Genomic DNA, 57671 nt, shown 5'->3' with positions numbered 1-57671 from the left:
CGGGTCGTGGCGATCGCCGAGCACGTCCACCCGCGCATACAGGAAATCGGTCACCGGGACGCCGAGTCGGGCCGCCGCGGCCCCCAGGGCGGCGTGGCCGAGGTCCCACAGTTCGAAATCCGGATCGGCCGGCGCCAGCGACTCCCGGGCGTAGGTGCCCGACTCGTCGAAGGCCGGCCGCTCGCCGGGCGCGAGCAGGATCGGCCCCTTGGTGAAGGCGTGCGACTGCCGCCCGCCCAGGAACACCAGGGCCGTCTCCCCCTGGCCCACCCGCGGGTCGTAGGGCTGCACCAGCACCGTCGACCCCGCCTCCTGCAGGGTCGCGGCGTGGTCGCGTGCGGCGCAGTGATCGGCGAAGCGCTGCGCCCCGACCGATCCCGCACCGACGGCCGGCTTGACCACCACCTCGCCGGCCGGCAGGTGCACCGGCTGCCCCGGCGCGAAGAACTCGCTCTCGATGACCGGCACCCCGGCGGCGGCCAGGTCCAGCAGATACGCCTTGTCGGTGTTCCAGGCCACCACCTCGGGACCGTTGAGCAGATGCGGCACCCGCCTGGTCCACGCCAGGAACTCCTCGAGCCGCTCGATGTAGTCCCAGGTGGCACGGAGGATGACCAGATCGCTGCGCAGGGTCTGGGGATCATCCCAGGACAGCCACCGCGCATGCAGACCGCGGTGGCGCAACGCGGCGACCAAGCCGTCGTCGTCGCCGTCACCGGTGACCAGTCGCGGGCAGCCCGCCAGAACGATCCGGGGGTGGAACACGTCGGGGCGTGCCAGCTTCACGGGCGGCTTCACGCTGAAGGATGATAGTCACCATGCACGCAGTCGAAGTCACCGAAACCGGTGGTCCCGAGGTCCTGACGTACGTCGAGAAGCCCCAGCCCACCCCGGGCCGGGGTGAAGTCCTGATCAAGGCGGAGGCGATCGGCGTCAACTTCATCGACACCTATTTCCGCTCCGGGCTCTACCCGCGACCGGTGCCCTTCGTCGTCGGCACCGAGGTGTGCGGGACCGTCGCCGCCGTCGGCGAGGACGTGGCGGCGCTGACCGTCGGCGACCGGGTGGTCACCGCCAACGCCGACGCCGCCTACGCCGAGTACTGCGTGGCCCCGGCCGACTACGTCGCCTACGTGCCCGACGGGGTGGCCTCCGATGCCATCGCCTCGGCCCTGTTGAAGGGGATGACGGCCCACTACCTGATCAAGTCGGTGTATGAGATCCAGTCCTCGGACACCATCCTGGTGCACGCCGGCGCCGGCGGGGTCGGACTGGTGTTGACCCAGTGGGCCACCAGTATCGGCACCAAGGTGATCACCACCGCCTCCACCCGGGAGAAGGCCGAGCTCTCCCGCGAGGCCGGCGCCGTCGAGGTGCTCGGCTACCCCGAACAGACCCCGGAGGGCGCGGAGAACTTCGCCGCCAAGATCCGGGTGCTCACCGAGGAGCGCGGTGTCGCCGCCGTCTACGACGGCGTCGGCAAGACCACGTTCGACGCCAGCCTGGCCAGCCTGGCCGTGCGCGGCACGCTGGCGCTGTTCGGTGCCGCCAGCGGTCCGGTCCCGCCGGTGGACCCGCAACGGCTCAACACCGCCGGCTCCGTGTTTCTGACCCGGCCCAAGCTGGGCGACTTCACCCGCTCCCCCGACGAGTTCGCCTGGCGGGCCGGCGAGCTGATGGATGCGATCGCCTCGGGTGCGCTGACCATCACCGTCAGCGAGCGCTACCCGCTGCGCGACGCCGAGCGCGCCCACCGCGACCTGCAGGGCCGCAAGACGGTGGGCTCGATCGTGCTGGTGCCCTAGACCGGCGCGGCGGCGGCGCCGGTGTGCGCCGGTGTGATCAGGCGAAGATGGTCGGCAGCGCCAGCGCGGAGTCGACGGCCAGCGCACAGAACACCACGGCCAGGTAGTTGTTCGACTGCAGGAACAGCCGCAGCGGTTTGACCGATTCGCCGCGGCGCACCCCGGCGTAGAGCTGATGGGCCATCGCGAGGAACCACACCCCCGCCAGCAGCGCCACCGACGCGTAGAGCCACCCCGCGGCCGGGGCCAGCGCCAGCGTGGCCAGCACCGTCAGCCAGGTGTAGATCACGATCTGGCGGGTGACCTGCTTCTCGGTGGCCACCACCGGCAGCATCGGCACCCCCGCCGCCTTGTAGTCCTCCTTGTAGCGCATGGCCAGGGCCCAGGTGTGCGGCGGCGTCCAGAAGAAGATGATCCCGAACATCACCAGGGCGGGCCAGGCGATGGTGCCGGTGACCGCCGACCAGCCGATCATCACCGGCATGCAGCCGGCGGCCCCGCCCCACACCACGTTCTGCGACGTCCTGCGTTTGAGCAGCAGGGTGTAGACGAACACGTAGAACGCAATGGTCGCGCCGGCGAGATGCGCCGACAGTAGGTTGGTGGTCCACCACAGCCAGAAGAAGGCACCGACCGACAGCGCCAGGCCGAACACCAGCGCATGGCTGCGCGGAACGCTGGCCCGGGCCAGCGGCCGGCGCGCCGTGCGCTTCATGACCTTGTCGATGTCGGCGTCGGCCACGCAGTTGAGCGTGTTGGCGCCGGCGGCGGCGAGCATTCCACCGAACAGGGTGTTGACGATCAGCAGCGGGTCGACCATTCCGCGGTGCGCCAGCAGCATGGCCGGAATCGTGGTGACGAGCAGCAGCTCGATGACCCGCGGTTTGGTCAGCCCCAGATACGCCAGGAAGGTGGCACGTATTCGATTGGGCGTCCCCTCGTGCAGCTGGCCCTCGCGAATACTCAACGCAGTTGACTCCTAGTGATTGCGATGGTCGCGACGGCCTCGCAGCTTCTACTACAGACGATGGTAGACCGACCCGCCACCCGGGTGTTAGCTCAGGGTCATCTGAACCCGAGATGATGCCGGTCGGCCATGCTTTTGCGGGGCACCCCGACCGGGAATGCCGGTTAGTGCCCACTGCACCTGCAGCCCGACACCACCGCGCACTAGGGTTGAGCCCAGCGGCCCATCCTGACGTCCATCGAGGAGTGAGCTTGTGACCACAGCCGAAGAAATCGCGACGCTGACCGACCCGCATCACCCCGAGGATTGGACCGACATCGATTCCCGGGCCGTCGACACCGCGCGGGTACTGGCCGCCGACGCCGTGCAGAAGGTGGGCAACGGCCACCCGGGCACCGCGATGAGTCTGGCCCCGCTGGCCTACACCCTGTTCCAGCGGCAGATGCGCCACGACCCCAGCGACACCCACTGGCTGGGCCGCGACCGGTTCGTGCTCTCCTGCGGGCATTCCAGCTTGACCCTCTACATCCAGCTCTATCTCGGCGGCTTCGGTCTGGAGCTCTCCGACCTGGAGTCGCTGCGGACGTGGGGATCCAAGACCCCGGGCCACCCGGAGTTCCGGCACACCAAGGGCGTCGAGATCACCACGGGCCCGCTCGGGCAGGGCCTGGCCTCGGCGGTGGGCATGGCGATGGCGTCCCGCTACGAGCGCGGCCTGTTCGACCCCGACGCCGCGCCCGGGGAGAGCCCCTTCGACCACTACATCTACGTCATCGCCTCCGACGGCGACATCGAGGAGGGCGTCACCAGCGAGGCGTCCTCGCTGGCGGGCACCCAGCAGCTGGGCAACCTGATCGTCTTCTACGACCGCAACCACATCTCCATCGAGCACGACACCAACATCGCGTTGTCCGAGGACGTCGCGGCTCGCTACCGCGCTTACGGCTGGCACGTCCAGGAGGTCGAGGGCGGCGAGAACGTCGCCGGTATCGAGGCGGCCATCGCCGAGGCCAAGAAGGTCACCGACAAGCCGTCGTTCATTGCGCTGCGCACGATCATCGGCTATCCGGCGCCCACCAAGATGAACACCGGCGGCGTACACGGGTCCGCGCTGGGGGCCGACGAGGTGGCCGCCACCAAGAAGGTGCTGGGTTTCGACCCGGACAAGACCTTCGAGGTGAGCGAGGACGTCATCACCCACACCCGGGGGCTGGTGGCCCGCGGGAAGGAGGCCCACGAGGCCTGGCAGCAGGACTTCGAGGCGTGGGCGGCCCGCGAACCCCAGCGCAAGGAGCTGCTGGACCGCCTGCTGGCGCAGGAGCTGCCCGAGGGCTGGGACGCCGACATCACGACGTGGGAGCCGGGTTCCAAGCCGATGGCCACCCGCGCCGCGTTCGGCCAGGTGCTCAACGATGTCGCGCCGAAACTGCCCGAACTGTGGGGCGGCTCGGCGGACCTGGCCGGCAGCAACAACACCACCATCAAGGGGGTGAAGTCGTTCGGTCCCCCGTCGATCTCGACGACGGACTTCAGCGCCGACTGGTACGGCCGGGTGCTGCACTTCGGGATCCGCGAGCACGCGATGGGATCGATCCTGTCCGGCATCGTGCTGCACGGCCCCACCCGGGCCTTCGGCGGGACGTTCCTGCAGTTCTCCGACTACATGCGGCCCGCCGTACGCCTGGCGTCGCTGATGGACATCGACACCATCTACATCTGGACGCACGACTCGATCGGGCTCGGCGAGGACGGCCCCACCCATCAGCCGATCGAACACCTGGCTGCGTTGCGGGCGATCCCCCGGCTGTCGGTGGTGCGTCCGGGTGACCCGAACGAGACCGCGTACGCCTGGCGCAGCATCCTCGCCCGCGGAAACGGCAGCGGCCCGGTCGGTTTCATCCTCACCCGCCAGGGCATCCCGGTCCTGGAGGGCACCAGCGCCGACGGCGTCGCCAGGGGCGGCTACGTCCTGGGCGGCGGCAACCCGGCCGACGACGCCGACGTCATCATCATCGCCACGGGCTCCGAACTGCAGCTCGCGGTGGAGGCACGAAAGCAGCTGGCCGACAAGGACATCAACGCCTACGTCGTGTCGATGCCGTGCGTGGAGTGGTTTGAGAGCCAGCCACAGGAGTACCGCGACTCGGTCCTTCCCCCCGGTGTGTCGGCGCGGGTGGCCGTCGAGGCGGGTATCGCCATGCCCTGGCACAAGCTGGTCGGCGACACCGGCGAGATCATCTCGATCGAGCACTACGGCGAATCCGCCGACGACAAGACCCTGTTCCGTGAGTTCGGGTTCACCCCCGAAGCCGTCGTCGCCGCCGCCGAACGGACGCTGGACAACTGAATCCGGTAGGACCCCATCACACAATCAGCCGAGAGAAGGCAGCACATGACTCAGAATGCGAATCTGGCGGCGCTGAGTGCCGCCGGCGTCTCCGTGTGGCTCGACGACCTGTCCCGTGAGCGGTTGCAGACCGGCAATCTGCAGCAGCTCATCGACACCCGATCGGTGGTCGGGGTGACGACCAACCCGTCGATCTTCCAGGCGGCCCTGTCCAAGGGCGACGCCTATGACGCCCAGGTCAAGGAGCTCGCCCAACGTGGCGCCGACGTGGACGCCACCATCCGCACCGTGACCACCGACGACGTACGCAACGCCTGCGACGTGCTGGCCAAGGTCAGCGAGGCCACCGACGGTGTCGACGGGCGGGTGTCCATCGAGGTCGATCCCCGCCTGGCCCACGACACCGACAAGACCATCCTGCAGGCCGTCGAGTTGTGGAAGATCGTGGATCGGCCCAACCTGCTGATCAAGATCCCGGCCACGCTGGCCGGGCTGCCGGCGATCACCGCGGCCATCGCCGAGGGGATCTCGGTCAACGTGACCCTGATCTTCTCCGTCGAGCGGCACAAGGCGGTCATGGACGCCTACCTGACCGGCCTGGAGAAGGCCAAGGAGGCCGGCCACGATCTGTCGCGGATCCATTCGGTGGCCTCGTTCTTCGTCTCCCGGGTGGACACTGAGATCGACAAGCGTCTCGAGGCCATCGGGTCGGAGGCGGCGCTGGAGCTGCGCGGGCTGGCCGGGGTGGCCAACGCGCGGCTGGCCTACGCCGCCTACGAGGAGGTCTTCGTCAGCGGTGGGCGTTTCGCGGCTCTCGCCGCCCACGGGGCGCGGGTGCAGCGCCCGCTGTGGGCCTCGACCGGGGTGAAGAACCCCGACTATGCCGACACCATGTACGTCACCGAACTGGTGGCACCCCACACGGTCAACACGATGCCCGAAAAGACCCTGGAGGCCGTCGCCGACCACGCGGTGATCACCGGGGACACCATCACCGGCACCGGCGAGGCCGCCCAGCAGGTGTTCGACAACCTCGCCGCGGTGGGCATCGACCTGCCCGACGTGTTCAGACTGCTCGAGGACGAGGGCGTCGAGAAATTCGAGAAGTCCTGGCAGGAACTGCTCGAGGCCACCGCGCAGCAGCTCGAGAGCCAGAAGTGAAGCCCGCCGCATGAACAGCGGAAACACCCCGGCCGTGTGGCAGAACCCGTTGCGGGACAAGCGCGACAAGCGCATGCCCCGCATCGCCGGTCCGTGCGCCGTCGTCATCTTCGGGGTGACCGGCGACCTGGCCCGCAAGAAGCTGATGCCCGCCATCTACGACCTGGCAAACCGGGGACTGCTTCCCCCGAGCTTCGCGCTGATCGGCTTCGCCCGCCGCGACTGGGCCGACGAGGACTTCGGCCAGATCGTCTACGACGCGGTGAAGAAACACGCCCGCACCCCCTTCCGCCAGGAGGTGTGGGACCGCCTGGCCGAGGGGTTCCGCTTCGTTCAGGGCACCTTCGACGACGACGCCGCCTTCGCGCGCCTCGCCGAGACGTTGCGCAAACTCGACGCCGAACGGGGCACCGGCGGCAATCATGCGTTCTACCTGTCGATTCCGCCCGGCGCGTTCCCCGTGGTGTGTGAGCAGCTCTCGAAGTCCGGGCTCGCCGAGACCCAGGAGGGCTGCTGGAGCCGGGTGGTCATCGAGAAGCCCTTCGGCCACGACCTGGAGAGCGCGGAAGCACTGAACTCGGTGGTCAACAGCGTGTTTCCGGAGTCCTCGGTGTTCCGCATCGACCACTACCTGGGCAAGGAGACGGTGCAGAACATCCTGGCCCTGCGGTTCGCCAACGAGATGTTCGAGCCGATCTGGAACGCCCACTACGTCGACAGCGTTCAGATCACCATGGCCGAGGACATCGGACTGGGCGGCCGCGCAGGCTATTACGACGGAATCGGTGCGGCGCGCGACGTCATCCAGAACCACCTGTTGCAGCTGCTGGCGCTCACGGCCATGGAGGAGCCGGTCAGTTTCAGCCCCGCCGAACTGCAGGCGGAGAAGATCAAGGTGCTCTCGGCGACGCGGCTGGCCGGCCCGCTGGAGGAGACCACCTCCCGCGGTCAGTACACGGCGGGCTGGCAGGGCAGCGAGAAGGTGGTGGGTCTGCTCGATGAGGAGGGCTTCTCCAAGACCTCCACCACCGAGACGTTCGCGGCCATCACCTTGGACGTCGACACCCGGCGCTGGGCCGGGGTGCCGTTCTACCTGCGCACCGGCAAACGGCTGGGCCGCCGGGTCACCGAGATCGCCCTGCTGTTCAAGCGGGCTCCGCACCTGCCGTTCGACGCCAGCATGACCGACGAACTCGGACAGAACGCCCTGGTGATCCGGGTGCAGCCGGACGAGGGCATCACGTTGCGGTTCGGGTCGAAGGTGCCGGGCAACAAGATGGAGGTCCGTGACGTCAACATGGACTTCTCCTACGGCTCGGCGTTCGCCGAGGACTCCCCCGAGGCCTACGAACGCCTGATCCTGGATGTCCTGCTGGGCGAACCGTCGCTGTTCCCGGTCAACGAGGAGGTCGAACTGTCGTGGAAGATCCTCGATCCGGCCCTCGAACACTGGGCCGAACACGGCAAGCCCGACCCGTACGAGTCCGGAAGCTGGGGGCCGCAGTCCGCCTTCGAGATGCTGCAGCGCTCCGGACGGGACTGGCGGCGGCCGTGACCGGCGAGCCGATGTCGACACACCCACACTCGACGGACCCGCACTCGAGGAGCCGGCACCCATGATCATCGATCTGCCCGACACCACCACCGACGTCATCAACAAGAAGCTCGTCGAGCTGCGCGAGGAGGGTGGCGCGGTGACGATGGGCCGGGTCCTCACCCTGGTCATTGCCCCCGATACCGAAGCGGTGCTGGAGGACTCGATCGCGGCGGCCAACTTCGCCAGCCGCGAGCATCCCTGCCGGGTGATCGTGGTCATTCCCGGTGACCGGCTGACCAGCCAGGCGCGGCTCGACGCCCAGATCCGGCTCGGCCACGACGCCGGCGCCGGCGAGGTGGTGGTGCTGCGGCTGTCGGGTCCGCTGGCCGGGCACGCCAGCAGCGTCGTGGTGCCGTTCCTGCTGCCCGACACTCCCGTCGTCGCGTGGTGGCCCGACATCGCGCCTGACAACCCCGCCGACGACCCCCTGGGCAGGTTGGCCATTCGCCGTATCACCGACGCCACCAACGGACTGGTCCCCCTGGAGGCGATCAAGAGCCGGCTGCAGGGCTACAGCCCCGGCGACACCGATCTGGCGTGGAGCCGGATCACCTACTGGCGCGCCCTGCTGACCTCGGCGGTCGAGCAGACACCGCACGAACCGATCAGGTCGGCGGTGGTCTCCGGGCTGCAGTCCGAACCCTCACTGGACATCCTGGCCGGGTGGCTGGCCAGCCGCATCGACGGGACGGTGACCCGCATCGTCGGCGACCTGAAGGTCGAGCTCGTCCGCGACTCGGAGACCATCACGCTGTCCCGGCCCCAGACCGGCGTGACCGCCACGCTGACCCGTACCGCCAAACCCGACGCCCTGCTGCCGTTGGCCCGCCGGGAGACGCGCGACTGCCTGGCCGAGGACCTGCGCCGGCTCGACGCCGACGAGATCTACCTGGAGGCCCTGCGAGGCATCGAAAAGGTGACCTACGCGTGAGCACCACCGTGGTCGAAACCTATGCCGGCACGGACGAACTGGTGGCCGCCGCGGGTGACCGGCTGATCGACGCCATCGGATCCGCGATCGCCGAGCGGGGCCGCGCCTGCATCGTGTTGACCGGGGGCGGCACCGGTATCGGCCTGCTGCGCCACGTCGGTGCGTACGGCGGCTCCATCGACTGGTCGGCGGTCCATCTGTTCTGGGGCGACGAACGTTTCGTCGCAGCGGACGACGACGAACGCAACGACAAGCAGGCCCGTGAGGCGCTGCTGGACCACATCGACATCCCCGCTGCGAACGTCCATCCGATGGCCGCCCTGGGAGGCGAGTTCGGCGACGACCTCGCCGCCGCCGGCGCGGCCTACGAGCAGACGCTCGCCCGCTACGGGACCGATGGCGCACCCGCCCCGGATTTCGACGTGCACCTGCTCGGGATGGGCCCCGAGGGTCACGTCAACTCGCTGTTCCCGCACACCGCCGCGGTGCGGGAGAAGACGCGCCTGGTCGTCGGTGTGGAGGACTCGCCGAAGCCGCCGCCGCGCCGGATCACCCTGACGCTGCCGGCCGTGCAGCGTTCCCGCGAGGTGTGGCTGGTGGTGGCCGGGGCGGGCAAGGCCGACGCCGTGGCCGCCGCGGTCGGCGGCGCCGAGCCGGTCGAGATCCCCGCCGCCGGGGCCGTCGGTACGGTCCGCACGGTCTGGCTGCTCGACGTGGAGGCGGCCGCCAAGCTCTGAGCGCCGCCCCGTGCACGGCCGCGGCGATCGGGAAGCGCCGCGGGCCATAATGGCGTCATGGCAGACAAAGGCGAGGTTCAGGGACGGCCCGCGGGACGTGCCGGAGGACGGACCGGGGGGCAGCGCCTCAGGACACTGGCGCAGGCGGCGCTGAACGCCGACGTCACCGTCGAGCAGGTGGACACCCTGCTCACCGGGCTCAGTGAGACGCTGCTCGACCTGAACAGCTCCACCGACAACCTGGACGACACGCTGGAACGCTTCAACGCGACGATCAGCCGCATCGATGAGCTGGCGCCCCGACTGGTGGCGGTGGTGGACCGGCTGGAGGGCATCGTCGACCGCGTGGAACGCATGGTGGGGGTGGCCGAGACCGCGGTGGCGCCGCTGTCGGCCACCGAGAACGCGGTACGGGGGGTAGTCAACGCGGTGCGCAGCCGCACCGGGATCTGAGCGCGAGGCCGTCACTGACCGGGCCCGCCCGGAACGGGTAGCTGGGCGAGATCGCCGTGCCGTCCCGCGCTCACCGAGCGTGCGCGGGGACCGCCGTAGACGAGATTCCGCCGATCTGCACGCACACTCGATGCAGGCGCGACGGGACACCCCGACCGAAACCTTGCCCACTACATCCCCACTTCATCCCCCACGACTTTCGCCACCGCCCGCAGCAGGCACCGACGCCAACGCACCGAGCGTGCGCGGGGACCGCCGTAGACGAGATTCCGTCGATCTGCACGCACACTCGATGCGCCGAGGGTGGGCGGGAACCGAGGCCCTGGCGGCTCGCCCCGTCAGGGACGGTCGACGAACCGCGCGACATACGGGGCGAAGCGCTTCCGCAGCTCATCCCTGTCCAGGCCGAGATCCTCGGCGCGATAGTCGACGCGACCGAGGCGGCCACGCTGGTGTCCGGCCAGGTAGTCGGCCACCGCGCGCCGCGACTCCTCCCCCGGCCGGTAGCCGGCGATGTCCCAGACGCGTTCGATCATCGCGAGGTCGTCGGCCATGAAGGCGTCGAACCGCACGTCAATGGTGCGCTCGGGCGGCAACAGATGGTGATCACGCATACACGCGGTGAGCATCTCGTCGATCCGGGTGATCCAATAGTTGGCCACGGTGGGCACATCGACCCGATCGACGCTCATCCGCATGGTGTAGGTCATCATCGTGGCCATCGACACCGAGACGTCGACCGGATCGCGATGGGTGACGATGAACGTCGCATCGGGAAACACGTTGAGCAGGGGCACGAACTGCTCCAGGTGCTGCGGCGACTTGAGCACCCAGCGCCGGTCGCGGCCGTCCTGGTGCTGGAGGACCTGCAGCATCATCCGCAGGAACTGGTACCCGGGGGTCTGGTCGTGGGTGGCCAGATAGTCCGACCACCGCGGCAGGTGGGTCAGGGTGGTGAAGAACCCGCTGGCGAAGTCCTGCACCATCAGACCGATGTCCTCGTGAATGTGGTCGATCGTCATCTCGTGCATCAGACCGAAGTAGGGCATCAACGTGTTGGAGATCGCCAGGGCATCGCCGGTGCGCCGGCGACGCGGCTCGATGGTCCCTTCCTCGCCCGGTTCCGGGAGCGGTTCCTGCGCCTCCCAGTACGGCAACGACCGCAGCGCCGGGTCGGCGGCGAGCAGGCTGTGCAGGTGAGTAGTCCCGGTCCGCGGCAGGCCCGCGATGACCAGCGGCGCGCTGACCTCCACGTCGAAGATCTCGGGGTGGCGCTTGAGGTGGTCGATCACCCGAAGCCGCCCCTTCAGGAAGGTCAGCATCAGCGAGAAGGCGTAGGTCCGGCCGAACGCCGTGAAGTGCGGGAGTCCGTCAAATGCCTGCAGCAGCACGGCCATTCGTTCCCGATAGTCCTGGTCACCGAAATCGTCGAGCCCGGTCTGCGCGGCGGCCTGCTCGTGCAGCGCCTCGACGGTCAGGGGACAGTAGTCGGCCATGGCCGCCATGCCGTCGATGATGGCCTGCGCTTCCGGGGTGAAGGTGGGCCGGGCCAGATCGGTGATGTGGACAACCTCGGGAGCGGCGTTGGTCACGTGGCTGGACGGTACGCCGGCATTACAGTTTTTACAAGGGTTGTTGTGCTGTATGTTCAGCGCTGCCTATGATCGGCGCATGTCCACTCCGGAAAGCGCGGCCGCCTGGCGCGAACTGCTCTGCGCCTTTGCCGAATTCGACGACAACTTCCTCTCGGGCCCCAAGGCGGTGCGCGGCGAGGTCGCCGTCTCGGAGGGCTACCAGAACCTGGCGACCATGCTGGCGCTGTCGCTGGACATGCATTTCTTCGCCGATCCGGTGGCGCCGCGGTTCATCGACAACCTGACACCGTTTCGGCCCGACCGCCGGTGGGGCGGTGACAACACCGACTGCTACTACAGCTACGCGGTGGTGGACCCGCGCCGCACCTATCGCGTCAGCGGCGTGCCCAACGACAGCAGCATGTACTCGCTGACCGTCTACAACGAGCCGGAGCCGGGCGCGTGGCCCAACCGTACGGTCGGACTGCTCTACGACACCGACATGCCACTCGACGCCGACGGCGGGTTCTCCTGCGTGCTCGGCCCGCAGCGGCCCGACGGCTACGACGGCCCGTTCATCGAGCTGTCCCCCGACGCGCGCGGGATCGTCACCCGCGACTATCACGCGCACCCGGAGTCCGAGCGGCGGGTGCAGTGGGACATCGAGGTGACCGACCACGCAGGCCTGCCGGTGGTTCCCGCCAAATCCGATGCCGACGTGGCGAAGTCGTTGCGCGCGGCACTGCGGTTCGCCCAGGACATGTACGCGCTGATCCCGCTGATCCTGATGGAACGCCGGCCCGTCGAACTGGCCGACGGCCAGTCACTGACCACCAACACCCTGGCCCCGCCCTACCGCGCCGGTGGCGCCACGCACGGCTACTCGATGCAGGACGCGTGCTACTGCCTCGGCGGTTTCTCCCTGGAACCCGGTGAGGCTCTGGTGATCACGTCGCGCCACCCCAAGGCCCGGTTCTGGAACCTGACCCTGTGGAACCAGTACATGGCCGCGTTGGACGTCGAGTACGGCCGCGCCGGCCTCAACTCGGGCACCGCGGTCCCCAACAGCGACGGGACGGTGACCATCGTGGTCAGCCGCACTCTGCTCGACCATCCGAATGCGATCTCCACCAAGGATCGTCCCGAGGGACTGATGTCCTTCCGGTGGTTTCACGCCGACGAGCTGCCGGAACAGCCCAGCACCGCCGTGGTGCCCGCCGACCGGGCGCCGCGTACCGTCAGCTGAGGCTGCGCGCGCCCATCGGGTCCTGCGCGGCCGCGAGCACCGGCCCGATCCAGCGGCGCAGATAGCCCCGCAACGACTCGGGGCTGCGCGGCGGATCCGGTGGCGCGATCACCATCGACTGGATCATGCGCAGCAGATACTCCACCAGATCGTTCATCGCCTGGCCGCGGAAGCCCAGCGCGGGCCAGTCGACCGCTGTGTGCTCCAACATGATTCGTGAGCGCGCTATGGCGTCGGGCAGCACCATCCGCCGGCTGACCAGGCGGCCGCGCTCGGTGTCGAGCAGCAACGACAGCAGCGGCTCGTGCGGCAGCGCCTCCACCAGATACGCGACCGCTTCGACGAGCAGCTCGGTCGGGTCGGTGATCTCCGCGGTCAGCGCGCCGATCCGTGCGGTCCATCCGCCCAGGGCGGTCTCCGCCGCGGCGTCGAGCAGTTCCTCGGTGGTGGCGAAGTGCCGATAGATCGTGGGTCGGGTGACCCCCAACTCGGACGCCACGTCGGAGAGCGTGGTGTGCCGCGGGCCGCGCCGCTCGACGGCGGCGATGGCCGCCTCGACGACGCGTCGGCGCGCCTCGGTGTCATCGGCCGGCGGTGCGCCGCGCCATCCTCTACGACCCATGACACCCCCCATGACACCGACGCCCCATAGCACCAGGAGTGTAGCGACGTCCGGTGCCCGCGGCGCAGCTCAGCCGCTGTTCCGCAGTGCGGTGGCCAGACCGCTCATCGTCAGCAGGATCCCCCGCTGGACCAGTTCGTCCTCGTCACCGGCGCGGTAACGCCGCAGCAGTTCGATCTGGAGATGGTTCAGCGGCTCCAGGTAGGGGAACCGGTTGAAGACCGACCGGGCCAGCGCCGGGTTGTCGGCGAGCAGGTCGTCGTGCCCGGTGATCAGCCGATGCATGGCGATGGTCCGCTCGTGCTCGTCGACGATCTTGTCGAACACCCGGCTCCGCAGCGCCTCGTCGTCGACCAGCTCGGAATACCGCGCCGCCAGACCCATGTCGGACTTGGCCAACACCTGGGCCATGTTCGACAGCACGGTGGCGAAGAACGGCCAGCGCCGGTACAGGTCGCGCAGCACGGCGAGCCGGTCCTCCCCCGCCTCGGCCCCTTCGGCGATGTAGGACTCGAACGCCGCTCCGGTGCCGTACCAGCCGGGCAGCATGACCCGCGACTGGCTCCAGGCCAGCACCCACGGGATCGCGCGCAGATCGGCGATCGAGGTGGTCGGCTTGCGCGAGGTGGGACGGCTGCCGATGTTGAGGGCGCCGATCTCGCTGACCGGCGTCGACGCCTTGAAGTACTCGACGAAGCCCGGTGTTTCGTGAACCAGATCGGCATAGGCGCGCTGCGCACGGGCGGCCAGGTCGTCCAGGACGGCGTAGGCGGGTTCGGCGGCCTCCCCGAGGCCCTCCACGTCGAGCAGTGTCGATTCCAGGGTGGCCGCGACCAGGGTCTCCAGGTTCCGGTGCGCGATGCGGGGCTCGGCGTACTTGGCGGCGATGATCTCGCCCTGTTCGGTCAACCGGAGGGAGCCTCTGACCGCGCCGGGCGGCTGCGCCAGGATGGCGTCGTAGCTGGGGCCGCCGCCGCGGCCGACCGTCCCGCCGCGCCCATGGAAGAGCCGCAGCCGGATGCCGGTCTTGTCGGCCATGTCGACCAGATCCAGTTCGGCGCGATACAGCGCCCAGTTGGCCGCCAGGTAGCCGCCGTCCTTGTTCGAGTCAGAGTAGCCGAGCATGATCTCCTGGCTCTCGCCGCGGGCGTGGACCAGGGCCCGGTACAGCGGGAGGTTCAGGACGGCTTCCATGATCGCCGACCCGCGTTGCAGGTCGTCGATGGTCTCGAACAGCGGGACGATGCCCACCGGGGCGTACGGTTGCTCCGCGGAGGCATCGAGCAGGCCGGCCTCCTTGAGCAGGATCGCCGCCTCCAGCATGTCGGAGACGGACTCGCACATCGAGATGATGTAGTTCGGGACGGCCAGCGGTCCGTAGGTCTGCACCGCGCGCGCCCCGGCCTTGACGATGTCGAGCTCCTTGCGGGCCAGCTCCGACAGGTCGGCGTCCGCGGTGGTCAGGGGTCGGCGGGTGGCCAGCTCGGCGGCCAGCAGGGTCACCCGCTCGTCCTCGGGCAACGCCGCGTAGTCGGCATGCACCCCGGCCCAGGCCAGCAGCTCGGCCACGACCTGCTCGTGCACCTCGGAGTTCTGCCGCATGTCCAGACCGCTGAGATGGAACCCGAAGACCCGGACCGCCTCGCGCAGCCGGGCCAGCCGATCGTCGGCCAGCAGCGTGCTGCCGTTGGCCCGCAGCGAGGCGTCCACCGTATCGAGGTCGCCGAGCATCTCCTCCGGGGAGTCGTAGCGGGTCAGCCCCAGATCGAGTTCGTGCTCGGGCTGGCGGTCGAGGATCTGGGCCGCGGTCGCCGTCAGCCGGGCGTGAACCACCCGCAACGCCCGGCGGTAGGGCTCGTCGGCACGCGCCGGTTCGTCGAGCACGTCGGCCAGCGATGTCAGGCCGTCGCTGATGTGTACCAGCCGCACCGACATCGACAGTTCCTCCTCCAGGGCGGTGAGCTCGGAGAAGTAGTGCGCGAACGCGGTATAGGCGGCGCTTCCGGTGGCCAGCCGGACCACGTCCGCGGTGACATTGGGGTTGCCGTCGCGATCGCCGCCGATCCAGGACCCGGGACGCAGGATGGGGGCCTCCAGCAGCCCGGCGTCCGGCCAGCGGGCCCGCAGGGCGTCCCGAACCTCGGCGTTGACCTGCGGGATGACCTCGAAGAACGCCGACGGGTAGTAGCGCAACCCGGTCTCGATCTCGTCCTGGATCTTCAGCCTCGACAGCCGGATCAGCGCCGTCTGCCACAGGGTCAGGATCTGCCTGCGAAGCTCGACCTCGATGCTGGCCCCGTCGTCGGTGTGTTCGTGACCCCGGGCCCGCAGGCGCATCAACTGGGTGATGCGGTGCTGGGTGTCGAACACCGTGCGACGCCGGGTCTCGGTGGGATGTGCGGTGATCACGGGTGCGATGAGCGCGCCGCGCAGCGACTCGGCGACGGTGGCGGCGTCGACGTCGGCGGCGTCGAGTTTGAGGTAGGTGGCCTCCAGGCTGCTGTTCTGCGGTGGATCCCCGGCGGCCAGGTGGATGGCGCGGCGACGTTCGCGGTGGATGTCCTCGGCCACGTTGGCCAGCAGCGCGAAGTTGGTGAAGGCGCGGATCACCGGGATGGCCCTCTTGACGTCGATGCCGTCGAAGAGTTGGGCCAGCTCCGTGCGGTCGATCTCGGAGCGGCGGACCCGAAAGGACTCCACCCGGGCCTTCTCGACCAGTTCGAAGATCTCCTCGCCGTTCTGGTCGCGCACCGTCTCGCCCAGGATGGCCCCCAGCAGCCTGATGTCCTCACGCATCGGCTCGGTGGCCTCCCGGCCGACCTGGGTGCGCTGTACAGCGCCGATGGGTTCCAGCGTCACGTCTTGGACATCAGGCATCCACCAAGTATCGGCGAGCCGGATTGAGGCTGCAGGGCGAGGTCGACCGCGCCGGTGCCCGCGGCGCCACGGAGGGCAGCGTCCCCGGTGGGTGTCCCCTCGGCCGCCGATCAACCCCACGATCAACCCGCACGATCAGACCACGGATCAGCCCAGGGATCAGCCCAGGGATCAGGCAGCGGATCAGCTACTGACCAGAACGACCGCCAGCCCGATCGCCAGGATCACCAGGGCGGCCACCAACAGCCCCACCGCCACGCGGGCACCGTTGTAGGGCTGTGGCGGTGGCCCCAGGCTGCCGCGGCCGAACGACCACAGCGGCGCCCGGTATTCGAGCGCCACGGTCTGGCCGGGGGCGATCGCCACGGTGCAGTCGGCCGGGCCGATGCGCGGCGGCAACAGGTAGGGCACGTGTACGTGCACGTGTGTGGCGCCCGGCCACACCGGAATCAGGGTGCGGCCCCATCCGTTGGTCGCGACCGGATGGCCGTTGACCGCCACCGTGGGCGGCGTCAGCGCCAGCATCAGCGCCAGCGGGCAGTAGTGGGCGCTGAAAGCCAGAAACTGGCCCGGTGGCTGTCGGGGATCCGCCGGCCCGCCCATCTCAGAGACTCGAGGCCGAAGGAGGCCGAAGGCTGCGTGTCCGGCGTCAGGCGCCGTACTTGATCTGCAGGCCCATCCCGATGATGGAGACCAGCCAGATGCCCGTGACGAACAGGGTCAGCCGGTCGAGGTTCTTCTCGACCACCGTGGACCCCGACAGGCTGGACTGGACACCGCCGCCGAACAGCGACGAGAGCCCACCACCCTTGGCACGGTGCAGCAGCACCAGCAGCACCACCAGCACGCTGGTGACCACCAGGATGATCTCGAGGGCCAACTCCATAGTCGTCAGGGTACCTGGTGGGCCCGGTGTGGCGGTGCACCGCCCCGGCCGTGCTCGGCCAGAAGACCCCGGCCGTGCTCGGCCAGAAGACCCCGGCCGTGCTCGGCCAGAAGACCCCGGCCGTGCTCGGCCAGAAGACCCCGGCCGGCTCTCAGGGCAGGGGTCCGCCCGCGGCGATGGCCGAGAGCATCGCGAACTGCTCACCGTCGAGGGAGGCTCCGCCGACCAGCGCGCCGTCGACGTCGTCCTGGCCGACGATCTCGCCGACGTTCTTGGCGTTGACCGAGCCGCCGTAGAGCACGCGTACCGCGTCGGCCACCGCCGGGGAGGCCAATTCCGCGAGTTCGGCGCGAATCGCCGCGCACACCTCCTGGGCGTCGGCGGCGCTGGCCACCCGGCCGGTGCCGATGGCCCAGACCGGTTCGTAGGCGATGACCACCGTGGCGATCTGTTCGGCGGACAGCCCCGCCAACGAGCCCCGCAGCTGCGCGACGTTGTAGTCGACGTGCTGGCCTGCCTCGCGCACGTCGAGGCCCTCCCCGATGCAGACGATCGGGATGAGCTCGTGCTTGAGCGCCGCGGCGGCCTTGGCGGCCACCAGGGCGTCGTCCTCGTGGTGGTAGGTGCGCCGCTCGGAATGCCCGACGACGACATAGGTGCAGCCCAGTTTGGCCAGGAACGCCCCGCTGACGTCGCCGGTGTAGGCGCCCGAATCGTGCTGGGAGAGGTCCTGGGCACCGTAGGTCAGCCGCAGCTTGTCACCGTCGACCAGGGTCTGCACGCTACGCAGGTCGGTGAACGGCGGGATGACGGTGACGTCGACCTTGTCGAAGTACTTGTCGGGCAGGGAGAAGGCGATCTTCTGCACCAGAGCGATGGCCTCGAAGTGGTTGAGGTTCATCTTCCAGTTACCCGCGATGAGCGGCTTACGTGCCATTGTTCTCAGACTCCAGGACGTCGATGCCGGGCAGTGTCTTGCCCTCCAGGTATTCCAGGGATGCGCCGCCACCGGTGGAGATGTGGCTGAAACCGTCTTCGTCGAGCCCGAGCTGGCGCACCGCGGCGGCCGAATCGCCGCCACCCACCACGCTGAACGCCCCCTTGGCGGTGGCGCCGATGATGGCCTCGGCGACCCCCTTCGTCCCGGCCGCGAAGGCCGGGAACTCGAAGACGCCCATCGGTCCGTTCCAGAAGACGGTCTTGGCGTTGGACAGCAGTGCGGTGAACCGCTTCACCGACTCCGGGCCGATGTCCAGGCCCATCTGGTCCGCGGGGATCCGGTCGGCGGGCACCGTCTGGGCCGGCGCGTCGGCGGCGAACTTCGGTGCCACCACGACGTCCACCGGGAGGTGGATCACATCGCCGTAGTCGTCGAGCAGTTTCTTACACGTCTCGATCATCTCCTCCTGGCACAGCGAGGACCCGACTGAAAGCCCCTGTGCGGCAAGGAATGTGAAACACATACCACCACCGATGACCAGGCTGTCGGCCTTGGTCGCCAGGTTCTCGATGACGGCCAGTTTGTCGGAGACCTTCGATCCGCCGAGCACCACGGCGTAGGGCCGTTGGGTGGATTCGGTCAGCTGCTCGAGCACCTTGACCTCGGCGGCCACCAAGGTTCCGGCGTAGTTCGGCAGCAGTTGGGCGACGTCATAGACCGAGGCCTGTTTGCGGTGCACCACCCCGAAACCGTCGGAGACGAAGGCCGCCCCCGATCCTGGCCCGCCGACCAGCTCCACCAGGGCCCTGGCCAGTGCCTGACGCTCGGCCTCATCCTTGCTGGTCTCGCGCGGGTCGAAGCGGATGTTCTCCAGCATCAGGATGTCGCCGTCGGTGAGACCCTCGGCACGGGCCAGCGCGTCGGACCCGACCACGTCGCCGGCCAGTTGGACGTGGCGGCCCAGCCGCTCCCCCAGGTCCCGGGCGACCGGCGCCAGCGAGAACTTGGGGTCCGGAGCACCCTTGGGCCGGCCCAGGTGTGCGGTCACCACCACCTTGGCACCGGCGTCGGACAGCGCCTTCAGCGTCGGCACCGAGGCGATGATGCGGCCCGGGTCGGTGATGGTGCGGTTCTCGTCGAGCGGAACGTTGAAGTCGGAGCGCACCAGCACGCCCCGACCCTCAACCCCCTCGGCGAGCAGGTCATCGAGGGTCTTGACACCCATGACCCGGCCGCCTACAGCGACTTGCCGACGAGGCCGACCAGGTCGACGAGCCGGTTGGAGTAACCCCACTCGTTGTCGTACCAGGACACGGCCTTGGCCTGGTTGTCGATCACCTTGGTCAGGCCGGCATCGAAGATCGAGCTGTGCGGGTCGGTGACGATGTCGCTGGAGACGATCGGGGCGTCGTAGTACTTCAGGATGCCCTTCATCGGCCCCTCGGCGGCGGCCTTCATCGCGGCGTTGATCTCGTCCGCGGTGGCCTTCTTCGCCAGCTCCACCGTCAGATCCGTGCACGAACCGGTGGGGATCGGCACCCGCAGCGCATAGCCGTCGAGCTTGCCCTTCAACTCCGGCAGCACCAGTCCGATGGCCTTGGCGGCGCCGGTGGAGGTGGGCACGATGTTCAGTGCGGCGGCGCGGGCGCGGCGCAGGTCCTTGTGCGGACCGTCCTGCAGGTTCTGGTCCTGGGTGTAGGCGTGCACGGTGGTCATCAGGCCCTGGACGATGCCGAACTCGTCGTGCAGCACCTTGGCGAACGGGCCGAGGCAGTTGGTGGTGCACGAGGCGTTGGAGATGATGTTCTGGCTGCCGTCGTACTTGTCGTCGTTGACACCCATCACGATGGTGATGTCCTCGTCGGTGGCCGGCGCGGAGATGATGACCTTCTTGGCGCCCGCGTCGAGGTGCCCCTTGGCCTTCTCGGCCTTGGTGAAGATGCCGGTCGACTCGACCACGACGTCGACGCCGAGGTCACCCCACGGCAGCGCCGCCGGGCCCTCCTTGACCTCCAGGGCCTTGATCTTGGTGTCGCCGACGACGATGGTGTCGTCGCCTTCGAGACCGACCTCGTACGGCAGCCGGCCCAGGATGGAGTCGAATTTCAGCAGGTGCGCCAGCGAGGCGTTGTCGGTGAGATCGTTGACCGCGACGATCTCGATGTCGGTGTTCTTGCCCTCGGCCTTCTGCGCATCCAGCGCGCGGAAGAAGTTGCGTCCGATGCGGCCGAAGCCGTTAACGCCTACCCGGATGGTCACGTGTCTCTCCTCATGGTGCGTTGGCTGCTCGGCAGCCAGCCTAGTAGTGCCGCATCTCGGACGCGCGGGTTGGTTGAAGAACAGCGACCGCCGATCACCGCCGGTACGCCCCCATATCAGTACCGGATGAACGGTGTGTGACAGATCTCCACATCACAATGGATTAAAAATCCGGAGTTTGCGGGTATCCGCGGCGGGTGACAGTTTCAGGCGTCGAGTTATCCAGGCCCGACAAGGTGCTGTTCGCCGATTCGGGCCTCACCAAGCGTGACCTGGCGGAGTACTACTCCGCGGTGGCCGGTGTGATGCTGCCCTACCTGACCGATCGGCCGATCAGCATGCAGCGTTTTCCCGACGGGGTGGCCGGACCCGGTTTCTACGAGAAAGCCACGCCCGCCCACTTCCCCGACTGGCTGGACACCGCCGTGGTGGACACCGCCGAGGGGCTGCAGTCACAGGTGGTCGTCAACAGCGCCAAGGCGCTGGTCTACCTGGCCAACCAGGCCTGCATCACCCCGCACACCTGGCTCAGCCGCACCAAGGCACTGGACATGCCCGACCAGTTGATATTCGACCTGGACCCCTCGGTCGACGACATCGCGCTGGTACAGCGGGCCACCACGGTGTTCGGTGAGTTCCTGCACGAACTCGGGCTGACCTCGTGGGTCAAGACCAGCGGGTCGCGCGGGTTCCACATCATGGTTCCGCTGCGGCCCACCGAGAATTTCAACCGGACAAGAACTTTCGCGCGCGAGGTGGCCGAGACCGTCGCCGAGCGCGTGCCCCGGTTGCTCACGGTCCAGCAACGTCGCGACCAGCGCGGGTCGCGGGTGTACGTCGACATCATGCGGAACGCCTACGCGCAGACCGTGGTGCCGCCCTACGCCGTGCGAGCCCGGCCGGGTGCACCGGTGTCGACGCCCATCGAGTGGTACGAGGTGGATTCGGTGACACCCGACGAGTACACGATGGCCTCGGTGCGCGCGCGGCTGTCCCGTCGCGGCGATGCCTGGCACGGGGTGCGCCGGCGCGGCCAGGGCCTGACCAAGGCACGCCACCGGCTGGCACGTGTTCGCGGCGACGTGCACTAGCCCCGCCCGGCCGCGGTGGCCCCCCGGGGATGCCGGCCGGCACGTCAGCGATCGTCGGCAGCCATCCCGAACCGGTGGGCCGAACCCCATTGCTGGGCTCCACCGAGGAAGGCGATCCAGCCCAGGGCGGCGCCGGCCTGCAGAAGTAGCTGGAAGCTGAGCGGACCGACCAGCGTGGCGGCCGCGGTGGCCACGGCACTGCCGCGGGCCGGGTCGTTGACCCAGCGCCGGTACCGGCGCAACGACCAGATCTGGAACACCACGTCGATGGCGATCTTGCCTCCGACGATGAGCAGAATCGGCCCCAGGATGTCCGACCGTCCGCTCACCAGAAAGTAGATCAGCAGCGCGAAGGCGGTCAGCCCGTAGAGCGGCTGCACGGTGTCGAAGGCCTTGACCGGCAACATCACGGTGCCCAGCGTGCCCAGCCTGCGGTCTCCGACCATCGCCCGGTACCACCACTGCGTCTGCAGAAAACCGCCGAACCACCGGCGGCGTTGCCGCAGGAACTCCGGCACCGATCCGGGCGCCTCGGTCCGCGCCTGGGCGTCGCCGACCACCCGGAACCGCCACCGCAGGCCGTGATCACCGGCGTAACGCTGCATCCGGGCCACCAGTTCGTAGTCCTCGACCAGACAGGTCCCGTCGAACCCGCCGACATCGACCACGGCCTGACGACGGAACCCGGCGAACGCACCGGAGATCAGCTGCAGGCAGTCCAGCTGCATCCAGGCGTGGCGGGCCAGGAAGTTCTGGATGTACTCATAGGTCTGGAACCACTGCATGACCCGGCCCGTCCTGGTGGGTGCGCACACCGGCGTGATGACGCCGGTGATACCGACGAGCTCCGGCTCCGCGGCGAACTCGCGCCGCACGGCGGCCACCGCCGCGGGGTCGACGACCGTGTCGGCGTCGATCGTGATGATCACGTCCTCGGTGGCCAGCAGCAGCGCGGCGTTGAGCGCCTTGGCTTTTCCACCGTGCGGCAACCGGACCAGCCGCAGTGTGGTGTTCTCGACGCGAACGGCCCCCTCGTCCAGGCCGTAGCGGTCACGCAGCATCTCGGCGGTGCCGTCGGTGGAGCCGTCGTCGGCGATGTAGATCGTCTCCGGCGGCGAGTGCTGGCGCAGCAGCCCGGTCAGGGTGACCGGCAGCGCGGTCACCTCGTTGTGGGCGGCGATCAGCACTGCGATGGTGGTGGGCGCCGCGAGCCGGGTCGGCTCCGGCGTCGACCCCGGGGTCGCGTCGACGATCCGCGAAATACGCCACGCGGTAAAGATCTGCAGGCCGGCGTCGTAGGCGAGGTAGGCCAGCCCGACCGACCACGCGAAGATCCCGCCGTGCCCGAACACCAGGAGAAACAGCGAGATCCACAGCACCAGCACGGTGGTGTGGATCAGCGCGCTCGCCACCGGCGTCGGCGGGGGCGCGAGCCGGGACGAAGCACGGCGCAGGGCCGAATTCAGGGGGTCGGTCAACGGGTCCATACTAGGAATACGGACGAGGTGGCGGAGAGGTTCACCACCGGCGGGGACATCGGGGCCGGCCGGCCCCGGCTCAGGTGTCCTCGAGAAGATCCGGCGTGACCGCCGACTCGGTGTCGGGGATGCCGTCCTGCTTGGCCTTGCGGTCCGCCATCGACAGCAGACGCCGAATTCGGCCGGCCACAGCGTCTTTCGTCATCGGGGGATCCGCCAGCCGGCCCAGTTCCTCCAGCGAGGCCTGTCGGTGCTCGACCCGCAGCTTGCCGGCCGAGGCCAGATGATCGGGAACGGTGTCACCGAGGATCTCCAGCGCGCGTTCGACCCGGGCCGCCGCGGCGACCGCGGCGCGCGCCGAACGGCGAAGGTTGGCGTCGTCGAAGTTCGCCAGCCTATTGGCGGTGGCCCGGACCTCGCGGCGCATCCGCCGCTCCTCCCACGTCAACCGGGTGTCCTGGGCACCCATCCGGGTCAGCAGCGCGCCGATGGCCTCACCGTCGCGCACCACCACCCGATCGGCGCCCCGGACCTCCCTGGCCTTGGCGCTCACCCCGAGGCGGCGGGCCGCGCCCACCAGCGCCAGGGCGGCCTCGGGACCCGGGCAGCTGACTTCCAGGGCGGAGGATCTGCCCGGCTCGGTCAGGGAACCGTGGGCCAGGAAGGCACCACGCCAGGCCGCCTCGGCGTCGGACACGCTGCCGCCGACGACCTGCGCCGGCAGGCCCCGCACCGGGCGGCCCCGCAGGTCCAGCAGGCCGGTCTGGCGGGCCAGCGCCTCGCCGTCCTTGGCCACCCGCACCACATAGCGGGTGCTCTTGCGAATACCGCTGGCGGACAACACATGCACCACTGCGTTGTAGCCGTAGAGGTCGAAGATGTCCTTACGCAGGCGCCGCGCGATGATGCCCAGGTCGACCTCGGCCTCCACGACCACCCGCCCGGAGACGATGTGCAGACCGCCGGCGAAACGCAGCAGCGCGGCAACCTCGGCACGACGGGCACTGACCGAGTTGACCACCAATCGGCTCAGTTCGTCTTTGACCTCGGCCGTCATCGCCACGGGTAGTCACCTCTCGGTACGTTCACGGTAGGTCCCTCCACACCGGGTGCCGGTGTCGGCGCGGTGGGTGGGACCGGCACGTCCCCCCGCATGCGCACCGCCTCCAGTGCCGCCGCCAACTTCGCCGGATCATGTAAAGGTGTACCAGGTCTGGACACGTCAGCAAACTGAACTTGGGCATCGAGGATCCGTGCGCTGCGGCGCAGTTGTTCGCGTTCCCGCTCCGCGGGGACCCGGGACGCGTCGACGATGATGTCGTTGACCGTGAAATCCGGCGCGTGCTGGGACAGCACGTGCAGATGACGTTCGGCGGAGAACCCGGCGGTCTCCCCCGGTTCGTCGGCCAGGTTGAGCACGAGCGCGCGGCGCGCCCGGGTGGCCTGCAGCGCCGCGGCGAGTTCGGGGACCAACACGTGGGGGATCACGCTGGTGAACCACGAGCCCGGACCGAGCACCACCAGGTCAGCGGCCATGATCGCGTCGACGGCCTGTCGGGTGGCCGGCGGATTGCCGGGCAGCAGCCGCACCCGGCGCACCTTGCCCGGGGTGGTGGCGATGGCCACCTGGCCGCGAATGACCCGGCTCATCCGCGGATCCGACTCCAGCCCGGCGACGTCGGCCTCGATCTGCAGGGCGATCGGGCACATCGGCAGCACCCGCCCCTTGACGCCCAGGACGCGACCCAGCTCGTCGAGCGCGGCCACCGGGTCGCCGAGCACCTCGTTGAGCCCGGCGAGCATCAGGTTGCCGATCGGGTGGCCCGCCAGCGCACCGGTGCCCCCGAACCGGTGCTGGATGATGGTGGCCCACAGTCTGCCGTACGGGCTGTCGGAGGCCAACGCGGCCAACGCCATTCGCAGGTCGCCGGGCGGAATGATGTCCAGCTCGCCGCGCAGCCGCCCGGAGGATCCGCCGTCGTCGGCGACGGTGACCACGGCCGTCACATAGGGCGTGAGCCGGCGCGCCGCCGACAGGGTGGCGTAGAGGCCGTGCCCGCCACCGAGAGCCACGATGCGATGACTCATTCGCGGCCCAGATCCCGGTGCAGCACCCGCACCGCCAGCCGGTCCCCGGACTGCAGCCGTTGCGCGAGCGCCTCCGCGATGGCGACGCTGCGATGCTTGCCGCCGGTGCACCCGATGGCCACCGTCATGTAACGCTTACCCTCCCGCCGATAGCCCTCGACAACCAGGCCCAGCAGTTCATGGTAGGTCTGCAGGAACCGCGCCGCGCCCGGTTGGCCAAGGACGTAGTCACGCACCGCGGGGTGCTGGCCGCTGTGCGGACGCAGTTCGTCGATCCAGTGCGGATTGGGCAGGAAGCGCACATCCATCACCATGTCGGAATCCATCGGCAGCCCGTATTTGAATCCGAAGGATTCGACGGTGACGCTGGTCTGCGGTGCACTCTCGCCGCCGAAGACCTGTTCGATGCCGGCGCGCAGTTGCGGCACCGGCAGGTTCGAGGTGTCGATCACCACGTCCGCCCCGGCCCGCACCGGGGCCAGCATCGCCCGTTCGGCCGCGATGCCCTCGGCCAGGGTCATGTCCCCCTGCAGCGGGTGACTGCGCCGGTTCTGCTCGTAGCGCCGCACCAGGATGTCGTCGGAGGCGTCCATGAACAACACCCGCGGCGCGATCCCGCGGGTGGCCAACTCGGTGCGCACCGAGTCCAGGTCGCCGGTGAACCCCTTCGAGCGGGCGTCCATCACCACGGCCAGCTGTGTGATACGCGAGCCGGCGGCCAGGCCCAGGTCGACCATCCTGGCGATCAGCTCCGGCGGCAGGTTGTCGGCGACATACCAGCCGAGATCCTCCAGAACCTTGGCCGCGGTCCCGCGGCCGGCACCGGAGAGCCCGGTGACCAGCACCACGTCGATTCCCGGCTCGGGTCCGCCCGCGGGTTCCGCCCCGGGGTTGTGGGCGCTGCGTGGTGCCACGTTCTCCGTTCCGTCCGTCATCCCGATGCCCGTTCAGCGGTCTCATCTTCGCCCACGCCGGTGACCGGTGCGGGGGATCGCTCCGATTGCCCGCCGCCCAGCGCCTGCAGCACCGCGGTGGCGGTCGTGACACCGATCCCCGGCACGGCGGTGATCTCCTCCACCGTGGCCTGCTTGAGACGCGCCACCGACCCGAAGTGGCTGACCAGCGCCCGGCGCCGCTGCTCGCCCAGGCCCGGCACCGCGTCCAGGGCCGAGGCCGTCATGCGCTTCGAGCGCTTGCTGCGGTGGAAGGTGATGGCGAATCGATGTGCCTCGTCTCGGATCCGCTGCAGCAGGTAGAGACCTTCGCTGTTGCGCGGCATGATCAGCGGGTCCGGCTCACCCGGCACCCACACCTCTTCCAGACGCTTGGCCAGCCCGATCACCGCGACGTCGGTGACCCCGAGTTCCTCCAGCACACCCGCGGCGGCGTTGACCTGCGGCGCCCCGCCGTCGACCACGTAGAGATTGGGGGGATAGGCGAACCGGCGCGGACGCTGCGGGGGCGGGGCCGGGTCGACGGCATCAGGAACAGCCGAGCCGGGCTCGGCATCGGGCGGAGGCTCCGGCGCGGTCTGCCCGCCGTCGTGGACGTGCCGCCAGAACCTGCGCCTGGTGACCTCGGCGATGGACGCCACGTCATCGGAGCGCCCCTCGCCCGCGGCCTCCTTGATCGAGTAGTGCCGGTAGTCGGACTTGCGCGGCAGGCCGTCCTCGAACACCACCAGCGAGGCGACCACATCGGTGCCCTGGACATGGCTGATGTCCACGCACTCGATGCGCAGCGGCGCATCCTGCAGCCCGAGGGCATCCTGGATGCTCTGCAGGGCAGCCGATCTGGCGTTGAAGTCGCCGGCCCGGCGCAGCTTGTGCTGTTGCAGCGCCTCCACCGCGTTACGGTGCACGGTTTCGGCCAGGGCGCGCTTGTCGCCGCGTTGCGGCACCCGCAGGGTCACCTTGGCCCCGCGCAGCCCACCGAGCCACGCGGCGACCTCCTCGGCGTTGGGCGGCAGGCAGGGCACCAGGACCTCGCGGGGCACTGGAGCGGTGGCCTCGTCGGCCGCCCCGCCGAGGTCGGCCTGCTCACCGTAGAACTGGGTGAGAAACTGCTCGACCAGCTGCGCAGAGGCCGCCGCGGCCGCGTCTACCTCTCCGGGTCCTCTTGGCTCGCTTGGTTTTTCGATCACCCACCCGCGCTGGCCGCGGACCCTGCCGCCGCGGACGTGGAACACCTGGACCGCGGCCTCCAATTCGTCCTCGGCGAACGCCATCACGTCGGCGTCGGTGCCGTCACCGAGCACCACCGCCTGCTTCTCCAGGGCCCGGCGCAGCGCCGAGAGGTCGTCGCGCAGCCGCGCGGCGTTCTCGAAGTCCAGTTGCTCGGCGGCGGAGTTCATCCGCTGTTCGAGTTCGCGGGCGAACCTGTCGGTCTTGCCGGACAGAAAGTCGCAGAAGTCCTCGACGATCCTGCGGTGTTGTTCGGCACTCACCCGACCCACACAGGGCGCCGAACACTTGTCGATGTATCCCAGCAGACAGGGCCTGCCGATCTGGCTGTGCCGCTTGAAGACTCCGTTGGAGCAGGTTCGCGCCGGAAAGACCCGGGTGAGCAGATCCAGCGTTTCGCGGATGGCCCAGGCGTGGGAGTACGGACCGAAGTAACGCACGCCCTTGCGGCGTGGTCCGCGGTAGACGAACAACCGCGGATACTCCTCGTTGAGCGTGACCGCCAGCACCGGGTAGGACTTGTCGTCGCGGTAGCGGACGTTGAAGCGCGGATCGAACTCCTTGATCCAGTTGTACTCCAGCTGCAGCGCCTCGACCTCGGTGTTGACCACCGTCCACTCCACCTTGGCGGCCGTGGTGACCATCTGCCGCGTCCGCGGGTGCAGGCCGGCGATATCGGCGAAGTAGGACGTCAGCCGGCTGCGCAGGCTCTTGGCCTTGCCCACGTAGATGACCCGCCCGTGGACGTCCAGGAAGCGGTACACGCCGGGCTCGACCGGGATGGAACCGGGCGCGGGCCGGTACGTCGCTGGATCGGGCACCGTTTCAGGTTAGTACCGGGAGAGGGCCGGGCCCGACCGCACCGCGCGGGTCAGGAGCCGTACTCGGCCATCAGGGAGCGTGCGGTGTCCATCGCGTCGACCGCACGGCCCTTGTCGACGGCCTGGATGGCCATCACGGGGACGTATTCGTCGTCGGCAAGGTCCACCCGCGCCCACCGCGCCCCGGGCGGAAACGTGATATCGACCACGTCGCGCCAGGCAATGAATTTGTCCGTCAACAGGTTTCGCACCGAGATCCCGTCGGGCCCGATACGCAGGCGCGGCCTGGTCAGCAGTAGGACCAGCCCGGCCAGCACCAGCCCGAGCAGCGCGATCGCCACCTGGTCGGCGGTTCGAAACACCACACCGGTGGATCCCACCTTGAGCAGCAGGCCGACGGTGATGTGAGCGACGGCGATCACCACGGCGGCGGCGACGGCGAAGTACGGCGTCAGGTGCGGGCGGATCTGCACGTCCCAGGCCGAGCCGGCCGCCGGCGCGCTCACCGCACCTCGCGAAGGTCGCGCAGGGTCAACGCCGTGCTGACCGCGGCCGCGGCGGCCTGCGCACCCTTGTCCTCGACCGAGCCGGGCAGCCCGGCGCGGTCGAGAGCCTGTTGTTCGGTGTTGGTGGTGAGCACCCCGTTGGCCACCGGGGTCGACGCGTCCAGCGACACCCTGGTCAGCCCCTGGGTGACGGCGTCGCACACATAGTCGAAATGCGGCGTCTGACCACGGATCACCACCCCCAGGGCGATCACCGCGTCGTGGCGGATGGCGACCTCCTGGGCCACCACCGGGATCTCGATCGCGCCGAGCACCCGGACCACCGTGGGGTCGGAGATGCCGCTGCGCTCGACCACCCGGCGGGCACCCTCCAGCAGCGCATCGCAGATGGTGGTGTGCCACGTACTGGCCACGATCGCCACCGAAAGCCCGGCCCCGTCCAGGACGGGCATGTCCGGGACGCCGGCACCTCCGCTCACGGCGCCGTACCCGAATCGCCGGGGTCCCGCGGGCTGCGCTCCCCCAGCAGGTAGACGCCCTCGTCGTAGCCGTCCATGGTGTGTGATTCCACGTAGTCCTCGAGACCGGCGAGGTCATGACCCATCCGGTCCCGTTTGGTCATCAGGTAGCGGATGTTCTCCGAGTTGGCCCGCACCGGCAGCGGCACCCGCTCGATGATGTGCAGCCCGTAGCCGTCCAGGCCGACGCGCTTGGCCGGGTTGTTGGTCAGCAGCCGCATCGAGCGCACCCCCAGGTCCACCAGAATCTGGGCGCCGATGCCGTAGTCGCGGGCGTCGGCGGGCAGTCCGAGCTTCAGGTTGGCGTCGACGGTGTCCGCGCCTGCGTCCTGGAGCTGGTAGGCCTGCAGTTTGTGCATCAGCCCGATGCCGCGCCCCTCGTGGCCGCGCATGTAGAGCACCACGCCGCGGCCCTCGCGCGCCACGATCGCCATCGCGGCATCAAGCTGCGGGCCGCAGTCGCAGCGGCGCGACCCGAACACGTCACCGGTGAGGCATTCGGAGTGCACCCGCACCAGCACGTCATGACCGTCGCTGTGGGGTCCGGCGATCTCGCCGCGGACCAGCGCGACGTGCTCGACGTCGTCGTAGATGGGCTTGTAGCCCACCGCGCGGAACTCGCCGTGACGGGTGGGGATCCGCGCCTCGGCGATGCGCTCAATGTGCTTCTCGTGCTTGCGCCGCCACTCGATGAGGTCCGCGATGGAGATCAACGCCAGGTCGTGTTCGTCGGCGAAGATCCGCAGCTCGTCGGTCTGGGCCATGGCGCCCTCGTCCTTCTGGCTGACGATCTCGCAGATCGCGCCGGCCGGCTGCAACCCGGCCAGCCGGGCCAGGTCGACGGCGGCCTCGGTGTGGCCGGGGCGCCGCAGCACGCCGCCCTCCTTGGCGCGCAGCGGCACCACGTGGCCGGGCTTGGTGAAATCGTCGACGACACTCTCGGGGTCGGCGAGCAGACGCATCGTGGCGGCCCGGTCGGCCGCGGAGATACCCGTCCCGATCCCTCGGCGGGCATCGACGGTCACCGTGTAGGCCGTGCCGTGCTTGTCCTGGTTGACCGCGTACATCGGCAGCAGCCCGAGCCGGTCGCAGATGTCGCCGTCCAGCGGGACACACAGGTAGCCCGAGGTGTAGCGGACCATGAACGCCACCAGCTCCGGGGTGGCCTTCTCCGCGGCGAAGATCAGGTCGCCCTCGTTCTCGCGATCCTCGTCGTCGATGACCACCACAGGCTTACCTGCCGCGATGTCGGCGACCGCCCTTTCGACGGTATCCAGCCTCGTCATCTGTGCCACCTTGCCCGGTTCCCCGCGGAACCACTGAGAAGAACGCTTCCACCAGTATGAACGAATCCCGGTGCCGACTGGTTCACGACCCCGTCCATCCGGTGGTGCCCGGGTGTGGCCCCGGTGCCGGACAAACGTACGCCCGACCACCCCGGAAGAGACAAATCGGCCCAGCTCGACGGCCGGCGGGCGGGCGCACCGGGCTGCTGTCCGGACAGGGACGGCAGATCCGCGGTTACCGCGAGCCCAACAGCCGCTCGACGTACTTGGCCAGCACGTCCACCTCGAGGTTGACCGTCGCGCCGACCGGAGCAGAGCCCAGCGTGGTGAGTTCCCGGGTGGTGGGGATCAGCGAGACCTCGAACCAGTCGGAACCCAGACCGGACACGGTCGAATCGGAACCCAGACCGGACACGGTCAGCGAGATCCCGTCGACGGTGATCGAGCCCTTCTCCACGATGTAGCGCGACAGGGCGGCCGGCAGTGCGATCCGGACCACTTCCCAGTGCGGTGACGGGGTGCGCGAGACCACCGTTCCGGTGCCGTCCACATGCCCCTGCACGATGTGCCCGCCCAGCCGGCTGTTGACCGCGGCGGCACGCTCCAGATTGACGCGCGAGCCCACCTCGAGCGCCCCGAGGCTGGAGCGATTGAGCGTCTCGGCCATCACGTCGGCGCTGAACGCGCCGCCCGGACTGACCTCGACCACGGTCAGGCAGACCCCATTGACGGCGATCGAGTCACCGTGGCCGGCATCGGCGGTCACCACCGGGCCCCGGAAGACGAACCGGGCGGCATCGCCGAGGTCTTCCTTGCCGACGACTTCGCCCAGTTCTTCGACGATTCCGGTGAACACGCCCACCAGGCTACGAGCGCCCACCGCCCTCGCGTAGATCGGGGCTGCCCCCGGCCACCCTCTACGATGCAGTCATGCAGACGCGTCGTCGATCGTCCCGCCTCGCCCTGGCCCTGGCCGCCGTCGGTACCGCCGCGGCGCTGCTGGTCGGCTGCTCATCATCGGACTCGGGCACCGAGTCCCTGCCCGAGGCCAAGGAACTGCTGCAGCAGTCCAGCCAGACCACCAAGAAGCTGCAGAGCGCACACCTGGAGATCGCCGTCAACGGAAAGATCGAGGGCCTTCCGGTCAAGAAGCTCTCCGGCGACCTGACGAACGTGCCCGCCGTCGCGGTGAAGGGCGACGCCACCATCACGATGGGCGGATCCGATCTGGATGCCGGCCTGGTGGTCACCGACGGCATCCTCTACGCCGAGCTGAGCCCGGACAACTGGCTGGATCTGGGTCCCGCGGTCGACATCTACGACCCGTCGTCGATCCTGAATCCGCAGACGGGGCTGTCCAATATGCTCACGAGCTTCTCCGACCCGAAATCCGAGGCGACGGAGAGCATCAACGGCATCGACACGGTCAAGATCACCGGTGACGTCAGCGCCGACGCGGTCAACAAACTCGTCCCGCAGCTGAAGGCCACCAACGCCGTTCCCGGAACCGCCTGGATCCAGAAGGACGGTGACCACAACCTGGTCCGGGCCGAGGTCCAGCCCAGCAGCGATCAGTCGATCCAGATGACGCTCTCGCAGTGGAACGAGCCCGTCACCGTGACCAAGCCTCCGGTGTGAGTCCTGCCGTGACGGTGTCTGCGAAGTCCGCGACGACCAGCCGGCGCATCGCGATCAGCGCGGGCAGCCTCGCTGTCCTGCTGGGTGCCCTGGACACCTACGTCGTGGTCACGATCATGACCGACATCATGCGTGACGTCGGTATCCCCATCAACAAGATCCAGCAGGCCACCCCGATCGTGACCAGCTACCTGCTGGGCTACATCGCTGCGATGCCGCTCTTGGGTCGCGCCTCCGACCGGTTCGGCCGAAAGCTGTTGCTGCAGGCCAGCCTCGCCGGGTTCGCGGTCGGCTCGCTGGTGACCGCGCTGTCCGGTGACCTGACGATGCTCATCGTGGGACGGGTGATCCAGGGCGTGGCCAGTGGTGCGCTGCTGCCGGTGACCCTGGCCCTGGCGGCCGACCTGTGGTCGGCGCGCAACCGTGCGGCGGTGCTGGGCGGCATCGGCGCGGCGCAGGAACTCGGCAGTGTGCTGGGCCCGCTGTACGGAATCGCGGTGGTCTGGGCGCTGAACACCTGGCGTGACGTGTTCTGGATCAACATCCCGCTGGCCGCGGTGGCCATGGTGATGATCCATTTCAGCCTGCCCGGACGCGACCGCGGTTCCCACGCCGACGAGCGGGTCGACGTCATCGGCGGTCTGCTGTTGGCGCTCGCGCTGGGGCTGGCCGTGGTGGGCCTGTACAACCCGGCCCCCGACGGCAAGCAGGTACTGCCCAGCTGGGGGCTGCCCGTGGTCGCCGCTGCGATCGTCGCGGCGATCGCGTTCTTCGGGTGGGAGCGGTTCGCGCGCACCAAGCTCATCGAGCCGGCCGGGGTCCGGTTCGGCCCGTTCCTGGCGGCCCTGGCGGCCTCGGTGTGCGCCGGGGCAGCCCTGATGGTGACCCTGGTCAACGTCGAGCTCTTCGGCCAGGGTGTCCTCGGGATGGACCAGAACGCCGCCGCCGGACTACTCCTGCGCTTCCTCGTCGCGCTCCCCGTCGGTGCCGTCCTCGGCGGCTGGCTGGCCACCCGGGTGGGCGACCGCCTGGTGATCTTCGCCGGTCTGCTGATCTCCGCCGGCGGCTACTGGCTGGTGTCCAAATGGGGCGTCGACGTGTTGTCGGCCCGACACGACCTCGGGCTGTTCACGCTGCCGGCCTTCGACACCGACCTGGCACTGGCCGGATTCGGCCTGGGCCTGGTGATCGGCCCCCTGACCTCGGCGGCGCTGCGGGTGGTACCGCCGGCTCAGCACGGGATCGCCTCCTCGCTGGTGGTGGTCGCCCGGATGACCGGGATGCTCGTCGGTGTCGCCGCGCTCTCGGCCTGGGGTCTCTACCGGTTCAACCAGATCCTGACGAGCCTGCCGGTCGAACCCGCCACCGGCCTGGCCGCACGTATCGCCGCCGAAGCCGCGCGATACCGGCTCGCGTTCTCCATGCAGTACGGCGAGATCTTCGCCATCACCGCCATCGTCTGCGTGGTGGGCGCCCTGCTCGGTCTGGTGGTGGCCGGCCGCCACGACCACGCCGAGGAACCCGACGCCGACGGCGGGCCCCCGGCCCCCCACGATGACGTCACCCAGGTGATCACCGTGCCCCCCGGCCCGGGTCATCCCTACGGCGGCGACCAGCCGACCCAGCAGCTGCGCGGCACCGCCGGCCCCGACGCCGAGCCGACCGTGCGGTTCCGCCGGCGAAACGGGCCACGGCACCGAGGGTGACCGCCCCGGGCGGCGGGTAGCGGCCCGCATTAGGGCCGCATTAGGGCCGCATTACGACACTGCGACCTCCGCCGGCCGACGGCCACCGGCCGCGCCGGCAAATTCCGTCCGGCGCGCCGGCGGCCCGCGCGGCGGCTCGGCGTGAACGTCCGCGAGCCGGCCGCCGGCCGCACGTGGTCGCCTGCCAGTTAAGCCGGATCGGAGGCTCCTGCCATGCCGATCGACGAGGGGCGCAGCTCCGACATCGGCAGCGAACTCACAGGGAAGGCATTGCAGCTTAGGTAAGCCTGCACTAATGTTCCGCACGGCCCGCTGTGGCTGTCGTCCCATCATCAAACCAGGAGCATCATGCAGGTAGCCCTCCAACCCCAACCGGGCCAGCACTTTTCGCCCGCTCCCCCACGACCCAATCCGCTCTACAAGCGACTGGCGGTCGCCGGCGTCGCCATGACGGGAGCGTCGGTCATCGCCATCACCCCGGCGGCACCGTCGCTGACCCAGCTCACCGAGGTCCAGAACCGCGCGGTGCAGCTCGCAGCCTGGGAGAAGCCCGGCGAAGTGTGGCAAAGCACGATCTCGGAGACCGTCGCCAACGTCAAGTACGGGTTCAACGCGATCGGCACCGAGACCCTACCGGCCGTCGGGCGAATTCTGTCCGCCACCCCCGAGGCGATCGGCGAGCTCGTCGACGGCCTGTTCGACTCGGGCAACTGGGAACAGTTCTTCGCCGATCTGCCGACCTACGCCTCCACCATCGGCACCGGCCTGCAGGGCACGAAGGAGGGCTTGCAGGACCAGCTCGCCGAGCTGCCGGCGACGCTGGAGTCCATCCGGGAGTCGCTGGCCGAGGGGGAATTCACCCAGGCATGGCAGACCCTGGACTCCTACCTCGTGTGGGGCATCGGGTACGCCGGATGGCCGCTGTTCGATGCGTTCGAGATTCCGGGCAAGATCGCGCGCACCTTCGGCGCCGACAAGCTCGCCAACGTGGTCGACGACCTGCTGACCGGCAACGCCGGCGCAGGCTACGTGTATTCGGTCCTGGGCCCCCCATTCGCCGCGGTGTTCCAGTTCACCGACCTCCTCGACTCCGTGATCGATTCCGTGCAGGCCAAGGACTGGGAGACCGCCGTCAGCAATGTGGTCAACATGCCGGCTAAGGTGCTGAACGCGTTCCTCAACGGCTACATGCCGAGCGTGGCCGACTATGAGTTCCCGGGGCTACTGACCAAGGATGGACCGCTGGAGCTCCTGCTGTTCAAGCTTCCCAATCAGATTGCCTGGCACCTGAACTCCGAGTCCGAGGAGTCCGGGGAGGAGTCCGGGGACTCCGAGACCTCGACGACGGATGGCGAAGCGGAGTCCGAGTCCGAGGCCGAGGTGGACGCCGCCGATGCGACCGCGGTGTCGTCGACAACCCTGGCCTCGCCCGACTCACTGCTGACGGTCGACGTCGATGCCACGTCCGAGGACGAGGACGGCGCAGCCACCGACGAGGCCACCGACGAGGCGGCTACCGAGGAGACCACCGAGGAAGCGGCCACCGAGGAGACCAGCGAGGACGCCACACAAGAGGGCACCGACGAGGGCACGGCGGAGACCGCCACGGACGAGTCCGGGGACGCGGCGGAAACCACCGAGTCCGACGACGCCGACACCGAGCCGAGCGACGCGACTGATGCATCGGAAAGCTCGGACGACCAGGCCGACGACACCTCCGGCGCGGACGACGCGGCGGACAGCGGTGCGAACGACCGAAGCGACAGCGACAGCGCGGACTCCAAGTCGGACAGCAAGTCCGACAGCAAGTCGGATTCCGGGTCGGACAACAAGTCGGACAGCAAGTCCGACAGCAAGTCGGACAACAAGTCCGACGCTGGCTCCTCGAACCACAACGGTTCCAGCAGCAACAGGTCGGGCGGCAACAGCTCTGCCGGCAAGTCCGGCAGCAGCTCGGGTAGCAGCTCTGCCGGCAAGTCCGGCAGCAGCTCGGGTAGCAGCTCTGCCGGCAAGTCCGGTAGCGGCTCGGGTAGCGGCTCGGGTAGCGGCTCTGCCAGCAAGTCCGGCAGCAGCAGCTCCGGCGGCGACCGGTAACCACCCCACCACGACGCGGACGGCCCCCTCGCTCCCGAGGGGGCCGTCCGTCGTCGATGCCGCCACCGACGGACACCGGACCGGTTCAAATTAGGCAAGCCTTTGCTAAAGTCTGCGCAACATGGCCAGCCTGATGACCCGCCCGGAACCCGTCGACCGCGTTCGCGTCGCGGCACTCGACGTCGCCCACAGCAGGCGGCGGTCGACAGTCCTGGTCGGGCCGCTGGCACTGCCGCCGTGGGAGGTTCTCGTCGAACGCTTCTCCGCACTGGCCGACGGGGGCCCGCTGACGCGACTGTGCCTGCAGCCCTCGACACACACCAACCACTGGCACCGGCTACCGGTTGACGCAACGCGGACCATCAACGTCACCGACCCCCTACCGGCGGGCGCCCCGCCTACTCGGCTGCTTCCCGCGGTGCGCGCCCTGCGCGCGGAGAACGGCCCGGATGGCCTCCACATCCTGTGCGCCGGAGATCAATTGGCGATCGACTTCAGCCACGGATTGGGCGAGGTGCCGCTCGTGCAGACCGTGCTCGACGTCCTCTTCGGGGCGGTCGACGCTCGCGACCCGACGTTCCTGGCTCCCTACCGGCACCGGATCCCACCGTTGCTGAGCGCCGGAGTGCGCACCTTCGCCTCCGACCCCCGGCGCATCGCGTCCGTGCTGGGCGCCTACCGCCGCCGCCCGATCCCGTCAGTGCCCGTCGGCGCGCAGAAAACCAGCGGGGTCTTCAAACCCTCACCGTGCACACGATTCGTCGGGGTGCCCGGTGAGTTCGTCACCGAGGTGCGGCGACGCCGCGACGCCGCCCTACCCGGCGTCAGCATGGTGACCCTGTGCACCTATGCGCTGTGGGAATGCCTCGCCGACGCGGGCCTCACGGTGGAGAACATCGTGAAGATCCCGTTCGACGTGCGCCGCTACCTGCGCACGGGATCGGACACGCTGGCCTCGTTCTCGGCGGGGTTGGACTTCGCCATCGACGCCGACGACGGACCGGTCGGCCTGCAGGCCGAGATGGATCGCTCCGCACGAAGCGGCCGCCCGGTGGCCAATCTGCTCGTCGGCGCCCTCAAGGCCCGGCGCCGGCGTGCCGATGTCGCCGAACGACACCCCGGCCACCCGCGGGTGCGACTGCTGCACTCCAATGTGGGCCGTGCCGCACGCGTACACCTGTGGCCGTTCACCGATCGCGGCGCGGCGCACATCCTGGTCGCCAGCGATCCCATGAACGCCGAGGGCGTGACCGTGACCTCGGCGTGGACATCGGACAATCTGTGGCTCACCGCCGAATTCCACGACACCGTGTTCGATCCGGACCGGGTCGACGAGGCACTGCGCACCGTGGCGGACCGGATGCACGACCTGACGCAGCCTAGGTTAGGCTAACCTAGTTTTTACCAAGCGCGGCGGCACGGCCACCGTGCCCTCGCCGTCCTTGCCGTCCCTGCCCCGCCTCCGGAGTCGTCGTGTCCCTGAGCCCTGCCTCTGCAGCCCACGTCAGCGCGTGCAACCCCCTGCTGAGCCTCGTCATCTGCTGCTTCAGCTCGGCCCGCTGGCCCCACCTCGTCGACGCCGTCGACTCGGCGCTGACGCAGGCCGGCCCCGCCGACGAGGTGATCGTGGTGGTCGACCACAACGATGAGCTGCACGCGGCCCTGCACCAGGCCTTCCACAACCGGATCGTCCTGGCCACCAACACCGACGAGCGTGGACTGTCCGGAGCCCGCAACAGCGGAGTCGCTCTCTGTCGCAACGACATCGTGGTGTTCCTCGATGACGACGCCACCCTGCGGGCCGGTGCGCTCGAGGCCGCCCGGCGCGCCTTCACCGACGACACCGTCGTGTCGATCGGCGGCGCCGTCGACGCGCAATGGCAGCGTGGGGCACCGCCGCGGTGGTTCCCGCGCGAATTCGGCTGGGTGGTCGGATGCGACTACCGCGGCCTGCCCGCCGACGGAGCGTCGATCCGCAATCCCATCGGGGCGGCCATGGCCGTCCGACGCAGTGCGCTGCTGCGCATCGAGGGCTTCTCCACGCGGCTCGGACGCGTCGGCGACCTGCCGAGCGGATGCGAGGAGACACTGATGGGTGTGCGCCTCCAGCAGGCCTTTCCCGATCGGCGCATCGTCCGGCGCACCGGCTTCCGCGTCACCCACCACGTCGGCGACCAGCGCGCCACACCCGGCTATTTCGCCCGACGCTGCTACCAGGAGGGCCGTTCGAAGGCGGCGCTGGCACGCATGTCCGGGGCCGGCCCCGCACTGGCCAGCGAACGTGGCTACACCGCCACGGTGCTCACCTCCGGGCTCTGGCGCGCCCGTCGCACACCCGGCCGGGCGCTCGCCCTGGTGCTCGGATTCACGCTTACCGCCATGGGTTTCGCCACCGGACTGCTCCGGCCGACCCCCCGTGGATCCCGTACGCCCGGAAAGGAACACCGCCGATGAGCCGGGTCCGACATGCGCTGCACCACCCGCGGTTCGCGATGGTCGCCGCCCTCGTGACCGTCGTCTACTTCGTCGCCGAGTGGGTGGTGGCCGCCACCTGGCGCGGCCACTACGGCTACCGCGACGACCACATCGGGCCGCTCGGCGTGCCGTTCTGCGGCCCCGAGGGCAACCGACCCTGCAGCGCCCTGTACCCGGTCATGGACGTCGCGCTGGTCATCACCGGCCTGGCCGTGGCGGCGGTGGCGCTGTCGTGGATCCTGCGCCGGGCCGCCGCGGCGGCGCACGGCCTGCTCCTGATGGCTGCCGGCGTCGGTCTCGCCGTCGCCGGGGTCGTCACCGAGCGCGGCGACTATGCGCTGCACACGACCGCGCTGACGGTGTTCCTGGTGTTCGGCCCCGTCGCGATCTTCCTGATCGGATCCAGCCGTTCCCCGTCGGCTGCCGCCTCCTTTCCCTGCGGCGCCAGGCGGTTCGCCGCCGCGGCCGGACTGGCCGGGACGGTCGGCTACTTCGCCTACGTCGGCGGCTACACCGCCCTGCTCGGCCCCGGGGGTACCCAACGACTCGTGGTGTACTCGGTACTCATCGCGCTCATCGTGGTGAGCTGCTCCGCCCGCAGACCCGTGATCACCGACAGCCCCGATCCTCGCCTCACCCCCGGGGCCGAACCCGCCGAGCGCGTGGAGGCCGACGCATGACGGGCCCCCGGCACTCGGGTCGGCCACGTCTGCGGCGACGGGCCGCCGTCGTCGCGTTCTCGATGCTGGTGACCGGCTGTTCGTTGCCCCCCGTGATCGGGCATGCCGAGCCCGCCGCGCACGACGGTGTGCTGTTCTCCGACGAGTTCGACGGTCCGGCGGGCAGCCCGCCCGGCGGTGACTGGCGAACCCAGACCGGCGGCGGTGGCTGGGGCAACGGCGAACTGCAGGTCTACACCGACGACCCCGCCAACGTGAGCCTGGACGGCGCCGGCCATCTGGCGATCACCGCCCGGCGTGACGCCGCCGGCACGATCACCTCCGCGCGCGTGACCACGGAGAGCTCGTTCGCGTTCACCACGGGCCGCGCCGAGGCCCGCATCGCGCTGCCGGCCGGCGCCGGGCTGCACCCGGCGTTCTGGCTGCTCGGCGTCGACCTACGCGAGGTCGGATGGCCGGCCTGCGGCGAGATCGACGTGATCGAGACGCTCAACGAGGCGGCCGAGTACCACAGCGGGGTCCACGCCCCGCAGACCGGGACGGCACGCGGACAGCAGATCTCGGCGACGGGTCCGGCCCCGTTCCCCCTCGCCGGAGAGTTCCACACCTACTGGGTGGAACGCACCCCCGGACGGATCACCACCGGGGTCGACGACATCATGCTGCTCACCGTGACGCCGTTCAACCTCGAACCGGGCGCCAGCTGGGTGTTCGACGCACCGTTCTTCCTCCTGCTGAACCTGGCGGTCGGCGGGGACTGGCCGGGCCCGCCGAATGCGTCCACGCCCTTCCCGGCCACGATGCTCGTCGACTGGGTGCGGGTGACCACCCGATGACCCCACGGCTGCTCTCCCCCGCCATGCCCCGTTCCGCCGCACCCGACGGGGGACCCCATGCCCGCTGGGTCGGCTGGTTGGACCTCGATCACGCCGACAGTGCCCGTGGACACGTGATCGTCGAACCGGCCGAGGCGAAAGACTATGCGCGGGCCCGGATCCTGATTCGGCACCACATGAATCCGATCGGGTTCGTCGACGCCGAGATCGTCGACGGCGTGCTCACTGTCCCGGTGCCGCCCCTGCCGGAAGTCACCCGGTCACCCGCGGCCGCCACCCCGCCGATCTCGGTGGTGCTGTGCACCCGGGACCGGCCCGAGGACCTGGCCGGCGCGTTGGCCTCGATCACGGCGCTGGACTACCCGGAGTTCGAGATCGTCGTCGTCGACAACGCTCCGCGCACCGACGCGACCGCGCGGGTGGTCGACGCGGCCGGCGACCCGCGACTGCGCTACGTCCTCGAACCCACCCCGGGGCTGTCCACCGCGCGCAACACCGGGCTGCGGGCCGCGCGCCACGGTCTCGTCGCCTTCACCGACGACGACGTCGTCGTCGATCCGCGCTGGCTGCACGGGCTGGCCCGCGGATTCGGCGAACATCCCGACGCCGCGTGCGTGTGTGGGCTGGTGCCCAGCGGGGAACTGCGCACGGCCGCACAGGCCTATTTCGATCAGCGGGTGTCCTGGGCGGACTCCTTGAGCCCGCGACGGTACTGCCTGGCGGAGCCGCCCGCCGACCTGCCGCTCTTCCCGTTCCATGTGGGGCGTTACGGGACCGGCGCGAACTTCGCCGTCAAACGCGCCGTCGTCGTCGGGATGGGCGGCTTCGACGAGGCGTTGGGCGCGGGCACCGCGACCCGCGGCGGCGAGGACATCGACCTGTTCTACCGGCTCGTCGCGGGGGGTCACACCCTGGTGAACGACCCCGCGGCCATCGTCTGGCATCGTCACCGCAGCGATCCCGACGCACTGCTGGCACAGGCCAAGGGCTACGGGCTGGGGCTGGGCGCCTGGCTGACCAAGGTCGCACTCGATCGCGGGCACCGGCGCCGCGCACTCACCGTGGCGCGTCGCCGGTTGCGCGACACCGCCCGGTTCGGGGCAGCCTACGGCGCGGTCGCCGCACCGGCCCGCGGGTTCGGCGGGGCGGTGCCGCGCGGCGTCGGCAGGACCGAGGTGTTCTGGGTGCTCGGTGGGCCGTGGGCGCTGTGGCGGGGTAGACGCCAGGGCCGGGGCGCCCGGCCGCTGAACGCGCACAGCGACAACCCGTTGTCCGGTGCATGAGGTGAGCGCAACGAAGATGGTCGGCCCAGCCGCCGCCGTACCCGCGACCGGGGACACCGACGGTCGCCCCGCGTCGTCCACGACTCCCCTGCCCTGGCCGCGGACGCCCACCCGCCCGGCCGACCTGGCAGCGGTCGGCGCCCTCTTGGGGGCCGCCGCCCTGCTGCCGGTGCCGGCTGCGGTGCGCGGGCTGTTCCTTGCCGGCTTCGTCGCGATCGCACCGGGTTCGGCCATTCTCAGCTGGGTGGCGATTCCGCCGCGCGCCCGCGCCGGGGTGGTGCCGGTCCTCGGGATGTCGGTGACCACGATCGTCACCATCGCCGCGATGTGGTCCTACCGCTGGCACCCCCAGGGCATCCTCGTCGTCGGTATCGTCGCGGTGGGTCTCAGCAGCGTTCTCTGGTACCGCCGGAACAGCTGGCCGACGCTGCGGATACCCGAGATCCGCCGGCCCGCCACGGTGCCGCGGTCAAGATGGGCGAACCCGTCGGTCGCGATGAGCGGTGCCGCGCTGGTGATGTGGGCCGCAAGCCTGCCGGCCCTGCCCGGTGCCGACGCCGGCCTCTACGGGCTGCTCTTCTCGGGGTCCGGCCCCGTCCTGGCGGTCGCGATCGTCGTCACCGCACTGGCCTTCGTCTCGGCGATCCGCTCGGCACACCTACCCGCGGCGGTACTCGCCTTGGCGACCGCGATCGTCGTCAGCCGTGTGACGACGACGGTTGCCACGGAGATGCCGCTATACGACTGGACCTACAAGCACATCGCCGTGGTCGACTACATCCTCATCCACGGCCTGATCCAACCCAACGGCACCGACATCTACGCCCAGTGGCCCGCCTTCTTCGTCACCTCGGCGTGGTTCTGCGACGTCTCCGGATTGAGTCCGACCACGATCGCCCACGTCTTTGCCCCGGTGGTGCACATTCTCATCGCGCTGACCGTCTTCAGTGCCGCACGGGTGTGCTCCTGGAGCCGACGGGTCGCGCTCACCGCCGCCTTCGTCGTCGAACTCGTGAACTGGGTGGGCCAGGACTACTTCTCCCCGCAGGCCTGGACGCTCATCCTGGCCTTCGGGCTGATGGTGCTGCTGCTGGCATCGCGCGAGACCCCGGCGGCAGGCGCGCTGGCCATCATCCCATTCGTGGCCGTCGTGCCCTCCCACCAACTCACCCCGTTCTGGGTGCTGCTGACCACCGGTCTGCTGGTGGTGACCAGGCGCGCCAGACCCTGGTGGGCGTTGGTGGCCATGGTGGTCGTCGCGGTCGGCTACCTGCTGCTGAACCTGCAGGCGGTCCTGCCCTACGGGCTGCTGTCCGGTGGCAGCCCGGTCCAGAACGCCTCGAGCAACTTCAGCCGGTTCGACAGCAGCGTGGCCAAGTGGTTCACGTCGGTGGTGTGCCGCTCGCTGTCGGTGGCGGTGGTCGCCTCCGCGGTGGGGGCCGCCTGGTGGCTGCGCCGACGCGGACGCCCGATCCTGGCCCCGTGCATCCTGGCGTTCTCCCCGCTGTTGCTGCTGCTCGGGCAGAGCTACGGCGGCGAGGCGATCTTCCGCGTCTACCTCTATGGCCTGATCGGGTGCGGACTGCTGATCGCGCCCGTGCTGGTCCGGGCCCTCGACCACGCGGGGCCGGGCCGCCGATCGGCACCTGCTCTCGCGGCGTCGCTGTGGCTGAGCGTGGCCGGCGTGGCCGGGCTCCACGCCTACGTGGCCCTGTGGCCGATGGTCGTGGAGAGCCGCGAGCAGATCACCGTGATGAACGCGATCACCGCAGCCGCCGAGCCCGGGGTGCGGATCATGATGCTGCACCCCGGCGGCATGCCGGCACGTGTCGGTGAGCCCTACGCCGAACTGACCTTGCGCGATCCGGATTTCGACAATCCGTTGAGCTTCAACCTCACCGGCGAGAAGGCCACGTTCCCGACCGACGAGCAACTCGGTGCCCTGGAGTGGGCGCTGGACCAGCGCCCCTTCGACATCTACGTCGTCTTCAGCGAACAGTCGCGCAAGGCGATCAGGTACTACAACGAGTACCGGTCCGAGGCGATCCCGGAGTTCCAGAGCTACCTGTCCACCGCGCCGGGCTGGACGTTGGTGTACCGCAACGGAGAGACCGTGGTGTTCCGCCACGACGGGTCCGGCATCGAGAAGTGGAAATGGATGCCGCCCGAATAGCGTAACGCCGCAACCGGCCCGGGGCCGGTTGCGGCGTTCTCGGGGCCGCTCAGTCCCGGGTCGAGATCTTGGCGCCGACGGCCCTGTGCTCACGACGTTCACGGCCGATGGTCCGCAACACCCGCAGACCGTCGCTGAAGGCATTGAGGTTGCTACGCCCGTGGATCCGCCTGCCCTCGAAACTACCGACCTCGCGGATGCGCAAGCCGCTCCGGGCGATTCGGACGTTGATGACGGTTTCGACCTCGAAGCCGTCGCCCCACTGCGGGTCCGCCATTTCGGTCGGCGGCAGGTCCACGGCCGCCAGCGCATGCCGCCAGAAGGCGTTGTAGCCATAGCACAGATCGGTGAACGCGGTGCGGAAGATCCGGTTGACCAACCAGTTCAGGCCCCAGTTTCCGACCCGGCGGAACCGGGTGATGTCGTCACTGCCACCGCCGTGGGCGAATCTGCTGCCCTTGGCCAGGTCGGCCCCGCCGGTCAAGGCCCGGACGAACAACGGGATCTCGGCCGGGTCGGTGGAACCGTCCGCGTCGATCATCACCAGGATGTCTCCCGTGGCCTCACGGAAGCCGCACGCCAGGGCGTTGCCCTTGCCGGATCGGCTCTGCCGCAACACGGTAGCGTCCGGCCACAGCTCGCGGGCAACCTTCACCGTGTCATCGACCGAGCCGCCGTCAACCACGACGATCTGGTCGACAGGCGGCATCCGCCCGGCCACGTAGGGCAGGTTGCGTGATTCATTCAGTGTGGGGATCACGACGGTGACCGACGGACGGTCGGAATCGTCGCGGTCGGCCGACTCGCCGTCGGGCACGAGGGGCAGGGCCTCGTTGTCGGCATGGGAGTCGGTGAACTCCGGGTCCGGGCGCCGATCCGTGCGGTTGGAAGCCAGTTCAGTCACGAAGAGTCAGTCACTTTCTCAGGTCGTCCGCGATCCCGGATCACGGTGGTCGCCATGGCGATCTCGGTGTTGGGCCCCGGTGTCAGATATCCGTCGCACCCCGCCCCGGACTGCACGATAGTACATAATTAGGTTAGGCTTGCCTCTACCTATTGGTGGCGGGTTGAGAGCCCGCACAGGCTCGGCGTCCCGCCCCCACTGTGGTCCGGGGTCGCCGATCCGGATTCAACAAAGGACGGACTCGTTGGTGCGCTGCCAAGTCGCGATCATCGGCGCCGGCCCTGCAGGCCTGGCGTTGGCCCAGATGCTGCATCTCCAGGGCATCGACGCGGTGGTGATTGAGCACCGGTCCCGAGACTATGTCGAAAACCGGGTTCGGGCGGGCATTCTCGAACATGTGAGCGTCGAGCTGCTCACCGACATCGGTGTCGGCTCCCGCCTGCATTCCCGGGCACTGGTCCACGACGGGTTCTATGTCCGCTTCGACCGGCAGACCCACCACCTCGACCTGCATGCCCGCTCGGGGCGGCACAGCTACGTCTACGGCCAGTCCGAGGTGGTTCACGACCTCGTCGAAGCGCGCCTCGGCGCGGGCCTGCCGCTGATCTTCGGTGCCGAGAACGTCGCCGTCGCCGACATCGACACCGACCACCCGACAGTGACATTCACCGTCGAGGGGCAGACGCATCACGTCCGGGCGGACTTCGTAGCCGGTTGCGACGGCAGCCAGGGCCTCTGCAGAACGTTACCGCCCCCGACCGCGCTGACCCGCCTCGTGCGCGACTACCCCGTGGCCTGGCTCGGAATTCTCGCCCGGACCGCGCCGGTCACCGCGGAAGGCATGTATTGCGCGCACCCCGAGGGTCTTTCGCTGCACAGTATGCGGGGCACCGACATCACCCGACAGTATCTTCAGGTGCCCGCCGAGACCGACCTCTCCCAGTGGTCCGACGACAGGATCTGGAAGGAGCTGCTGCGCCGCAGCGACGCCGACGACTGTCCCCCACTGGAGACGGGCGAAATCCTCGATCGCAGCCTGGCCCGGCTGCGCAGCGAGGTCACCGAACCGATGCAGTACGGGTCGCTGTTTCTGCTCGGCGACGCCGCACACATCGTCCCGCCGACCGGCGCCAAAGGACTCAACCTGGCCCTTTCGGATGCCTGCGTGTTGTCGCACGCGCTCGGCGCCTTCTATCGCACCGGCCGGCGACGATTCCTCGACTCCTACAGCGCCACCGCGCTACCCAGGGTCTGGCAGGCCCAGAGTTTCTCGGCCACCCTCACCGCGGCACTGCATCGGTTCAGCGACGACCCGATGGAATGGCCGCTGCGCCGGGCCCGCCTCTACCGCTGGGCCACCTCACCGGCCGAACAGGATGCGTTGGGCGAGGTGTATTTCGGCCTGCCCTTCCCCACTCCGTGGCGCTTCGGTTGAGGTGGTTCGGCCGGGACCCCGCGGCCGCCCCCACGGCGACCGGGCGGACCACGCTGGGCCCGCCGGCAGTCGCCCCCACGTAGGACACGACTTCCACATGATTTAGGCTAGCCTTGCCTATGCAAACCCTTGGGTCGCATTCGATCGGAGCAACCATGTTTGAAGACCGCGCGTGGCGTCGGCGCGGAGACACCGGGAAGCGGATTCGCCTGTCGCGGATCTTCAACACCCACAGCGGCCGCGCCCTGGTCGTGCCGATGGACCATTCGGTGACCATCGGCCCGCTGGGCGGTGCCGACCATGCCGACAGCACGGCGGGCATGCTCGCCGCCGCGGGAGCCGACGCGATCGTGGTCCACAAGGGACGTGCCCGTTCCATCGACCCGGTGCATTTCACCGACATGGGCCTGATCATCCACCTGTCGGCGGGTACCGAACTGGCCATCGATCGCACCGGCAAGGTGATCGTGGGTTCGGTGGAGGAGTGCCTGCGACTGGGCGCCGATGCGGTCAGTGTCCACATCAACGTCGGATCGCTCACCGAGGCAACACAGTTGAGCGATCTGGGCGCCGTGGCCACGGCGTGTGAAGCGCTCGGGGTGCCGTTGCTGGCGATGATGTACGCGCGCGGCCCGCAGACACGGTCACGGGGCGAGCTGGTCGACGCGCAGGTCGAGATCCAGATCGAGTCCCAGATCGAGACCCTGTCACACCTGGCGGCGATCGCCACCGATCTGGGCGCCGACATCGTCAAACTGGACTATGCGGGATCTCCGGAGGCGATGCGGGCGGTGGCCGACTCCTGCCCGCTGCCCATTCTGGTGGCAGGCGGCCCCGCATGCGGCGACGACGACACCGCGATCGCACTGGGTGCCGAGGTCGCCGCGTCGGGGGTGTCCGGTCTGAGCTTCGGCCGCATGATCTTCGATGCACACGACCCCCAGCGCGTCGCCGCCGGCCTGGCCGAACGACTGCACGACGCACGGAGCGGCACTTCCCGGCCCCTGCTGGCTTCCCGCGAATCTGCCTGACCGGCAGTTCCTTTCCCACATCCGAGGACCCCATGACCGAGCTTTCCGAGATCGTCACCGACCACATCACCCCCATGCCCTCCGCCGGGGTGAGTCGGCACCAGCAGCACTTCGCCTGGGTCGACCTTCGCGGTGTCGACGCCGACCAGCGCCCCGCCGTCATTCAGGCGGCCATCCACCATCGCCTCGACGGCATAGTCTGCGACGACGCGGCCACCCTGAGCGAATTACCACCCACGATCCGCAGGATCCTCGCCGCGGACAACCCTGACAACCTCGTCGACGCCGACGAGGCGGCGATCCAGCAGGCCGAGATCGGGGCGGCCGCGTACGGCGAGCCCGACCTGGTGCTGGTCCGGGGTGACCGTCCCACCGGGCCCTGGTCGGGCTCCGAATGGGCCACGCAGGTGGTGGTCTCGGATGCCGCGACGTTGCACCGGGCCTGCGATCTGGTCCGGACCGCGCCGTGGACGGTGCTGACCTTCACCGACCCGACGAAGATCCCGCTGGAGATCGTCATCGCCGCGGCGGAGAACTCCGACGGGCGCACCATCACCGTCGTCAACGACATCACCGACGCCGAGATCGTCAAGCTGGTGCTCGAACACGGTTCCGACGGATTGCTGCTGACTCCGACCGGCCCCGACGACGTCGCGACCCTCGCCCGTGTGGTGTCGCACCGCGCGGAGCGGATCGGCCTGGTCGAGCTGACCGTCGGCGGCGTCGAACACATCGGCATGGGCGACCGCGCCTGCATCGACACCTGTTCGCTGCTGGAGTCCGACGAGGGCTGTCTGATCGGCTCGTTCGCTGGAGGTATGTTCTTGTCCTGCAGTGAAACACACCCACTGCCGTATATGCCCACCCGCCCGTTCCGTTGGAATGCGGGGGCCGTGCACTCCTATGTCCTGGTACCCGAGAACCGGACCCGCTATGTCAGTGAGTTGCGCGCCGGACAACCCATCCTCGCCGTCCGCAGCGACGGGACCGCCCGCGAGGTACGCATCGGCCGGGTCAAGATCGAACGGCGCCCCCTGCTGTCGGTCACCGCGACCACCCCGCAGGGCGACACCGTCAACGTGATCACCCAGGACGACTGGCATGTCCGGCTGCTCGGCCCCGGCGGCACCGTCAACAACGTCACCGACCTCAAACCCGGTGACCGGCTGCTGGGTTACCTCCCCACCGAGTCACGCCACGTCGGACTGCCGATCACCGAGTTCTGCGACGAGCGCTGACGCCTTGCCGCCCGCATGATCGACAACTACTCCGCCGACTCCCCGCAGATCCGGCAGTCGCGCCCGTGGCTGCACGGCCGCGCACTGGGCATCGACATCGCCGCGGTCATCACGTCGAGCGCGGCGACCGGCGTTCTGGGCTTTGCCTTCTGGACGCTGGCCGCCCGCGGATACGCCACCGCCGAAGTTGGCCGCGCCTCGGCGATCATCTCCTCGGCGACCCTCATCGCGATCCTGGCCAACCTGAGCCTCGGCAGTCTCTACGAGCGCTTTCTTCCGCTGTCCGGCCATCACACGCGCCGCTACATCCGCCTGGGCATGACGACGATCCTTTTGGCCGCCGTGCTGTTCGGCGTGGTGTTCATCGCCGTGGGGCCCCGGGAGGCACTGTTCACCGGACCGCTGGAGACCGCGCTGTTCCCGGTGTTCGTCGCGGTCCTGGCCGCCTTCGCCATCCAGGACCAGATTCTCATCGGGCTGGGGCGCGCCCGAACCATCGCCACCAAGAACATCACCCAGTCGACGGTCAAGCTCATCCTGGTCGGTGCCTGCATCCCGCTGGCCACCGGCTCGGCGATCGTGTGGGCGTGGGTGGTGCCCGCCGCCGCGATCACCGCTCTGGTCGCCACCAAGGTGATCCGGCCCGTCGGCGGCCGCCGCGACGGGGCCCCGAGCCTGCCCGCACGTGCCGAGCTGGTTCACTTCTTCGTCAGCTCCTATCTGATCAACGCTGTCGGAGTCGTGGTGCCGCTTCTGGTTCCGCTGATCATCGTGGCTCGACTGGGCACCGAGATGAACGCCTACTTCTCCATGTGTTGGCTGGTGATGAACACCCTCGGCGTGCTGATCAACGCCACCGCGGCGCCGTTCATCGCGGCCGCCTCCTCACCGGGCGCCGACCTACGCTCGTGCACCGTGCGGTTCACCCTGATGTGTGGTGGCGCCGCCGTGATCGGGGGGCTCGCCCTGCTGCTCACCGCGCCGCTGGTGCTCGGTGTGATGGGCAGCGAATACGCCGCTCAGGGCACCACGCTGATCCGGCTGATGGCGCTGACCCTGCCTTCCCTGGCGTTGCTCACGATCTACGTGGCGCTGGCACGGCTGCAACGCAGACTGAAGTTCGCCGTGGCCGTCCAGATCCTGCTGGGTGTGGTGATCGTCTCCGGGGTCGCGATCACCACACCGCTGTGGGGCATCAACGCCGTCGGCTACACCTACCTCGCCGCCGAGCTCCTCTCGACCCTGCTCATCGCGGTCCCGACGGTGCGGTTGCTGCGCCGCGCCCTGCGCCCCGACGAACCCGACGAACCGATGGAAGACCACAGCAACCCGGCCACACCCGAGCCCCACCGCGCCCCCGCCGACCGTCCGCTGCGCTACCGGTCGGTGATCGACCAGTTCGACGACACCGCCCGGCGGTTCGCCGCCTCCCCCGCGGTGCGCACCCGACACTCCTGCGTGCACTACGGCGAGCTGGCGGACATCGCCGCCCGGTGGGGCGAGCGGCTGGACACCGACCCCGACCACCCACGGGCGGTCCTGCTCTCGGCCGGCTTGTCCACCGAGGCGGTGGGGGCGATCATCGCCCTCTTCGCGTCGAAATCGGTTCTGGTGGCCGTGGATCCCGGTCTGCCGGCCACTCGGGTGGGAGCCATCACCGACATCCTGGAGCGCTTCGGCTACCGCGTCGACACCCTGCTCACCGACGACCCCGACAGCGCCCCGGCCGACGAACTGCCCGCGCACTGCCGCGTGTCGTCGCTGACGCCCGGCTCCGGCCCGCACAGCGCACTGGCGCGCCATCGGTTCGGCACCGACGACGTGACCAGCATCCAGTTCACGTCGGGTTCCACCGGCGTCCCCAAGGCCGTGCTGCATAGCAACGGGATGTGGCTGTGTGACGCCCAGCTCCTGCACGACCGGTTCGGGATCGGCGCCCAGCGGCGGGTCGCCCTCTGCCTGCCAATCAGTTTCGGCGCCGGATTGAACGTGTTGACCGGCTCGCTCCTGGCCGGGGCGGAGGTGGTCGCCCTCGACCCGCGCACGGAGACGGCCCGATCGGCGTTCGAGCGGCTCGGTGATACGGGTGCGCAGGTCATGATCTCGACACCAGCGTTCCTCGACGCGGTCGCCACCGCGGCCGGCGGCGACGTGGTGCCCTCTCTGCAACGGATCATCACCACCGGTGAGGCGGCCCACGCCCGTCACGCCCATCGGGCGCGCCAGATGGCACCCCAGGCCACCTTCACCAACTGGGTCGGGTCATCGGAGGCGAGCGCGATCGCCGCCTACGACATCGCTCCCGGCGCGCCGATCCCCGAGGGGGCCATTCCCGCCGGCATACCGGCCCCGCACAAGGTCATCGACGTCGCCGCCGACGGCACGGTCTCGGTCACCTCGAAGTACCTTGCGCTGGGATATCTCGACCCCGCCGCCGCGGGCGGCACCTTCGTCGACAACCGGGACGGCACAAGGACGTTCTGCGGCGGTGACATCGGGCGCTGGGACCCGCCGGGAGTGCTCAGACTCCTCGGTCGCGCCGGTGCGGCCGTCAAGATCCGGGGCTACCTGGTCGAGCCCGCGGAGATCGAGGCGGCCCTACTGCGCTACCCCGACGTCCGGGAAGCGGCGGTCCTTGCGCTCGACGCCGCGCAGTCCTCCGGCGGCGCCACCGAACTGGTCGCCTATCTCGCGCCCGCGGGGGACGCCCGCACGCCGTCGGTGGCCGAACTGCGCTCACGGATCCATCGTGACCTCCCGCCCTGGATGGCGCCGGCTCATATCGTGATGCTCACGGCGCTCCCCCGCACCGAGCGCGGCAAGCTCGACCTGAACGCGCTGCCCCCGCCCGCGCGGGCACAGTCGGCGCCGCCGCGGGACGGACTGGAAGCCGCCGTCGCACAGATCTGGGCCGAGGTGCTCCAACTCCGTGAGGTCGGCCGCACCGAGAGTTTCTATGCGCTCGGCGGTGACTCGCTGACCGTCACGCAGATGCTGGCCAGGATCAGCGACCTGCACGGTGTCAGGCTGGCTCACGCCGACCTCGCCAAGGCACCCACCGTCGCCGAGTTCGCGGCCACGGTCACCGAGCGTTCGGGCGCACAGCCGCCGGCACCGCGGCTACCGCTGGCCCCGACGACGGTGCCGATACGTCACCTCTCGGCCGAGACGCGACCCGAGCCGCTGTTCTGCTTCACCGGCGCGGGAGCCTCGGCGCTGACCTTCCTCCCGCTGGCCGACCGCGCCGGCGCCGGCGCCGCGGTGTACGCCTTCGTCCCGAACGGGCTGGAGAACAGGGGCATTCCGGACTGGACCATCCAGCGTGCCGCCCGGCGGCACCTGCGTGATCTGCGACGGATCCAGCCCCGCGGGCCCTACACCCTGATCGGTCACTCGTTGGGTTCCTATATCGCGGTCGAGGTCGCGCGGCGGCTGGAGGCCGCCGGCGAGGAGGTTGCGCTGGTGGCCCTGCTGGACCCGTTCATCTCTCCCGGGGCGGTGCGCGGAATCCGCCGTTCGCTGCCCGACTCGACCCTCACCCTCGACGACAGCCGCCTGCGCCGCACCGAATTGTGGCGGCGCCGAATGCTTCTGCCGCTGGCCGGACTGGCCCACGGCAACAGTCGGCGTCAGTCCCAGGCTATGGAGGAAGTGGGGGTCAGGGTCGGGTTGATGCACCGCCCGGCGCCGTGGGCCGGCAACACGCTGTTGGTGCTCAGCCATCTCAACCGCGACGACGAACGCCTGTGGCCGCACCTGCTCACCGGCCGCCTGCGCATCGAACGGCTGGACTGCGACCATCATTCGATCGTGCGGGAACCGTACGTCTCCGCGGTGGTCGCGATGATCGAGGAGCAACGTTCGTCGCGGCCCGCATCCAGTGATGGCGTCTCGGCCCTCCGCTGACCCGCCGTCGGCCCCGTGCGCTGGATCGCGTTGCGGCCCTGGTTCGGCCGCGGTTCAGTATGGCCGCGGTTCAGTGTGGCCGCAGACCGTGCCGCCCGCGCTGTCCGGACCGGTCAGTCCGCCCGGGGCAGGCGGATCCCGCCGACGACTCCGCGGTGGTCCGAGCCGGGCAGGTCCACCCGGTGAAACGACACCGGTGTGGCTCCCCTGCTCAGAATCCGGTCGATGGCCAGCAGCGGCGGGTACCACCGGTCGGCGGGATAGGTCGTCACGATCCCGGCGCCGACGTGTTCGGCAGCGTCGAACATCGGTGCCGCCGTGGCGCCCGGTGCCGAATCACCCAGCAGGTCGCGAAACCGGCGGTGGTCGTAGGTCGAGTTGAAGTCGGCGCCCACGATCAACGGGTGCCGCTCGGCCGCGAACACTCCGCGCAGCCGGCGCAGCTCGAGATCCCACTTCCAGGCCGGCTGCGGGTAGGGCGGCACCGGATGCAGCGCGTACACCGCAACGCTGCCGGCTCCCGGGATATCGGCCAGCGCCCGGATGTTGTGCAGCGCGAATCCATCCAGTTCGGCCGGCTCGCTGAGGGGATACTTCGCGAAGATCGCCGCCCCGCCCCCACCTTCGCGGGGCCGAAGATAGGAGTGCGGAAGCAACCGTTGCAGCCCGGCCGCCGCCAGCCCCCGGGCCGCGCCCGGAGTGAGTTCGACCACCGTGAGCACATCGACGTCCTCGGCACGCACGGTGTCTACCAGCGCCTGCGGATCCGCCTCACCGAGACGGATATTGGCCTGCATCAGCGTGATCGACACACCGCCGTCGGCGGCGTTCGCCGCCGTGCCCCGGAAAAGCGGCGCCTGGGTCCAGGCCCCCAGCGCCACGACCACCACCGCCAACCCGGCCAGCACCCGTTGGCGCGCAGCGAGCAACAGCGCCACCGCGAGCACACCGGCCAGCACCAACAGCGGTGTGAACGAGGCCACCAGAACGATTCTGGTGCTCACCAGGCCGCTGAAGTGCGCCCCGACACCGGCCAGGGCGACCAGCATCGCGGCCACCCCGACCGCGATGAGCACGCGGCGCAGCAAGGTCACCCCTGCCATCCTGGCACGACTCGTCGGCCGGCGGTGTTCTACGCCAACGGGTCTCAATCCGGCACCAGCGACAGCCGCAGATCCGGCCCGATGGGCTGCACACCGTCGAATCGCCACCGCCGCGCCCGGGCGATGGTGGGCACACCGACGTCGTCGACCGCTGTCACGGGCCCGCCCAGCAGAATGGGGGCCAGGTAGGCCAGGATCCGGTCGACGAGCCCGGCCCGCAGGAACGCGCCGGCCAGAGTGGGCCCACCCTCGAGCAGAATGTCGGTGCGGTCCCCCAACGCGCGGATCACCTCCCGCGGGTCGTGCGTCCGGATCACCATCGTCCGAGTGTCATCGTTGAGAACCCTTGATTCCGGCGCGATTTCGCGCATACCGACCACAACCCGCAACGGCTGTCGGGCCGCGAGGCTGCCATCGGGCAGGCGCGCGGTCAGCGTCGGGTCATCGGCGAAGACGGTCCCGGTGCCCACGATGATCGCATCGGCCACGGCGCGGCGGCGGTGCACGTCCGCGCGGGCGGCCTCTCCGGTGATCCACTGGCTCGTGCCGTCGGCCGCGGCGCTGCGGCCATCGATGCTGGCCGCGTACTTCCACGTGACGTGCGGGTGGCCGGTGCGCTGCTTGTGCAGCCATTCCCGCAGCACACCGCCGCCGACCAGCCCCACCTCGGCCCCGGCCCGCACCTGTACGCCCGCCGCGGACAGCCGCTCGGCGCCCCCGGCGGCCACCGGGTTGGGGTCGGCGACGGCGTACACCACCGAGGAAACCCCCGCCGCCAGGAGGGCGTCCACGCAGGGCGGGGTGCGACCGTGATGGTTGCAGGGTTCGAGGGTCACCACGGCGGTGCCGTCGGCAGCCCGGGAACCGGCCCGCCGCAGCGCCACCACCTCGGCGTGGGCGCCGCCGGGTGGTTCGGTGGCCCCGACCCCGGCCACGGCGCCGTCGCGGTCCAGGATCACCGCACCCACGGGCGGATTCGGGTATGTCGCGCCCTTGACCTGTTCGGCGTGCTCGACGGCCAGGCGCATGGCCTCCTCGACGCTCAGCATCGCAGATGCGGTGAGGCCGCACCGGCCTGTCGGCGCAGCGCGGCCACCGCGGCGGCCGGGTCCTCGGCACCGTAGACCGCCGACCCCGCGACGAAGCAGTCGACGCCGGCCTCGGCGGCCGCCTCGATGGTGTCGGCGTTGATGCCGCCGTCGATCTCGACGAGGATGGTCAGCTCACCGGCGTCGACGAGCCGGCGTGCGGTGCGCACCTTCGAGAGCACGTCCGGGATGAAGCTCTGGCCCCCGAACCCCGGCTCCACCGACATCACCAGCAGGGTGTCGAAGTCGCGCAGGATCTCCAGGTAGGGCTCCAGTGGGGTGCCCGGTTTCACCGACAGCCCGGCCTTGGCGCCGGCCGCGCGGATGTCGCGGGCGACTCCGACCGGGTCGGCGGCGGCCTCGACGTGAATGGTGACGTTGTGGGCACCGGCTTCGGCGTAGGGCGGGGCCCACCGGTCGGGGTCGTCGATCATCAGATGACAGTCCATCGGGATGTCGGTGGCCGCGAGCAGACTCTCCACCACCGGAAGCCCCAGCGTGAGGTTGGGCACGAAATGCCCGTCCATCACGTCGACGTGCAGCCAGTCGGCGCCCTCCACGGCGGCGGCCTCGTCGGCCAGCCGGGCGAAGTCGGCGGACAGGATCGACGGGGCAATCAGTGGGGGCCGCGGGGACATGTGGCTACCTTAAGTCACCGGGTACGCAGCAACGCAGCGGCAAACATCGCGTCGGTCCCATGCCGGTGCGGCCACAGCTGCACCCAGGTTCCCGCCGGTCCGGCGTCGAGGTCGGCCGCGGGTGCGAACAGCGGACGGGCATCCAGCGCTTCGACCGGCTGCTGACGCAGCGCGTCGGCGACCACGCCGGCGGTCTCGGCCAGGTGCGGCGAGCAGGTGGCGTACAGCACGACACCGCCTGGCCTGGTCAGCGCGATCGCGGCCGCCAGCAACTCACGCTGCAGCCTGGTCAGACCCGGAATGTCGGCGGGCTGTCTGCGCCAGCGCGCCTCGGGACGGCGGCGCAGCGCCCCCAGACCCGTGCACGGGGCGTCCACCAGGACCCGGTCGAACCCGGGCGCCAGGCCCGATTCACGGCCATCGACGCGCAACACCTCGACGCCGAGGCCCCGGGTGTTCTGCTCCACCAGTTCGGCGCGACGCGGCGCGGGCTCCACCGCGGTGACCGTGGCATCCTGCTGGGCGCCGATGGCCGCCAGCAATGCGGTCTTGCCTCCCGGGCCGGCGCACAGATCCAGCCAGCGTCCGCCGTCGGAGCCCTGCACCGGCGCCAGCGTCAGGGCACGCGCCACCAGTTGGCTGCCCTCGTCCTGGACCAGCGCCTGGCCGTCGCGGACCGGTGCGAGCCGGCCCGGATCCCCGGCGGGCAGATACACCGCGTAGGGCGAGTAGGTGCCGGGGGTGCCGCCCACGGCGTCGGCGAGTTCCGCGGCGGTCAGGGCGCCCGGACGTGCCGCCAGATGCACGCCGGGACGCTGGTCGTCGCTGGTCAGCAATTGCTCCAGTTCGGCGGCGCGCGCGCCCAGCGCGTCGGCGAACGCCTGCGCGATCCACCGCGGGTGGGCGTGCGCGAACGCCAGGTGGCCGACGGGATCGGTGCTGATCGCCGGCGCCAACTCGGCAATCCAGGATGCCTCGTCGCGCCCGGCGATCGTGCGCAGGACACCGTTGACGAATCCGGCGCGCGCCGAATCGAACTCGATACCGGCCTGTTCGACGGTGGTGGAGACCGCGGCGTGTTGTTCCACCCGGGTCCTCAGTAGCTGGTAGGCGCCCAGCCGCAACAGGTTCAACAACACCGGGTCGATGCGGTCGGTGGGCCGGCCCGCGGCGGCGGCGATGACGGCGTCGAGCAGCCCCAGCGTGCGGCAGGCCCCGTAGGTCAGTTCGGTGGCGAACGCGGCGTCGCGCCCGACGATCCCGCGTTCGTTCAGCAAAGCGGGCAGGGCCAGGTTGGCGTAGGCGTCGCGGTCCGAGACCGCCGTGAGGACGTCGAACGCGGCCCGCCGGGCCGGATCCAGTGGTCTGCGCCGCGGCCTGCGCGGCCCGGTGCCGCCGCGGCGGGGGGCGTGTCGTTCGCTCATGACGCCTTCACGGCACGCATCCGCGCACCCCTGGCCCAGTCGGCGGCGTTCATCGGCTTCTTTCCCGGTGGCTGCACCGTGCCCAACTGCACTGGATCCGAACCGGTTCCGATCAGCACCCGGTTGCGCTCGACGCTGATCTCCCCGGGGGCCAGCCCGTCGGTCCCGTCGCCTGCCCCGACAACCGACACCGGCCCCAGTTTGAGGCGCAGGTCACCGACCATCGTCCAGGCGCCCGGGTTGGGAGTCACGGCGCGGATCTGGCGGTCCACCACGAAGGCGGGCAGCGACCAGTTCACCCGCGCGCCCTCGACACTGATCTTGGGCGCCAGGCTGATCCCCTCGGCATCCTGGGGCACCGGGGTCACGGTCCGGGCCTCGATACCGTCCAGGGTCGCCTCCAGCAGGGCCGCGCCCGAGTCGGCCAACCGGCCGAGCAGGTCGCCGGCGGTGTCGGTGGGCCGGATCGCCTCGGTCACCACGCCGTAGACGGGTCCGCTGTCCAGGCTGGGCTCGATGAGGAACGTGGTGGCCCCGGTGATGGTGTCGCCGGCGGCGATCGCCGCCTGGACGGGGGCGGCGCCCCGCCACGCGGGCAGCAGGGAGAAGTGCAGGTTCACCCACCCGTGTTCGGGCACCGCCAGCAGCGGTTCGCCGAGGAGGGCGCCGAAGGCCACCACCGGGCAGCACTGTGGCCCCATCTCACGCAGTTCGGCGAGGAACTCCGGTGAGTTCGGGCGCGCCGGTTTGAGGGCGGGGATCCCGTGCTCCTCGGCCAGCCGGGCCACCGGTGACGGGGTCGGCCGGCCGCGCCGGCCCGCCGCGGCGTCGGGCCGGGTCAGCACCGCGACCACCTCGTGGCGCGGTGAGGCGATGAGCCGGCGCAGTGCCGGTAGCGCGGGTTCCGGGGTGCCGGCGAAGACGAGACGCACCCGGACAGTCTAGGAGGGTGACGATGCGGCGAGGGACGAGCCGCTGAGGAACCCGACCACCAGGCACCCGAGGGTGACGATGCGGCGAGGGACGAGCCGCCGGGCCAGCGGCGGGTGCGGCCCTACGGCTTCTGGTAGAACTCCCGCTGCGACACCCCGGTGGCGCCCGCGACGAACATCCACGGAATGGTGGTGATCGTCTTGTTCAGGGTGGCGACCGCGTCGTTGTAGTACTGGCGGGCGAAGGCCAACTTGTCCTCGGTGTCGGCGAGGTTCTGCTGGAGATTGAGGAAGTTGGTCGACGAGTTCAGCTGCGGATAGGTCTGGCCCAGGGCCAGCAGCGGAGCCAGCGCCGTGTCGAGCTGCGACTCGGCCGTGCTGCGCTGGACCACCGAGGTGCCCGCCGTGGCCGACGCCAGTGCGGCTCGCGCGTCGGTCACGTGGTCGAGGATCGACTTCTCGTGGGCGGCGAAGGTCTGCACCGTGTGCACCAGACCGGGTACCAGGGAGGCGCGCCGGGTCAGCTCGACGTCGATGCCGCCCAGAGCCTCGTCAACCCGGACGTCGGCGGCCCGGATCCTGTTGTAGCCGATGACGAAAGCCAGCAGCACCGACACCGCGACCACCAGGATCACAACCAGCAGTACGGTCACCATGATCCACCGCCTCCTCCTCCGCCACCACCACCGCCACTCCACAACTAAAGCCGACGAA

Annotated in this window: 48 protein-coding genes (1 of these 48 running past the window's edge); 22 read left to right on the top strand and 26 right to left on the bottom strand. The window is 69.8% G+C overall.

The window, feature by feature from the left end:
• A protein-coding gene (locus tag CSR00_RS09910) for an ATP-grasp domain-containing protein (RefSeq protein WP_099022224.1) crosses the window boundary here: on the bottom strand, positions 1-786 show its 5' portion. It extends 153 nt beyond the left edge of the window; only the first 786 of its 939 coding nucleotides appear in the window; the start codon lies at positions 784-786; the stop codon falls past the left edge of the window.
• 32 nt (positions 787-818) lie between these two features.
• Between CSR00_RS09910 and CSR00_RS09905 the strand changes: the two genes are divergently transcribed.
• Complete coding sequence (locus CSR00_RS09905; RefSeq protein ID WP_099022223.1) at positions 819-1805, top strand: quinone oxidoreductase family protein; 987 nt, start codon at positions 819-821, stop codon at positions 1803-1805.
• A 37-nt stretch (positions 1806-1842) separates the two neighbouring features.
• Here CSR00_RS09905 and CSR00_RS09900 read toward each other — a convergent pair whose 3' ends face one another.
• Positions 1843-2772: a heme o synthase gene (locus tag CSR00_RS09900; RefSeq protein ID WP_099022222.1), complete on the bottom strand. Its 930-nt coding sequence runs from the start codon at positions 2770-2772 to the stop codon at positions 1843-1845.
• Positions 2773-3025: 253 nt separating this feature from the next.
• Between CSR00_RS09900 and tkt the strand changes: the two genes are divergently transcribed.
• The 6 genes from tkt to CSR00_RS09870 all read left to right on the top strand — a co-directional run bounded on the left by tkt (position 3026) and on the right by CSR00_RS09870 (position 9998).
• Positions 3026-5119: a transketolase gene (gene tkt, locus CSR00_RS09895; protein WP_099022221.1), complete on the top strand. Its 2094-nt coding sequence runs from the start codon at positions 3026-3028 to the stop codon at positions 5117-5119.
• Positions 5120-5164: 45 nt separating this feature from the next.
• Positions 5165-6280, top strand: coding sequence for a transaldolase (tal, locus tag CSR00_RS09890; RefSeq protein WP_099022220.1), 1116 nt, complete (start codon positions 5165-5167; stop codon positions 6278-6280).
• 10 nt (positions 6281-6290) lie between these two features.
• Positions 6291-7835, top strand: a complete 1545-nt coding sequence (gene zwf / locus CSR00_RS09885) for a glucose-6-phosphate dehydrogenase (RefSeq protein ID WP_099022219.1) — start codon at positions 6291-6293, stop codon at positions 7833-7835.
• A gap of 61 nt (positions 7836-7896) precedes the next feature.
• A complete protein-coding gene (gene opcA / locus CSR00_RS09880; RefSeq protein WP_099022218.1) occupies positions 7897-8808 on the top strand; it encodes a glucose-6-phosphate dehydrogenase assembly protein OpcA in 912 nt (303 codons plus the stop codon).
• Positions 8805-9545, top strand: a complete 741-nt coding sequence (gene pgl, locus CSR00_RS09875; protein WP_099022217.1) for a 6-phosphogluconolactonase — start codon at positions 8805-8807, stop codon at positions 9543-9545. Before opcA ends, pgl begins: the two co-directional genes overlap by 4 nt.
• A 57-nt stretch (positions 9546-9602) precedes the next feature.
• Positions 9603-9998 carry an ATPase gene (locus CSR00_RS09870; RefSeq protein ID WP_099022216.1) on the top strand — a complete coding sequence of 132 codons (396 nt, stop codon included), beginning with the start codon at positions 9603-9605 and terminating at the stop codon, positions 9996-9998.
• Positions 9999-10336: 338 nt separating this feature from the next.
• On the opposite strand, the gene CSR00_RS09865 is transcribed toward CSR00_RS09870, so the two are convergent.
• Positions 10337-11590 carry a sulfotransferase family protein gene (locus CSR00_RS09865; RefSeq protein WP_099022215.1) on the bottom strand — a complete coding sequence of 418 codons (1254 nt, stop codon included), beginning with the start codon at positions 11588-11590 and terminating at the stop codon, positions 10337-10339.
• Between the two features lie 79 nt (positions 11591-11669).
• Here CSR00_RS09865 and CSR00_RS09860 point away from each other — a divergent pair, with 79 nt between their 5' ends.
• Positions 11670-12818: a DUF1214 domain-containing protein gene (locus tag CSR00_RS09860; RefSeq protein ID WP_099022249.1), complete on the top strand. Its 1149-nt coding sequence runs from the start codon at positions 11670-11672 to the stop codon at positions 12816-12818.
• Here the strand turns inward: CSR00_RS09860 and CSR00_RS09855 are convergent.
• The 7 genes from CSR00_RS09855 to gap form a co-directional block, all read right to left on the bottom strand.
• Entirely contained in the window at positions 12811-13440 is a 630-nt protein-coding gene (locus CSR00_RS09855) for a TetR/AcrR family transcriptional regulator (RefSeq protein ID WP_099022214.1), read from the bottom strand. The two genes, CSR00_RS09860 and CSR00_RS09855, sit on opposite strands and share 8 nt — an antisense overlap.
• A 69-nt stretch (positions 13441-13509) precedes the next feature.
• On the bottom strand, positions 13510-16317 hold the full coding sequence (gene ppc / locus CSR00_RS09850; RefSeq protein ID WP_099022213.1) for a phosphoenolpyruvate carboxylase: 2808 nt from the start codon (positions 16315-16317) through the stop codon (positions 13510-13512).
• Positions 16318-16500: 183 nt separating this feature from the next.
• Positions 16501-16920: a hypothetical protein gene (locus tag CSR00_RS09845; protein ID WP_245905927.1), complete on the bottom strand. Its 420-nt coding sequence runs from the start codon at positions 16918-16920 to the stop codon at positions 16501-16503.
• 46 nt (positions 16921-16966) lie between these two features.
• Positions 16967-17203 carry a preprotein translocase subunit SecG gene (gene secG, locus CSR00_RS09840; protein ID WP_099022212.1) on the bottom strand — a complete coding sequence of 79 codons (237 nt, stop codon included), beginning with the start codon at positions 17201-17203 and terminating at the stop codon, positions 16967-16969.
• Between the two features lie 151 nt (positions 17204-17354).
• A complete protein-coding gene (gene tpiA, locus CSR00_RS09835) occupies positions 17355-18140 on the bottom strand; it encodes a triose-phosphate isomerase (RefSeq protein ID WP_099022211.1) in 786 nt (261 codons plus the stop codon).
• Positions 18130-19368, bottom strand: a complete 1239-nt coding sequence (locus CSR00_RS09830; RefSeq protein ID WP_099022210.1) for a phosphoglycerate kinase — start codon at positions 19366-19368, stop codon at positions 18130-18132. The genes tpiA and CSR00_RS09830 overlap by 11 nt, the downstream gene beginning before the upstream one ends.
• 11 nt (positions 19369-19379) lie before the next feature.
• A complete protein-coding gene (gap, locus tag CSR00_RS09825; protein WP_099022209.1) occupies positions 19380-20402 on the bottom strand; it encodes a type I glyceraldehyde-3-phosphate dehydrogenase in 1023 nt (340 codons plus the stop codon).
• A gap of 197 nt (positions 20403-20599) precedes the next feature.
• On the opposite strand from gap, the gene ligD reads away from it, so the two are divergent.
• Positions 20600-21493 carry a non-homologous end-joining DNA ligase gene (gene ligD, locus CSR00_RS09820; RefSeq protein WP_099022208.1) on the top strand — a complete coding sequence of 298 codons (894 nt, stop codon included), beginning with the start codon at positions 20600-20602 and terminating at the stop codon, positions 21491-21493.
• A 44-nt stretch (positions 21494-21537) separates the two neighbouring features.
• Here the strand turns inward: ligD and CSR00_RS09815 are convergent, their stop codons facing one another.
• The 9 genes from CSR00_RS09815 to CSR00_RS09775 all read right to left on the bottom strand — a co-directional run bounded on the left by CSR00_RS09815 (position 21538) and on the right by CSR00_RS09775 (position 31229).
• Positions 21538-22971 carry a glycosyltransferase family 2 protein gene (locus tag CSR00_RS09815; RefSeq protein ID WP_245905926.1) on the bottom strand — a complete coding sequence of 478 codons (1434 nt, stop codon included), beginning with the start codon at positions 22969-22971 and terminating at the stop codon, positions 21538-21540.
• Positions 22972-23050: 79 nt separating this feature from the next.
• Positions 23051-24028, bottom strand: coding sequence for a DNA-binding protein WhiA (whiA, locus tag CSR00_RS09810; RefSeq protein WP_099022246.1), 978 nt, complete (start codon positions 24026-24028; stop codon positions 23051-23053).
• Positions 24025-25059: a gluconeogenesis factor YvcK family protein gene (locus CSR00_RS09805; protein ID WP_099022207.1), complete on the bottom strand. Its 1035-nt coding sequence runs from the start codon at positions 25057-25059 to the stop codon at positions 24025-24027. The genes whiA and CSR00_RS09805 overlap by 4 nt, the downstream gene beginning before the upstream one ends.
• Positions 25056-25994: an RNase adapter RapZ gene (gene rapZ / locus CSR00_RS09800; protein ID WP_099022206.1), complete on the bottom strand. Its 939-nt coding sequence runs from the start codon at positions 25992-25994 to the stop codon at positions 25056-25058. The genes CSR00_RS09805 and rapZ overlap by 4 nt, the downstream gene beginning before the upstream one ends.
• Positions 25991-28063 carry an excinuclease ABC subunit UvrC gene (gene uvrC, locus CSR00_RS09795; protein ID WP_099022205.1) on the bottom strand — a complete coding sequence of 691 codons (2073 nt, stop codon included), beginning with the start codon at positions 28061-28063 and terminating at the stop codon, positions 25991-25993. The genes rapZ and uvrC overlap by 4 nt, the downstream gene beginning before the upstream one ends.
• A gap of 50 nt (positions 28064-28113) precedes the next feature.
• Positions 28114-28569: a PH domain-containing protein gene (locus tag CSR00_RS09790; RefSeq protein ID WP_099022204.1), complete on the bottom strand. Its 456-nt coding sequence runs from the start codon at positions 28567-28569 to the stop codon at positions 28114-28116.
• The gene (ribH, locus tag CSR00_RS09785) at positions 28566-29048 is read right to left on the bottom strand and encodes a 6,7-dimethyl-8-ribityllumazine synthase (RefSeq protein ID WP_099022203.1); all 483 of its coding nucleotides are present in this window, start codon (positions 29046-29048) and stop codon (positions 28566-28568) included. Before ribH ends, CSR00_RS09790 begins: the two co-directional genes overlap by 4 nt.
• Positions 29045-30373 (bottom strand): bifunctional 3,4-dihydroxy-2-butanone-4-phosphate synthase/GTP cyclohydrolase II, encoded by a 1329-nt coding sequence (locus CSR00_RS09780; RefSeq protein WP_099022202.1) that lies wholly within the window; start codon positions 30371-30373, stop codon positions 29045-29047. Before CSR00_RS09780 ends, ribH begins: the two co-directional genes overlap by 4 nt.
• Before the next feature lie 235 nt (positions 30374-30608).
• A complete protein-coding gene (locus CSR00_RS09775; protein ID WP_099022245.1) occupies positions 30609-31229 on the bottom strand; it encodes a riboflavin synthase in 621 nt (206 codons plus the stop codon).
• Between the two features lie 74 nt (positions 31230-31303).
• Between CSR00_RS09775 and CSR00_RS09770 the strand changes: the two genes are divergently transcribed.
• The 9 genes from CSR00_RS09770 to CSR00_RS09730 all read left to right on the top strand — a co-directional run bounded on the left by CSR00_RS09770 (position 31304) and on the right by CSR00_RS09730 (position 43258).
• A complete protein-coding gene (locus tag CSR00_RS09770) occupies positions 31304-32011 on the top strand; it encodes an LppX_LprAFG lipoprotein (protein WP_099022201.1) in 708 nt (235 codons plus the stop codon).
• A gap of 8 nt (positions 32012-32019) precedes the next feature.
• Positions 32020-33717 carry an MFS transporter gene (locus CSR00_RS09765; RefSeq protein WP_099022200.1) on the top strand — a complete coding sequence of 566 codons (1698 nt, stop codon included), beginning with the start codon at positions 32020-32022 and terminating at the stop codon, positions 33715-33717.
• Positions 33718-34065: 348 nt separating this feature from the next.
• A complete protein-coding gene (locus tag CSR00_RS09760) occupies positions 34066-35811 on the top strand; it encodes a hypothetical protein (RefSeq protein ID WP_141564322.1) in 1746 nt (581 codons plus the stop codon).
• 121 nt (positions 35812-35932) lie between these two features.
• Positions 35933-37204, top strand: coding sequence for a hypothetical protein (locus CSR00_RS09755; RefSeq protein WP_099022198.1), 1272 nt, complete (start codon positions 35933-35935; stop codon positions 37202-37204).
• An 80-nt stretch (positions 37205-37284) separates the two neighbouring features.
• Complete coding sequence (locus tag CSR00_RS09750; RefSeq protein WP_245905925.1) at positions 37285-38265, top strand: glycosyltransferase family 2 protein; 981 nt, start codon at positions 37285-37287, stop codon at positions 38263-38265.
• On the top strand, positions 38262-38966 hold the full coding sequence (locus CSR00_RS09745; RefSeq protein ID WP_099022197.1) for a DUF998 domain-containing protein: 705 nt from the start codon (positions 38262-38264) through the stop codon (positions 38964-38966). Before CSR00_RS09750 ends, CSR00_RS09745 begins: the two co-directional genes overlap by 4 nt.
• Positions 38963-39802 (top strand): glycoside hydrolase family 16 protein, encoded by an 840-nt coding sequence (locus tag CSR00_RS09740; protein WP_407662413.1) that lies wholly within the window; start codon positions 38963-38965, stop codon positions 39800-39802. The genes CSR00_RS09745 and CSR00_RS09740 overlap by 4 nt, the downstream gene beginning before the upstream one ends.
• A complete protein-coding gene (locus CSR00_RS09735; RefSeq protein WP_245905924.1) occupies positions 39799-41085 on the top strand; it encodes a glycosyltransferase family 2 protein in 1287 nt (428 codons plus the stop codon). The genes CSR00_RS09740 and CSR00_RS09735 overlap by 4 nt, the downstream gene beginning before the upstream one ends.
• A gap of 1 nt (position 41086) precedes the next feature.
• Entirely contained in the window at positions 41087-43258 is a 2172-nt protein-coding gene (locus CSR00_RS09730; protein ID WP_245905923.1) for a hypothetical protein, read from the top strand.
• Positions 43259-43307: 49 nt separating this feature from the next.
• Here CSR00_RS09730 and CSR00_RS09725 read toward each other — a convergent pair whose 3' ends face one another.
• Positions 43308-44084, bottom strand: coding sequence for a glycosyltransferase family 2 protein (locus CSR00_RS09725; protein WP_099022242.1), 777 nt, complete (start codon positions 44082-44084; stop codon positions 43308-43310).
• A gap of 325 nt (positions 44085-44409) precedes the next feature.
• Between CSR00_RS09725 and CSR00_RS09720 the strand changes: the two genes are divergently transcribed.
• The 4 genes from CSR00_RS09720 (at position 44410) to CSR00_RS09705 (ending at position 51772) form a co-directional block, all read left to right on the top strand.
• The gene (locus CSR00_RS09720) at positions 44410-45597 is read left to right on the top strand and encodes a 4-hydroxybenzoate 3-monooxygenase (RefSeq protein WP_099022194.1); all 1188 of its coding nucleotides are present in this window, start codon (positions 44410-44412) and stop codon (positions 45595-45597) included.
• A gap of 155 nt (positions 45598-45752) precedes the next feature.
• Positions 45753-46628, top strand: a complete 876-nt coding sequence (locus CSR00_RS09715; protein WP_099022193.1) for a 2-amino-3,7-dideoxy-D-threo-hept-6-ulosonate synthase — start codon at positions 45753-45755, stop codon at positions 46626-46628.
• Positions 46629-46660: 32 nt separating this feature from the next.
• A complete protein-coding gene (locus CSR00_RS09710; RefSeq protein ID WP_099022192.1) occupies positions 46661-47866 on the top strand; it encodes a 3-dehydroquinate synthase II family protein in 1206 nt (401 codons plus the stop codon).
• 15 nt (positions 47867-47881) lie between these two features.
• Positions 47882-51772, top strand: coding sequence for a lipopolysaccharide biosynthesis protein (locus tag CSR00_RS09705; protein ID WP_245905922.1), 3891 nt, complete (start codon positions 47882-47884; stop codon positions 51770-51772).
• Positions 51773-51885: 113 nt separating this feature from the next.
• On the opposite strand, the gene CSR00_RS09700 is transcribed toward CSR00_RS09705, so the two are convergent.
• From CSR00_RS09700 to CSR00_RS09675, 6 genes are all read right to left on the bottom strand, one after another.
• The gene (locus CSR00_RS09700; protein ID WP_176561983.1) at positions 51886-52875 is read right to left on the bottom strand and encodes an endonuclease/exonuclease/phosphatase family protein; all 990 of its coding nucleotides are present in this window, start codon (positions 52873-52875) and stop codon (positions 51886-51888) included.
• 44 nt (positions 52876-52919) lie between these two features.
• A complete protein-coding gene (gene ribD, locus CSR00_RS09695) occupies positions 52920-53924 on the bottom strand; it encodes a bifunctional diaminohydroxyphosphoribosylaminopyrimidine deaminase/5-amino-6-(5-phosphoribosylamino)uracil reductase RibD (RefSeq protein ID WP_099022191.1) in 1005 nt (334 codons plus the stop codon).
• Complete coding sequence (gene rpe / locus CSR00_RS09690) at positions 53918-54601, bottom strand: ribulose-phosphate 3-epimerase (protein ID WP_099022190.1); 684 nt, start codon at positions 54599-54601, stop codon at positions 53918-53920. The genes ribD and rpe overlap by 7 nt, the downstream gene beginning before the upstream one ends.
• A gap of 14 nt (positions 54602-54615) precedes the next feature.
• A complete protein-coding gene (locus CSR00_RS09685; RefSeq protein WP_099022189.1) occupies positions 54616-56025 on the bottom strand; it encodes an RsmB/NOP family class I SAM-dependent RNA methyltransferase in 1410 nt (469 codons plus the stop codon).
• Positions 56022-56957, bottom strand: coding sequence for a methionyl-tRNA formyltransferase (fmt, locus tag CSR00_RS09680; RefSeq protein ID WP_099022188.1), 936 nt, complete (start codon positions 56955-56957; stop codon positions 56022-56024). The genes CSR00_RS09685 and fmt overlap by 4 nt, the downstream gene beginning before the upstream one ends.
• Positions 56958-57079: 122 nt before the next feature.
• Positions 57080-57613: a LemA family protein gene (locus tag CSR00_RS09675; RefSeq protein WP_099022187.1), complete on the bottom strand. Its 534-nt coding sequence runs from the start codon at positions 57611-57613 to the stop codon at positions 57080-57082.
• Positions 57614-57671 lie beyond the last annotated feature (58 nt).

The sequence above is a fragment of the Mycolicibacterium palauense genome, from assembly GCF_002592005.1.
Classification (GTDB): domain Bacteria; phylum Actinomycetota; class Actinomycetes; order Mycobacteriales; family Mycobacteriaceae; genus Mycobacterium; species Mycobacterium palauense.
Note: the sequence above shows the minus strand (reverse complement) of the source record. Positions and strands in the feature narration are given on the sequence as shown.

What these genes read in the sequence shown, in the direction of transcription:
- CSR00_RS09805 (WP_099022207.1), bottom strand. Translation starts at nt 25,059, where the DNA reads ATGAGTCATCGCATCGTGGCTCTCGGTGGCGGGCACGGCCTCTACGCC.
- CSR00_RS09905 (WP_099022223.1), top strand. Translation starts at nt 819, where the DNA reads ATGCACGCAGTCGAAGTCACCGAAACCGGTGGTCCCGAGGTCCTGACG.
- CSR00_RS09745 (WP_099022197.1), top strand. Translation starts at nt 38,262, where the DNA reads ATGAGCCGGGTCCGACATGCGCTGCACCACCCGCGGTTCGCGATGGTC.
- CSR00_RS09870 (WP_099022216.1), top strand. Translation starts at nt 9,603, where the DNA reads ATGGCAGACAAAGGCGAGGTTCAGGGACGGCCCGCGGGACGTGCCGGA.
- rpe (WP_099022190.1), bottom strand. Translation starts at nt 54,601, where the DNA reads ATGTCCCCGCGGCCCCCACTGATTGCCCCGTCGATCCTGTCCGCCGAC.
- tpiA (WP_099022211.1), bottom strand. Translation starts at nt 18,140, where the DNA reads ATGGCACGTAAGCCGCTCATCGCGGGTAACTGGAAGATGAACCTCAAC.
- ppc (WP_099022213.1), bottom strand. Translation starts at nt 16,317, where the DNA reads ATGCCTGATGTCCAAGACGTGACGCTGGAACCCATCGGCGCTGTACAG.
- CSR00_RS09675 (WP_099022187.1), bottom strand. Translation starts at nt 57,613, where the DNA reads ATGGTGACCGTACTGCTGGTTGTGATCCTGGTGGTCGCGGTGTCGGTG.
- CSR00_RS09700 (WP_176561983.1), bottom strand. Translation starts at nt 52,875, where the DNA reads ATGGCAGGGGTGACCTTGCTGCGCCGCGTGCTCATCGCGGTCGGGGTG.
- CSR00_RS09830 (WP_099022210.1), bottom strand. Translation starts at nt 19,368, where the DNA reads ATGGGTGTCAAGACCCTCGATGACCTGCTCGCCGAGGGGGTTGAGGGT.
- CSR00_RS09845 (WP_245905927.1), bottom strand. Translation starts at nt 16,920, where the DNA reads ATGGGCGGGCCGGCGGATCCCCGACAGCCACCGGGCCAGTTTCTGGCT.
- CSR00_RS09735 (WP_245905924.1), top strand. Translation starts at nt 39,799, where the DNA reads ATGACCCCACGGCTGCTCTCCCCCGCCATGCCCCGTTCCGCCGCACCC.
- CSR00_RS09780 (WP_099022202.1), bottom strand. Translation starts at nt 30,373, where the DNA reads ATGACGAGGCTGGATACCGTCGAAAGGGCGGTCGCCGACATCGCGGCA.
- CSR00_RS09705 (WP_245905922.1), top strand. Translation starts at nt 47,882, where the DNA reads ATGATCGACAACTACTCCGCCGACTCCCCGCAGATCCGGCAGTCGCGC.
- CSR00_RS09740 (WP_407662413.1), top strand. Translation starts at nt 38,963, where the DNA reads ATGACGGGCCCCCGGCACTCGGGTCGGCCACGTCTGCGGCGACGGGCC.
- CSR00_RS09855 (WP_099022214.1), bottom strand. Translation starts at nt 13,440, where the DNA reads ATGGGTCGTAGAGGATGGCGCGGCGCACCGCCGGCCGATGACACCGAG.
- CSR00_RS09710 (WP_099022192.1), top strand. Translation starts at nt 46,661, where the DNA reads ATGACCGAGCTTTCCGAGATCGTCACCGACCACATCACCCCCATGCCC.
- CSR00_RS09760 (WP_141564322.1), top strand. Translation starts at nt 34,066, where the DNA reads ATGCAGGTAGCCCTCCAACCCCAACCGGGCCAGCACTTTTCGCCCGCT.
- whiA (WP_099022246.1), bottom strand. Translation starts at nt 24,028, where the DNA reads ATGACGGCCGAGGTCAAAGACGAACTGAGCCGATTGGTGGTCAACTCG.
- CSR00_RS09770 (WP_099022201.1), top strand. Translation starts at nt 31,304, where the DNA reads ATGCAGACGCGTCGTCGATCGTCCCGCCTCGCCCTGGCCCTGGCCGCC.
- secG (WP_099022212.1), bottom strand. Translation starts at nt 17,203, where the DNA reads ATGGAGTTGGCCCTCGAGATCATCCTGGTGGTCACCAGCGTGCTGGTG.
- CSR00_RS09685 (WP_099022189.1), bottom strand. Translation starts at nt 56,025, where the DNA reads ATGAGCGAACGACACGCCCCCCGCCGCGGCGGCACCGGGCCGCGCAGG.
- tal (WP_099022220.1), top strand. Translation starts at nt 5,165, where the DNA reads ATGACTCAGAATGCGAATCTGGCGGCGCTGAGTGCCGCCGGCGTCTCC.
- ribD (WP_099022191.1), bottom strand. Translation starts at nt 53,924, where the DNA reads ATGCTGAGCGTCGAGGAGGCCATGCGCCTGGCCGTCGAGCACGCCGAA.
- CSR00_RS09715 (WP_099022193.1), top strand. Translation starts at nt 45,753, where the DNA reads ATGTTTGAAGACCGCGCGTGGCGTCGGCGCGGAGACACCGGGAAGCGG.
- opcA (WP_099022218.1), top strand. Translation starts at nt 7,897, where the DNA reads ATGATCATCGATCTGCCCGACACCACCACCGACGTCATCAACAAGAAG.
- CSR00_RS09860 (WP_099022249.1), top strand. Translation starts at nt 11,670, where the DNA reads ATGTCCACTCCGGAAAGCGCGGCCGCCTGGCGCGAACTGCTCTGCGCC.
- rapZ (WP_099022206.1), bottom strand. Translation starts at nt 25,994, where the DNA reads ATGACGGACGGAACGGAGAACGTGGCACCACGCAGCGCCCACAACCCC.
- zwf (WP_099022219.1), top strand. Translation starts at nt 6,291, where the DNA reads ATGAACAGCGGAAACACCCCGGCCGTGTGGCAGAACCCGTTGCGGGAC.
- CSR00_RS09755 (WP_099022198.1), top strand. Translation starts at nt 35,933, where the DNA reads ATGGCCAGCCTGATGACCCGCCCGGAACCCGTCGACCGCGTTCGCGTC.